Origin of the sequence: Lentilactobacillus senioris DSM 24302 = JCM 17472, from assembly GCF_001436555.1 — a bacterium.
Classification (GTDB): Bacteria; Bacillota; Bacilli; order Lactobacillales; family Lactobacillaceae; genus Lentilactobacillus; species Lentilactobacillus senioris.
Genome location: NZ_AYZR01000009.1, coordinates 230,687 through 288,357, shown reverse-complemented (window position 1 = coordinate 288,357; position 57,671 = coordinate 230,687). Strand labels below are relative to the sequence as shown.

The 57,671-nt window shown below is 39.8% G+C and carries 49 protein-coding genes (2 of these 49 running past the window's edge); 32 read left to right on the top strand and 17 right to left on the bottom strand.

Translation table 11 applies throughout. The features are described from left to right. Both gndA and zwf read right to left on the bottom strand, forming a co-directional pair. On the bottom strand, positions 1–317 hold the start of the coding sequence (gndA, locus tag FC56_RS07930; RefSeq protein ID WP_054671230.1) for an NADP-dependent phosphogluconate dehydrogenase. Its footprint begins 1,111 nt before the window's first position; the window shows 317 of its 1,428 coding nt (coding positions 1–317); its start codon is at positions 315–317; the stop codon falls past the left edge of the window. Between the two features lie 202 nt (positions 318–519). Beyond that, positions 520–1,989 carry a glucose-6-phosphate dehydrogenase gene (gene zwf, locus FC56_RS07925; RefSeq protein ID WP_147649728.1) on the bottom strand — a complete coding sequence of 490 codons (1,470 nt, stop codon included), beginning with the start codon at positions 1,987–1,989 and terminating at the stop codon, positions 520–522. Positions 1,990–2,230: 241 nt separating this feature from the next. Between zwf and FC56_RS07920 the strand changes: the two genes are divergently transcribed. Both FC56_RS07920 and FC56_RS07915 read left to right on the top strand, forming a co-directional pair. Beyond that, positions 2,231–2,971, top strand: a complete 741-nt coding sequence (locus FC56_RS07920) for an Ig-like domain-containing protein (RefSeq protein WP_054671233.1) — start codon at positions 2,231–2,233, stop codon at positions 2,969–2,971. Between the two features lie 154 nt (positions 2,972–3,125). Beyond that, complete coding sequence (locus tag FC56_RS07915) at positions 3,126–4,295, top strand: MDR family MFS transporter (protein WP_056978857.1); 1,170 nt, start codon at positions 3,126–3,128, stop codon at positions 4,293–4,295. Between the two features lie 51 nt (positions 4,296–4,346). On the opposite strand, the gene nrdI is transcribed toward FC56_RS07915, so the two are convergent. The 3 genes from nrdI to FC56_RS07900 form a co-directional block, all read right to left on the bottom strand. Then, positions 4,347–4,814, bottom strand: a complete 468-nt coding sequence (gene nrdI / locus FC56_RS07910; RefSeq protein WP_056978855.1) for a class Ib ribonucleoside-diphosphate reductase assembly flavoprotein NrdI — start codon at positions 4,812–4,814, stop codon at positions 4,347–4,349. Between the two features lie 66 nt (positions 4,815–4,880). Beyond that, entirely contained in the window at positions 4,881–7,946 is a 3,066-nt protein-coding gene (locus FC56_RS07905; protein WP_056978891.1) for a YfhO family protein, read from the bottom strand. Between the two features lie 104 nt (positions 7,947–8,050). Continuing rightward, on the bottom strand, positions 8,051–9,427 hold the full coding sequence (locus FC56_RS07900; RefSeq protein WP_082620612.1) for a hemolysin family protein: 1,377 nt from the start codon (positions 9,425–9,427) through the stop codon (positions 8,051–8,053). A 231-nt stretch (positions 9,428–9,658) separates the two neighbouring features. On the opposite strand from FC56_RS07900, the gene FC56_RS07895 reads away from it, so the two are divergent. Next, complete coding sequence (locus tag FC56_RS07895) at positions 9,659–10,081, top strand: Hsp20/alpha crystallin family protein (RefSeq protein WP_056978851.1); 423 nt, start codon at positions 9,659–9,661, stop codon at positions 10,079–10,081. Positions 10,082–10,166: 85 nt separating this feature from the next. Here the strand turns inward: FC56_RS07895 and FC56_RS07890 are convergent, their stop codons facing one another. Next, positions 10,167–11,009 carry an aldo/keto reductase gene (locus tag FC56_RS07890; RefSeq protein WP_056978850.1) on the bottom strand — a complete coding sequence of 281 codons (843 nt, stop codon included), beginning with the start codon at positions 11,007–11,009 and terminating at the stop codon, positions 10,167–10,169. 146 nt (positions 11,010–11,155) lie between these two features. On the opposite strand from FC56_RS07890, the gene FC56_RS07885 reads away from it, so the two are divergent. The 11 genes from FC56_RS07885 to sufB all read left to right on the top strand — a co-directional run bounded on the left by FC56_RS07885 (position 11,156) and on the right by sufB (position 25,550). Then, positions 11,156–13,504: an HAD-IC family P-type ATPase gene (locus FC56_RS07885; RefSeq protein WP_056978848.1), complete on the top strand. Its 2,349-nt coding sequence runs from the start codon at positions 11,156–11,158 to the stop codon at positions 13,502–13,504. Between the two features lie 67 nt (positions 13,505–13,571). Further along, positions 13,572–14,099, top strand: coding sequence for a DUF1836 domain-containing protein (locus tag FC56_RS07880; protein ID WP_056978846.1), 528 nt, complete (start codon positions 13,572–13,574; stop codon positions 14,097–14,099). Positions 14,100–14,313: 214 nt separating this feature from the next. Next, on the top strand, positions 14,314–16,944 hold the full coding sequence (gene adhE, locus FC56_RS07875; protein WP_056978844.1) for a bifunctional acetaldehyde-CoA/alcohol dehydrogenase: 2,631 nt from the start codon (positions 14,314–14,316) through the stop codon (positions 16,942–16,944). Positions 16,945–17,101: 157 nt separating this feature from the next. Then, positions 17,102–17,746 carry an HD domain-containing protein gene (locus tag FC56_RS07870; RefSeq protein WP_056978842.1) on the top strand — a complete coding sequence of 215 codons (645 nt, stop codon included), beginning with the start codon at positions 17,102–17,104 and terminating at the stop codon, positions 17,744–17,746. A gap of 243 nt (positions 17,747–17,989) precedes the next feature. Beyond that, the gene (gene nrdD, locus FC56_RS07865) at positions 17,990–20,161 is read left to right on the top strand and encodes an anaerobic ribonucleoside-triphosphate reductase (RefSeq protein ID WP_056978840.1); all 2,172 of its coding nucleotides are present in this window, start codon (positions 17,990–17,992) and stop codon (positions 20,159–20,161) included. Beyond that, entirely contained in the window at positions 20,151–20,738 is a 588-nt protein-coding gene (gene nrdG, locus FC56_RS07860) for an anaerobic ribonucleoside-triphosphate reductase activating protein (RefSeq protein ID WP_056978839.1), read from the top strand. The genes nrdD and nrdG overlap by 11 nt, the downstream gene beginning before the upstream one ends. Positions 20,739–20,749: 11 nt before the next feature. Further along, positions 20,750–21,502, top strand: coding sequence for a Fe-S cluster assembly ATPase SufC (sufC, locus tag FC56_RS07855; RefSeq protein ID WP_056978836.1), 753 nt, complete (start codon positions 20,750–20,752; stop codon positions 21,500–21,502). Next, positions 21,499–22,539 carry a SufB/SufD family protein gene (locus tag FC56_RS07850; protein WP_056978834.1) on the top strand — a complete coding sequence of 347 codons (1,041 nt, stop codon included), beginning with the start codon at positions 21,499–21,501 and terminating at the stop codon, positions 22,537–22,539. Before sufC ends, FC56_RS07850 begins: the two co-directional genes overlap by 4 nt. Then, positions 22,536–23,711 (top strand): aminotransferase class V-fold PLP-dependent enzyme, encoded by a 1,176-nt coding sequence (locus tag FC56_RS07845; protein WP_056978832.1) that lies wholly within the window; start codon positions 22,536–22,538, stop codon positions 23,709–23,711. Before FC56_RS07850 ends, FC56_RS07845 begins: the two co-directional genes overlap by 4 nt. After that, complete coding sequence (gene sufU / locus FC56_RS07840) at positions 23,708–24,151, top strand: Fe-S cluster assembly sulfur transfer protein SufU (protein ID WP_056978830.1); 444 nt, start codon at positions 23,708–23,710, stop codon at positions 24,149–24,151. Before FC56_RS07845 ends, sufU begins: the two co-directional genes overlap by 4 nt. Then, a complete protein-coding gene (gene sufB / locus FC56_RS07835; protein ID WP_056978828.1) occupies positions 24,144–25,550 on the top strand; it encodes a Fe-S cluster assembly protein SufB in 1,407 nt (468 codons plus the stop codon). The genes sufU and sufB overlap by 8 nt, the downstream gene beginning before the upstream one ends. 18 nt (positions 25,551–25,568) lie before the next feature. On the opposite strand, the gene FC56_RS07830 is transcribed toward sufB, so the two are convergent. From FC56_RS07830 to FC56_RS07820, 3 genes are all read right to left on the bottom strand, one after another. Continuing rightward, entirely contained in the window at positions 25,569–26,090 is a 522-nt protein-coding gene (locus FC56_RS07830) for a DUF1097 domain-containing protein (protein ID WP_056978826.1), read from the bottom strand. A gap of 76 nt (positions 26,091–26,166) precedes the next feature. After that, entirely contained in the window at positions 26,167–26,886 is a 720-nt protein-coding gene (locus tag FC56_RS07825) for a hypothetical protein (protein WP_147649722.1), read from the bottom strand. A gap of 44 nt (positions 26,887–26,930) precedes the next feature. After that, positions 26,931–27,434: an aminoacyl-tRNA deacylase gene (locus tag FC56_RS07820; RefSeq protein WP_054671257.1), complete on the bottom strand. Its 504-nt coding sequence runs from the start codon at positions 27,432–27,434 to the stop codon at positions 26,931–26,933. A 154-nt stretch (positions 27,435–27,588) separates the two neighbouring features. Between FC56_RS07820 and FC56_RS07815 the strand changes: the two genes are divergently transcribed. Together FC56_RS07815 and FC56_RS07810 are read left to right on the top strand one after the other, a co-directional pair. Continuing rightward, the gene (locus FC56_RS07815; protein WP_054671261.1) at positions 27,589–28,320 is read left to right on the top strand and encodes a GntR family transcriptional regulator; all 732 of its coding nucleotides are present in this window, start codon (positions 27,589–27,591) and stop codon (positions 28,318–28,320) included. 298 nt (positions 28,321–28,618) lie between these two features. Then, on the top strand, positions 28,619–31,021 hold the full coding sequence (locus FC56_RS07810; protein ID WP_147649720.1) for a phosphoketolase family protein: 2,403 nt from the start codon (positions 28,619–28,621) through the stop codon (positions 31,019–31,021). A 57-nt stretch (positions 31,022–31,078) separates the two neighbouring features. On the opposite strand, the gene FC56_RS07805 is transcribed toward FC56_RS07810, so the two are convergent. Together FC56_RS07805 and FC56_RS07800 are read right to left on the bottom strand one after the other, a co-directional pair. Further along, positions 31,079–31,969 carry an RluA family pseudouridine synthase gene (locus FC56_RS07805; RefSeq protein ID WP_056978820.1) on the bottom strand — a complete coding sequence of 297 codons (891 nt, stop codon included), beginning with the start codon at positions 31,967–31,969 and terminating at the stop codon, positions 31,079–31,081. A 65-nt stretch (positions 31,970–32,034) separates the two neighbouring features. Continuing rightward, positions 32,035–32,496 carry a universal stress protein gene (locus tag FC56_RS07800; RefSeq protein ID WP_054671266.1) on the bottom strand — a complete coding sequence of 154 codons (462 nt, stop codon included), beginning with the start codon at positions 32,494–32,496 and terminating at the stop codon, positions 32,035–32,037. Between the two features lie 158 nt (positions 32,497–32,654). On the opposite strand from FC56_RS07800, the gene FC56_RS07795 reads away from it, so the two are divergent. From FC56_RS07795 to FC56_RS07785, 3 genes are all read left to right on the top strand, one after another. Then, positions 32,655–33,665 (top strand): lipoate--protein ligase, encoded by a 1,011-nt coding sequence (locus tag FC56_RS07795; RefSeq protein WP_056978818.1) that lies wholly within the window; start codon positions 32,655–32,657, stop codon positions 33,663–33,665. Between the two features lie 81 nt (positions 33,666–33,746). Continuing rightward, on the top strand, positions 33,747–34,184 hold the full coding sequence (locus FC56_RS07790) for a hypothetical protein (RefSeq protein WP_054671273.1): 438 nt from the start codon (positions 33,747–33,749) through the stop codon (positions 34,182–34,184). Further along, positions 34,181–34,633: a hypothetical protein gene (locus FC56_RS07785; protein WP_056978816.1), complete on the top strand. Its 453-nt coding sequence runs from the start codon at positions 34,181–34,183 to the stop codon at positions 34,631–34,633. The genes FC56_RS07790 and FC56_RS07785 overlap by 4 nt, the downstream gene beginning before the upstream one ends. Before the next feature lie 429 nt (positions 34,634–35,062). On the opposite strand, the gene FC56_RS07780 is transcribed toward FC56_RS07785, so the two are convergent. From FC56_RS07780 to FC56_RS07770, 3 genes are all read right to left on the bottom strand, one after another. Continuing rightward, positions 35,063–35,473 carry a C40 family peptidase gene (locus tag FC56_RS07780; protein WP_225425427.1) on the bottom strand — a complete coding sequence of 137 codons (411 nt, stop codon included), beginning with the start codon at positions 35,471–35,473 and terminating at the stop codon, positions 35,063–35,065. A gap of 109 nt (positions 35,474–35,582) precedes the next feature. Further along, positions 35,583–36,482: a GH25 family lysozyme gene (locus FC56_RS07775; protein WP_054671282.1), complete on the bottom strand. Its 900-nt coding sequence runs from the start codon at positions 36,480–36,482 to the stop codon at positions 35,583–35,585. Positions 36,483–36,654: 172 nt separating this feature from the next. Beyond that, positions 36,655–37,284, bottom strand: coding sequence for a DedA family protein (locus FC56_RS07770; protein WP_056978814.1), 630 nt, complete (start codon positions 37,282–37,284; stop codon positions 36,655–36,657). Positions 37,285–37,442: 158 nt separating this feature from the next. Between FC56_RS07770 and FC56_RS07765 the strand changes: the two genes are divergently transcribed. The 3 genes from FC56_RS07765 (at position 37,443) to FC56_RS07755 (ending at position 41,957) form a co-directional block, all read left to right on the top strand. Then, on the top strand, positions 37,443–40,028 hold the full coding sequence (locus FC56_RS07765) for a YfhO family protein (protein ID WP_056978813.1): 2,586 nt from the start codon (positions 37,443–37,445) through the stop codon (positions 40,026–40,028). A gap of 214 nt (positions 40,029–40,242) precedes the next feature. Continuing rightward, positions 40,243–41,145, top strand: a complete 903-nt coding sequence (gnd, locus tag FC56_RS07760) for a phosphogluconate dehydrogenase (NAD(+)-dependent, decarboxylating) (RefSeq protein ID WP_056978811.1) — start codon at positions 40,243–40,245, stop codon at positions 41,143–41,145. Positions 41,146–41,318: 173 nt separating this feature from the next. Further along, positions 41,319–41,957 (top strand): NAD(P)H-binding protein, encoded by a 639-nt coding sequence (locus FC56_RS07755; protein WP_056978809.1) that lies wholly within the window; start codon positions 41,319–41,321, stop codon positions 41,955–41,957. 336 nt (positions 41,958–42,293) lie between these two features. Here FC56_RS07755 and FC56_RS07750 read toward each other — a convergent pair whose 3' ends face one another. After that, complete coding sequence (locus tag FC56_RS07750; protein ID WP_056978808.1) at positions 42,294–42,944, bottom strand: MIP/aquaporin family protein; 651 nt, start codon at positions 42,942–42,944, stop codon at positions 42,294–42,296. A 148-nt stretch (positions 42,945–43,092) separates the two neighbouring features. Here FC56_RS07750 and FC56_RS07745 point away from each other — a divergent pair, with 148 nt between their 5' ends. Then, positions 43,093–43,752 (top strand): histidine phosphatase family protein, encoded by a 660-nt coding sequence (locus FC56_RS07745; protein ID WP_056978806.1) that lies wholly within the window; start codon positions 43,093–43,095, stop codon positions 43,750–43,752. A 194-nt stretch (positions 43,753–43,946) separates the two neighbouring features. Beyond that, positions 43,947–45,575: an ABC-F family ATP-binding cassette domain-containing protein gene (locus FC56_RS07740; RefSeq protein ID WP_056978804.1), complete on the top strand. Its 1,629-nt coding sequence runs from the start codon at positions 43,947–43,949 to the stop codon at positions 45,573–45,575. A gap of 79 nt (positions 45,576–45,654) precedes the next feature. On the opposite strand, the gene FC56_RS07735 is transcribed toward FC56_RS07740, so the two are convergent. Then, on the bottom strand, positions 45,655–46,527 hold the full coding sequence (locus FC56_RS07735; RefSeq protein WP_056978889.1) for a DegV family protein: 873 nt from the start codon (positions 46,525–46,527) through the stop codon (positions 45,655–45,657). Positions 46,528–46,742: 215 nt separating this feature from the next. Here FC56_RS07735 and FC56_RS07730 point away from each other — a divergent pair, with 215 nt between their 5' ends. Further along, on the top strand, positions 46,743–46,994 hold the full coding sequence (locus FC56_RS07730) for a hypothetical protein (RefSeq protein WP_054671308.1): 252 nt from the start codon (positions 46,743–46,745) through the stop codon (positions 46,992–46,994). Between the two features lie 58 nt (positions 46,995–47,052). Here FC56_RS07730 and FC56_RS07725 read toward each other — a convergent pair whose 3' ends face one another. Next, entirely contained in the window at positions 47,053–48,795 is a 1,743-nt protein-coding gene (locus FC56_RS07725; protein WP_056978802.1) for a phospho-sugar mutase, read from the bottom strand. A 213-nt stretch (positions 48,796–49,008) separates the two neighbouring features. Between FC56_RS07725 and FC56_RS07720 the strand changes: the two genes are divergently transcribed. From FC56_RS07720 to arcC, 7 genes are all read left to right on the top strand, one after another. Next, positions 49,009–49,920 (top strand): DMT family transporter, encoded by a 912-nt coding sequence (locus FC56_RS07720; protein WP_056978801.1) that lies wholly within the window; start codon positions 49,009–49,011, stop codon positions 49,918–49,920. A 67-nt stretch (positions 49,921–49,987) separates the two neighbouring features. Continuing rightward, positions 49,988–50,593, top strand: a complete 606-nt coding sequence (locus FC56_RS07715; protein ID WP_056978799.1) for a TetR/AcrR family transcriptional regulator — start codon at positions 49,988–49,990, stop codon at positions 50,591–50,593. Positions 50,594–50,606: 13 nt separating this feature from the next. Further along, the gene (locus FC56_RS07710) at positions 50,607–53,357 is read left to right on the top strand and encodes an MMPL family transporter (RefSeq protein WP_082620611.1); all 2,751 of its coding nucleotides are present in this window, start codon (positions 50,607–50,609) and stop codon (positions 53,355–53,357) included. 150 nt (positions 53,358–53,507) lie between these two features. Continuing rightward, positions 53,508–54,239, top strand: coding sequence for an MIP/aquaporin family protein (locus FC56_RS07705; RefSeq protein ID WP_056978797.1), 732 nt, complete (start codon positions 53,508–53,510; stop codon positions 54,237–54,239). A 380-nt stretch (positions 54,240–54,619) separates the two neighbouring features. Beyond that, on the top strand, positions 54,620–55,858 hold the full coding sequence (arcA, locus tag FC56_RS07700) for an arginine deiminase (RefSeq protein ID WP_056978795.1): 1,239 nt from the start codon (positions 54,620–54,622) through the stop codon (positions 55,856–55,858). 42 nt (positions 55,859–55,900) lie between these two features. Then, complete coding sequence (gene argF, locus FC56_RS07695) at positions 55,901–56,938, top strand: ornithine carbamoyltransferase (protein WP_056978793.1); 1,038 nt, start codon at positions 55,901–55,903, stop codon at positions 56,936–56,938. A 94-nt stretch (positions 56,939–57,032) separates the two neighbouring features. Then, positions 57,033–57,671 carry the 5' portion of a carbamate kinase gene (gene arcC / locus FC56_RS07690; protein ID WP_056978791.1) on the top strand. Its footprint extends 303 nt past the window's final position, so only the first 639 of its 942 coding nucleotides appear in the window; its start codon is at positions 57,033–57,035; its stop codon lies off the right edge, out of view.

Here is a 57,671-nt window from a genome sequence, read left to right as displayed (position 1 = left end):
TTAGTGTTCCCACCATCAATTAAAACGTCACCTTTATCAAGAAGGGGAAGTAATTCATCGATGACAGCGTCAGTTGGTTTACCAGCTTTAACCATCATGATGATCCGACGAGGAGTTTCAAGTGAGTTCACAAAGTCTTCAACTGAGTAACTAGGTACTAGTTTCTTTTCACTGTGATCCTTCATTACGTCTTCAGTTTTTGATGCACTACGGTTGTAAATACCAACAGTGTAGCCGCGACTTTCAATGTTGAGGGCAAGGTTCTTACCCATGACGGCCATTCCAACAACGCCGATATTTGCTTTTTGATCAGCCATTAGATCCCATCCTTTTTAATTATAAAATTTGTTACATCAGTAGTGTAACACTTCACAATTTAATTGTGAAACAAAAACTTATTTTCAGAAAAAATTTCTGTAAGTGATTTGGTATTAATTTTACAACTAACTTTAAGAAAGTAAAGAAGACAAATAAAAAAAGCCCCTTAGTGACTATAACTAAAGGACTTTTTTGATTTAATTAACGGTTAATTTTGTAAACCCATTGACGATGGTCACGAGCCAATAATTCATCTGCAGCAACAGGGCCCATGGAACCAGGGATGTAGTTAGGGAAGTTAGGTTGTTGAATATCCCATACTCGGCGAATTTGATCAACAAACTTCCAAGCAGAAGCCACTTCTGGCCAACTAGAGAAGTTAGTTCCATCACCCTTTAAGACGTCGTGAATTAAACGTTCATAAGGTTGAGGAGTGTTCTTTTGGTCTTCCATGTATTCCAGGTCCACTGGTTCGGTATGGAAACCTTGTTCGTTATTTTTAGCGTTAACCCGTAATGAGAATCCTTGGTTAGGTTCAACAAAGATAGTCAAAACGTTATCGTTAAGTGGGGTGCTACCACTTTGTGGAAAGGCAAAAATATCAACTAATGGTTTCTTAAAGACTACGTCCACTCGGGTGAACTTACCAGCTAATTTCTTACCAGTCCGAATGTAAAATGGAGTTCCTGACCAACGATAATTATCAAATAGTAACTTACCAGCTACAAAAGTTTCGGTGTTAGAATCAGCAGGAACGCCATCTTCTTCACGATAACTCTTGTTGCTATTGTCAGAACCGTATTGACCCCGAACGAAGTTAGCAGAAGCTTCTACTACATCGTAAACTCGAAGGCTTCGAAGAGCTTTTACCTTTTCAGAACGAATATCGACATCTTTGAAGGCAACTGGTTGTTCCATTGCTAGCAAACTAACAATTTGCATAATATGGTTTTGAACCATGTCACGAAGAGCACCAGAGTTATCGTAGTAACCAGCTCGTTCTTCAACCCCTAAGTCTTCAGCCAAAGTGATTTGGATGTTATCAATATAACGGTTATTCCAAAGAGCTTCGAAAATGGTATTACCGAAGCGAATAGCTTCGATATTTTGAATCATTTCTTTTCCAAGATAGTGATCAATTCGGAAAATTTGGTTTTCATCGAATGAAGCACTTAATTCATCGTTTAATTGCTTAGCCGATTCGTAATCACGACCAAATGGTTTTTCGATTACTAAACGGTTAAATTCACCGTTTTCAGTTAGCAAGTTTTGAGTTTTAAGGTTCTTAGCCACGGTACCAAAGAAGTTAGGGGCCATAGAAATGTAAAATACTCGGTTACCCTGTAAGTCATACTTCTTGTCTAATTCATCAGCTTTTTCGCGAAGAACGGAGTAGTGTTTAACATCCGTAACGTCGTGAGCCTCGTAGTAAAAATGACTAGCAAAATTAGCAATTAGCTTTTTGTCATCACTTTCCTTAGCAACTGATTTGGCTACAAGTTCTTGGAATTCAGCGTCGTTAATTTTGTTACGAGCAGTACCGATGACGGCAAAATGGTCTCGTAGGTTTCCCTTCTTGTAAAGGTTAAAGAGGGCAGGATATAACTTACGGGTAGCAAGGTCCCCAGTCCCTCCAAATAACATGATTAATGCGCGTCTTTCTTTTGGCAAATCGTTCACTCCTATCTCATCATTATTAACTAAGTAGAGCGGCATATATGTGTCTATACCATTCATGAAATATTATATAACAGAAAGCGGTTCAACAAAAGGGTGAACTTGAATTCTTAATGGTCGAACGGATTGTTAAGAAATCTATAAAGAAGAGCTGACTGACCGAAATATAATGAAATATACGGACTAGGTGGCTATAATTGAGTTTGAAAAAAATTTGACGAAGGAGTCATTTAAAATGAAGAAATTCAAACTTGCATCATTTATTGCCGCTTTGGCTGTTGCACTTTTTGTGGGATCCACTTCTGCTAGCGCAAAAACTGCATCACCTTCACTCAGTGTTAATCCAGTGGTGAATAACTCAAAAACTATTACTGGAAAGGCAACTAAGGGTGTCGGAATTGTCGTCCGGACTGGTAGAGGCTCAGCTGGCAAGACTCTTGCTAAGTCGACTGCTTCTAAGACTACCGGAAAATACACAGTTAAATTAAAATCAGCTGTTAAGACTAACCAAAAACTTTACGTTTACGCTCGTCGTTCCTCAACTTCTTACTTCTTCCGTATTATTACGGTTCAAGCTAAATCTGCGAACTCATCAAGTACTTCTAAGACTAACTCATCAAGCAGCAAGTCTTCTAACGTAAACATTTCTACACCTACCGGAACTTGGAAATCAAATAGCCATAACGGCTACAACTTGGTATATTCATTTAGCCAAAGCAAAGGTTTTAACTCTTACCTTTATAAGAATGGTAAGAAAGTTAAGACTGTTGTTAGTTATGCATCTTACAATGTGAAGGCTAATTCACCTAAGTTCTGGCAAATCAACTACCAACCAAAAGGTAGCAAGACCACTAAGAAGTTCTACATTCACTTCAGCAGCAACAAGCGTTTTTACTTAGTTAACAGCAAAGAAAAAGTTGCTAAGCAAAGCATTGCTGGTCGTCCAGCTGCAACTTACTACTTTAACTTGAAATAATTTAAGTTGAACTAATAAAGCGAGAATCGACTCTTTTTGAAGAGTCAATTATCGCTTTTTTATTTGAGATTAAGATAGTCTTCTCCCTGATTTGTTCTTTAAAGTATGCGACAATAAGAACAGGAGAATAATCAGAAAGAAGGTTTGATAAAAAGTGATAAAGCAACGGACTGAAATTCGCTTTAGCTCGGTGTTGATTTATTCGCTACTTTTGAATGCCGGTTCGGCCTTTTTATGGCCGCTGGTAACGGTGTACATGCATAATTATCTACATAAATCGTTAACATTAGCTGGAGTTACACTATTTTTAATGTCAATGTTTATGGTACTAGGAAATTACGTAGGGGGCCTGTTATTCGATCGGTGGTCGCCATATAAAACTGCTATCATTAGTGTGTTAACGTCTACGATCGGGATTGTGACCTTAATTTTTGCCCATGATTGGCCAATTTTTGGAATTATGTTAATGTTCGTGGGATTTGGTGACGGAGCTTGCTTGACGTTACTAAATTCGTATTCAGCCACTATCAAGAGTCGCTCAACTAGAACAGTGTTTAACATTTTATACATGGGGACCAACCTGGGGGTAGTGATTGGAACTTTGCTAGTCGGTTTCTTACTAGCCAAGGGGGTAACCGTAGTTTTTACGGTTGCTGCAATTTTTTATCTTATTTTATTTTTTATCACCATTGTGGATTTCAACGTTAAATTTGATCGAACCGCTGGTGAGAAAAAAAGTGCTGGTCGTGTAAAGGGCAAGTTGAATAGCTTAGTACTTTTGATTTGTTTTGTAGTTTTGACGTTATACATGGCTTACGCTTTATGGGAAAGTGTCCTTTCAGTTCATATGACTAGCTTAGGCATTTCGTTTGAAAAGTATAGTCTCTTATGGACCTTAAATGGAATTATGATTGTGTTACTACAACCAATTGCTAACCGGGTTGGTAGTCATTTTAAATTGAGTTCGCAAACCTATGTTGGAGTGGCATTATTTGGACTATCATTTTTGGCACTGAGTTTTGCCAAAGAGTATTCAGCGTTCGTAATTGTGATGATCACAACCACCTTAGGAGAAATTATTGGGTTTCCAGGTATTCCAGCTTGGATTGACACTTTGTCTACGCCTGAACAGCGGGGAACGTATCAAGGGATGTTTAACGTCTTTGTCTCAGCAGGACGGGCAATTGGTCCGGTTTACGGTGGCCTTTTGCTACAGCATTCTACCTATCAAGTACTCTTTACGAGTAGCGCGGCATTAATCATGATTTTCCTAGTGCTACTAATGATTAAAAATAAGCGCAGTACTAAGCAACTCAAAAGTTAATTTACAACAAAAAAACAAGCTAATATCAAATGATATTAGCTTGTTTTTGATTTAATTCTCATGTTTTTGAGTTTCGGCAATTAAGATTTGATAAATTCGTTCAACATCACGACCGGTACCGCGTAATTCGAAATCTGCGATAAACGGAGCATCAAAAGCTTCAGCATAACGACGAGCCGTTAGACAGTACTGTTCGTTAAAGTTACGATTACCACTTCCAATGACTCCCCAACAGTATTTGGCGTTATCGTTATAAGCGAGATATTCGCCGAAACTATTAGTCATTAACTCGGTCACACCAGAATCGATTCCGTTTCCGCCAGTTAAGTATGTCGGAACTGAGATGAAATAGGGCTGAGTCTCATTTTCAAAATCTGATTGATCTGAAATTTCCTTAAGCTCTACTTGGGGGTATTTGCTATTTTGATCATGCATTCCGTTGGCGTAATTTTGTAATTTATCCGCAAATGAGCGAGTATTTCCTTCTATGGAAATGTAGAGTAATCTAATTGGTTCCAAAGTGGCTCCTCCTTTTAACGGCAGACGTTTTAATCTATGCTAGCATATTTTTTGTAACTAGGGTTGTTAAAAGCTGCCTGATTTTTTGGACTTGTTAGTTCTCAAGATTATTCGTAAAATTGCTAATCCAGCAAAGATAATCCAAGCAGCGATTGTAGCAATTTTACCGATCTGTAATCCAGGGGTGGTGTAGATTAATTTAATTTGATGGTTGCCGGCTGGCATGCGAGCGCCGACAAAGCCCTTATTAACTACAAAAGTGCTAGCTTTTTTACCATCAATCGTTAACTGCCAACCAGTAGAATAAGGAATTGAGCTAACCATAATACTACTATTTTGATTGTTAGCAGTTCCAGTAACAGTATTTTGGTCTACTTTTAAGTTAGTTAAGCCAGTCTTCTTGAGGTTTTGCATTTGAGTATCATATTGCTTGTTAAACGGCATAGCAACTAACTTAGCACTCTTAAATTTCAGTCCTTTAACGGCGGTAAAATTAAGATCGACTTTGTTACGGGCCTGGGTAGAATAACCTAAGTTGAGGGTAACTGATTTGATAGGCTGGTAATTTGAAAGGCTAGTGTATGGATATTGAGAAAAACCAGTATCGTTGTTAAAAGTTTTGGCCGTTAAATTATAAGCAGCATAATTAGGATATAAGAAATTATTTCGGTGGTCCGTAATTTGTTCCATTTGAGAATAATTAGTGTTGTTAAGGATGTGGTCATTAGCATCAATATTATTTTTATCCTGAACAGTATTATCGTCAATGGAAATGCCGTCTAATACTAAGTAAAGTTCTGCGTTTTTAGTTTGATTAGGATTATTGACATTCAACGTGTACTTTAATTGGTGACCGTTGGCGTCGGATACCATTTCTTTTAAGCTATTAGCATTTTGACGCTTGTTTTGTTGAAGTAAAATTTTGTTTTGACTAATTAGTTTATCAGTTGCACTAGCATTACTATCTAGATTTAATTGAGCGTGGTTACCATTTAAGGCCTTGTTAATTGTCTGATCATCTTTGCCTAAGAGGCCTAAACGAGAGGCGGTTAATTGTTGCTTAGAATCAATAACCCGGTCCGTGTGTACTTCAACGCTGTATTTAATATTCTTTCTTGGTGACTGGTAATTTAATTCGGTGGTTTGATTCTTGGCTTCTGAAACCTGAGCCCCTTGAGTCATAGCTCGTTCTCTATCCAAACCGTCCATTTTATTAAAGACATTGTCAGAAATAGTTTGCTTTTGAGTATAGATAAGAGGCAATGCATTATTTGATTTCACCAAAACGGTATTGTATGGATTATCAACGTAATGGGAGTAATTTTGAGTGGATTTGGCTTGGAACTTTTTAACTTTTCTGTCTGCATCCTTAACTGGCTGATAACCATAAGGCACAGCGTCATCTAATTTGTTAGCTTTAACGTAGAAATATCTAACTCCTAGTAAGTTGTTTGCCGCAGTTCGGTAATCATTTTCAGCTAAAGGAGTGTTAAATGAAAACTGACTGTTAGCAATGGCGGTTGAAAAATCACCTATATAACCGTTTTGCAGGGTAAGATAAGACGACTCATCGTTAACACCGCTATTCATTCCTATGTTGGTATTTGTATTTGTAAAATTAGATACAGAACCAGGTAGATAGTGGTTCATAAGGGCGGTTCTAAAAAATCCAGTTTGCTTGGCCACGTATTTATTGGCACCATTATAGTAATTATCGCTGTACTGTTGAGCTAATCCTTTATTTAATTGGGAACCGACTGCTGCACCACTATTTAAGCTGTACGTGCCTAAAATATTAGTAAAGAGATTAAATGTAACGAGTACGCCTAACACAATCCCACTAGTGGTTTTACTCCACCCAAACATGATAGACATCATAATCACGATAAGAGTTAAAAATAGAAGGCCATAAGCAATATATTCTTGGTGTTGGAGATTTAAGATACCACCGTGACCTAGCCAAACTAAAAAGATTAGTAAAATGGAGGTTGCTAAAAAGGTGGCAATATCACTTCCTGAGAGAATGTGGATATTATCGACTAAAATCATTGCGGCAAAACTAAATCCTAGAACTCCTAATAATGCCCAACGATTAGATGGGGCTGATAGACCGTTGAAGACGGCACCGACAGCTGGGATTAAAATCCCGATTAAGACAATTAGATTTCCAATATTTAGCCATAAATGTTCCCGGAAATGCTTAAAGGAATACACAACCCCTAGAAAAGAAATCGAACTAACTCCGATAATTAACCAGAAGTTTAATGAGCCGACATTTAAGATGCTATTAGGAATTCCTAAGTAGTATTGAGGTGTATAAAACAGTAACCCACTAGCGAATTTCCCGGAAATACGAGTAGATTTAAGGGCGAACAAAACGGTAGGCAAGAAGACAATCAAGCCCATTAAAGCTCCCAAAATACCTCCAGCAAGCAGACGGCCAACTGATCGCCAAAATTTAAACTGGGATTGGTTGAAGCGACTCCCAATTCGAATTAAGGCATAAATAACAGTAGCGATGGCTAACATCCAGGCAAAGTAGAAGTTACCTAATACCACTAAAAATACTGCTAATGAAAATGGCAAGAAGGAGTGGTTATAAACGATCCGGTCAATTCCGTAGGCTAATAGTGGAAAGAAAATCATGGGGAGCAAGAAGAAGGGATGGTGCAAGCTAGAATACAAAACAAAGCCGGCAAAGGTATAAGATAATGTACCAATTAATTTGCTAGGTTTACTAAATTTGTAACTAGTGGTGTATAACAAAAACGCCAATCCAATACAGTAAAGACGTAATAAAATCAAAGCACCGTAAGCAAACTCAATGTTGTTTTTAGGGAAGAAGATAATTAAGTAGTTAAAAAGATCTCCAATTACATAGTACGAAAAATTAGTTAATTGGTCGGCCCCTAAGCCTAGTGACCAATCCCAATGAGTAAAGCCACTGCTGGGATTACTAATGAAGTGTTCTAACATTGAACGAAGTTGCGTTAGGATTGGAAAATGTTGTGCCATCCCGTCTTTAAACCAAACGAAAGATTTATCTGCCATCGCTAGACAAACAAACATAGTTCCAGCTAGTAAAGCAAAAGCAATGGTATATGGGACTATCAGCGGGGTTTTTTTGAACATGTTTTTCAAAATGGGTTCCTCCAGGTAAAAACCTAATGAATTCTGTATTAATAAAAAATGCTGGAGCAAGCCCCAGCATAAGATTTACTCTTGATTATTCGTATTTAAAATTCAGAATCGAATTCTTCATCAACTGATGATGGATCAGATTTAGTAGGTTCGTTAATGGTAACTTCAAACCAATTGATAAAGGAATTTTCGTAATCTACAATTTTAAATTCAAAGTGATCTAAAGAAATGATGTCTCCCCGTTTTAGGTCAGGGTAGTTATCTAAGAAGTAGCCGGCCATAGTAACTGAGTCAGAATCTTCAAATTCCGGAACGTCTCGATTAAAGTAACGCTCAAAATCATGAGTAGTGATACGGCCATTTACTTGGTAAGTACCATTTGGTTGCTTGAAGACGTATTCCGTAAAGGCTGGATCAATTTCATCTCGTACCGTTCCGAAAAGTTCTTCGTAGATATCCTTGTCAGTGATAATTCCCGAAGTTCCACCGTATTCATCAACTACCACTACGATAGGGGTACGCTTTTGAATCATTTGGTGTAATACATCGGCAATTGGAGTCATTTCAGGAGTAGTGGAGATATTTCTAAGTAACCGATCCACTCGGATAGATGAATCAACCTGAGATTGACGAATAAGATCGTAGCTGTAAACGTAACCTAAAATTTTATCTTTGTCGTTATCAGCAACGACCGGAAGTCGACTAAATTTTTCTTGTAAGTAAATTTGGACGGCTTCCTTAACCGTAGTGGTAATGTCAATAACCACCAATTGAGTCCGGTCGATCATAATGTCTTTGGCGACCTTATCGTTTAGTTCAAAAGCCCGACGCATGTATAAATAATCGTTTTGTTCTAGTTCGCCAGATTTAACGGCGTTGCGAGATAGATTCAAGATTTCAGCTTGAGAAAAAGCCTCGTCGTTTTCATCTGCTACCTTAATCCCCATCATTTTGACGATCCCGCTGGCTGAGGTATTCAACAACCAAACAAATGGGTAAAACAAAATGTGGAAGTAGTGTAATGGTGTGGAAACAATATCTAAGACTTTAAGTGGCATGTCGATACTAATATTTTTAGGAACAATTTCTGTCAGCACCACTTCTAGGTAAGTCAAAATAATAATTCCGACTACCGCACCGATGGCATGAGCCGTAGTGGGGTTGATTGGTGAATTATGGATTTCCATAATATCCACCAAAATAGTAACGACAAACGATTCACCTAACCAACCTAAGATGATTCCGGCAAGTGATACCCCTACTTGAGTGGTTGAAAGGTATTCGTTTAGGTTCGTGACCATTTTGATTTCACGGTCAATTTTTTTGCTATTTCCCTTCTTCTCTTTTCGACGTTCTTCCAGAGCGCTTAATCGAGACTGCACCAAAGCAAATTCGCTGGCAACAAAGAAAGCCGCCGCGATGAAGGTGATAATGATAATAGTCAAATTGATAAATATCTGACTGTCAGCCAATTTTATTCCTCATTTCTGGTATAAAAAATTCCCTTAGAATTAAATTATTTGGTATAAATACCAAACTACTTCCTATTATACGCTGACCAACCAAGTTTTTAAAAGCGATATTATCGTTCAAGTCGTTTTTCTTAATCTTTTATTAATGTGGTGGTATTCTAGAAGGGTAAAAAGCTGGTGGAAAGTTGTTATAAACGGCTCTGCATCACGATTTTGAAGGGAGATTAGACTATGGCAAATAACAATCGTAATTTTGGGATTTTTGATCCTCAAGACGACTTTTTTAGTAACTTTGGTAAAGCATTTTTAGGTTCAGTTAATAATGGTAGTTTTGATGTTGATATCGTCGAAAACGATGATAACTTTGTGGTTAGTGCTGAACTTCCTGGCTTCAAGAAGAAGGGAATTAATATTAGTTATCAAGACGACAACTTAACCATTAAGGCTCAACATGAATCAGACTCTGAAGTCCACAATGATGATGGTCGGGTAATCCGGCATGAACGTTCTAACCAAAACGTCGCCCGGTCATTTTACCTACCTAGTGTGAATGCTGAAATGATCAAAGCTAGCTATGATGGTGGGGTCTTAACTATTACGTTACCTAAGAAGGATCCAGAAGCTACTGGCGCTCACCACATTGAAATTGATTAAATAAATTTTGAGTTAAATATTAAAAATTAAAAAGACCGAATTAGTAATTATCTGTGCAGAATCTAGCTAGTTCGATCTTTTTTAGTTATCTATATTGATGTCCCAATTCGTAAACTTCTTCTGGATCGTTACCGGTTCGTTCGTTGCGGTTAAGAATATCTAACATCGACATTTCATCGGCACTTAGTTCAAAGTCAAAGATTTGAAGATTCTCTTTAATTCTAGCTGGATTAACAGACTTAGGAATCATAGATAGTCCACGTTGAACTTGCCACCGCAAAATGATTTGGGCAACGCTTCGGTCGTGGTGGTCAGCCATTTTTTGAATCATTGGATTGTCCAACACGGCACCACGACCAAGAGGACTCCAAGCTTGAGTAACAATTTCTTCTGCATGATCGTAATCTACTAACCCTTGAGAAGTCAGGTAAGGGTGGTTTTCAATTTGGTTAACGACTGGCATTTCAGTAGCTTGAGTTTTGAGTAATTCTAACATGGCGCGGTTATAGTTACTTACCCCAATAGACTTGACTTTACCAGCTTTTTTGACGTCTTCTAATGCCCGCCAAGTATCAAAAAACTTGGTGTTGATGGGCCAATGGACTAACATTAAGTCGATATAATCGGTACCTAGTTGTTCCAAAGAAAAGTCCACGCTGGCCACGGTTAATTCATAACCTTGATTTTCATTAGCCACCTTATCGGTAATGAAAACATCCTGACGAGCAATGCCATTATGGTTTAAGGCCGCTGCTAAAACCTGTTCATTTCGGTACATTTGAGCTGTATCAAATAAGCGATAGCCAGCTTCAAAGGCAGTTTTGACAGCAGCATCCATTTCGTCTTGTTTATTGATCAAATAGGTTCCAAACCCTACTTGGGGCATTTTATTTTCGTCTGCTAAGGTTAATAAATTATCCGCTTCCATGGTGAACCTCCGTTAGTTGTAATGGCTTTATTTTAACATAATTAACATCCGTGAATTAAAGTGCTAAAGCTTTTCTTGCGATCGGGGTCAATAAATAGGTTTTTGGCACCAAATTTTGTACAATTAGGTAAAGTGAGGTGCTGACAATGGCAGAACAAGTAGAAAAAATAACCGGGCTGACTAGCGAACAAGTAGCCCAACAAATCGCCAAGGGAAATCAAAATACTTCTCCGGCACCGTTGACGCACAGCATCAAAGAAATTTTTAAGACTAACATTGTCACGTTGTTTAACTTAATTAACGTTATGTTAGGGCTATTTGTGCTTTATACCGGTAGCTATAAAAACTTACTGTTCTTAGGAATTGTTTTCTTTAATACTGCAATTGGAATTATTCAAGAAATTAGGTCTAAACGCCAAATTGATAAGATGGCTATCCTGGCGGAGGGTAAAGTCCAAGTTATTCGAGATGGTAAAATTCAATCAGTAATGCCAGAAGAATTAGTTTTAGATGATGTGATTTTGCTAGAACGAGGGGACCAAGTGCCAGTTGACGGGGTCATTTTGACCAGTCAGCATTTGGAAGTTAATGAATCTCAAATCACGGGAGAAGCCCAGACCATTACCAAAATAGTGGGTGATCCAATTATATCCGCTACTTATGTTGAAAGTGGTTCTGCTCAGATGAGGGCTACTAAAGTGGGTAAGGATACCTTTGTTAACCATTTGTCTGAAGAGGCTCGAAGTGGTAGCGATACTAATAGCATTTTGCTAGCAACCATTAACAAAATTATTAAAACGTTGACCTACGTCATCATTCCGTTAGGGATTGCGTTATTTATTTCTAAAATGATTAGTAGTAACGACGTCAATCGGGCTATTTTAGGAACGGTGGCAGCGATGACCGGGATGATTCCGGAAGGGTTAGTGCTGTTAACTTCGGTGACTCTGGCAGTTTCAGCTGCTAATTTGGCTCGTAAACGGGTGTTGGTCCGGGATTTACCAGCGATTGAAACTTTAGCGCGGGTGGACACAATCTGTTTGGACAAGACGGGAACGATTACTAGTGGGGATCTGCGACTAGATAAGATTGTACCGTTGAATTCTAAATCAGATGCGGAAGTTACTAAGTTAGTAGCCCAGGTAGCTTATGGCACTGGTGACGAAAATGAAACTGCTCGAGCTATCAAAGCGGGGATTGCTGATCCATCTGTGCAACCGACAGCGGTTCATCCGTTTTCTTCAGCCCGCAAATGGAGTGCAGTAACGCTACCTGAAGGGACAACGGTGGTATTAGGAGCACCTCAATTTATTTTTAAGAATGTAGATATGAATGCTGATGTTCAAACCACTATTGATGATTATGCCAAACAAGGCTTTCGGGTTTTGGCTGTGGCGACGGCTAGTGGCATCGATGGTGATCAGGTGGTAGCTCCAGAGTTATGGGGTCTAGTCTTAATTACCGATGTGATTCGACCTAATGCCGTTAGTACCTTTGCCTTTTTTAGGAAGCAGGGAGTTAAAATTAAGGTAATTTCTGGGGATGATCCGACCACTGTTTCTACGATTGCCCGTAATGCGGGGATTGAAGACGCCCAAAATTTCGTTGATATGAGCAAAGTTTCTGATGATCAGCTTGCTGAGGTGGCTTTGAGTGAGACGGTTTTTGGCCGAGTAACTCCGGACCAAAAGCAACGCTTGATTAAAGCCATGCAAGATGACAAGCATACCGTAGCGATGACCGGTGATGGGGTGAATGATTTATTGGCCCTTAGGCAAGCTGATTGCGGAATTGCAATGGCTTCTGGAAGTGAAAGTACTAAGAGTATTGCGGACTTTGTCCTAATTGATTCGGATTTTAATTCAATGGTCGGCGTATTGAATGAGGGTCGGCGAGTTATTAATAACATCGAGCAAGTGGCTTCGATGTATTTGATTAAAACGATGTATTCCGTGGCCTTATCGTTTATCTTTATTTTTATGACAACTGGTTATCCATTTGAACCAATTCAACTAACGCCGATTACCTCCTTAATGGTTGGCTTTCCATCATTTGTGTTGGCCTTACAACCTAACTTTGGTAAAATTACCAATCAATTTTTGAAGCAGGTGCTCAAAATTTCGTTACCGGCAGCACTCTTGGTAGTTAGCTACATTATGATAATTGAAGTACTAGGATTTACTTTCCATTTAGATTATCGCTTTACTTCGACTCTGTGCGTTTTGTTGACCGGAACGATTTGTTGGTTGTCCTTGGTGATGGTGTCGCGTCCGCTCAACCGATTAAAAATTATATTAGACTTGGGAGTTTTAATTGCCTTTGTCACCATTATTATTTTCTTTAATTCGCTATTCTCATTAGTTTCCTTCTTCAATCCTGCTATCTGGTTGTTCGCTGTTCCGCTTATTTTGACCGTTTATCCGGTTTATATTGCGGTGCAAGGAGTGATCGTGAGCTATTTGAATCGAAGTAAGAGATTTAAGGATGCAGTTTAAAATGTCGTTTTTGAATGCCTGTCATCTGGTATGATATACTAGATGATAGAAAAAGGAGGCACTCAAAATGTCAGAAAAAGAACGTTACCAAGCGTGGGAAGCTAAAATTAAAGCAGTTGAACTGCCACTTTGGAATGAGTTACCCAAGTTCGAACTCTACATGGATCAAGTGACTGCTTTAGTGAATGGTTTGTTAGGACCATTAGAAATCGATCCCATCACCCCGGCAATGATTAATAACTACGTCAAGAAAAAGGCGATTATGGCACCGGTGAAAAAGAAATATCAAACGATGCAAATTGCCGATATTATTTTGATTAGCTTGTTAAAGCCTACGTTTTCGTTGGAAACTATCCGGCGGGGGATGGATCAAGTGACTGCCAAGATTTATCCACAACAGGCTTACGATAATTTCATGAAGCGACTAACGTTTTCGTTAAAAAATATTAACCAGCGCAATACCCAGGCGTTGGCTGAAACTAATTTAAACGACAAATTATTACAAGTAGCTGTAAATACTATTATTGATCGGTTAGAGTCGCAAAAGTTGTTAGAAATCATTACTAAGCCGTTGCCTAAAGTTCACGATAAGTGAAATCGTTCACGTTAAGGCAATGGAATCGTTTTCATAAAATGCAATCTAATTATAGAGTTAATAAAAAGAGTTAAACGTTGGTATAACAGCGTTTAACTCTTTTTTTAAATTTATTTGTAAAATATTGAGCAATTACTGTTTACATTTTTTGAAAACGTGATATGATATTTTTGTGAAATAAATAACAATCATTTTTCCTCTTGGAGGCTTACACATGGCAAAGGAAAACCAAAACAAACCAAAACAAGATGTTGAAGTAAAAACTACTAGTGTTGACGATGTAATTAACGGATTAGTTGCTAATGCCGTTGACGCATTACACGAAATGGATTCGTTTGACCAAGCCAAAGTCGACTATATTACTCACCAAATGGTAATGGCCGGCTTAGATGCCCACATGGATTTAGCCATTATGGCAGCTGATGAAACTGGTCGTGGGGTGGCTGAAGATAAAGCCGTTAAAAATATTTTTGCGACTGAAGAAATTTGGCACCATATTCGAGATCATAAAACCGTTGGGATCATTGAAGATGATAAGGAACGCCAATTAATTAAAGTGGCGGAACCACTTGGAGTTTTAGCCGGAATCACTCCAGTTACTAACCCAACTTCTACCACATTATTTAAGTCTATTATTTCTATGAAGACTAGAAACCCAATTATCTTTAGTTTCCATCCTCAAGCAATGAAATCTTCCGTTGCCGCTGCCAAAGTAGTTCGAGACGCTGCGGTTGCTGCTGGGGCACCAGAAGGAATTATCCAATGGATTGAAGAACCTAGCTTAGAAGCCACTACTAAGTTAATTAATCATCCAGACGTTGCTAGTACTTTGGCAACTGGTGGTCCTGGAATGGTTAAGGCTGCTTACTCAACTGGAAAGCCAGCTTTAGGTGTCGGTCCAGGTAACGGTCCGGTTTACATTGAAAAAACGGCTAATATCGCCCGTGCCGTTAATGATATCGTTCTTTCCAAGACATTTGATAACGGGATGATCTGTGCTACTGAAAACAGTGCGGTAGTTGATGACGCCATCTACGACGACATCAAGGAACAATTTGAACGTAACGGCGTTTTCTTCATTAACGCTGAAGACAAAGCGGCCTTGGCTGACGCAATGTTTGATGCTAAGCGGGGCGGCGTTAAAGGACCCATCGCTGGTAAATCAGCCATCCAAATTGCTGAATTAGCCGGAATTAAGGTTCCTGAAAACACTAAGGTCCTTGCTGCTGAATTAGCTAATGGTGAAATTGGTCCTAAGTTCCCACTTTCTGGTGAAAAATTAAGTCCGGTATTGTCATTCTACCGAGTTAACGGTCATGACGAAGCCTTTGCTGTTTGTGAAGCATTGTTGAACTATGGTGGTCTTGGTCATACTGCTGGGATTCAAACCACTGATGAAGATTTGGCCGTTGAATTTGGTAAGCAAATGAAGTCTGCCCGGGTCTTAGTTAATACTCCTGGTGGGTTCGGTGGGATTGGTGACTTGTACAACCAAATGACTCCTTCCATGACTTTAGGAACTGGTTCCTGGGGTGCTAACTCAATTTCTCACAACGTTACTGATTATGACCTCTTGAACATCAAAACTATCGCAAAGAGGCGAAATAATATGCAATGGATTAAATTACCACGGGTATACTTCGAAAAGACTTCTGTTCGTTACTTGGACAGCATGCCTGGCATCGAAAAAGTCTTCATCGTTACTAGTCCATCAATGGTAGAACACGGCTACGTTGACATCGTCTTAGACGAATTAAAGCGTCGCCCTAACGAAATTCAATACTCATTATTCTCAAGTGTTGAACCAGATCCAACTACTGATACGGTTAACAAAGGGGTCGCTCAAATGCGGGCCTTCCAACCAGACACCATCATTGCTTTAGGTGGTGGTTCACCATTGGATGCCGCTAAGAACATGTGGTTATTCTACGAAGATCCAGAAGCTAGCTTCTTTGGCGCTAAGCAAAAATTCTTAGACATCAGAAAACGGGCATACCGGTTCAATAAGCCTAAGAAAGCTCAATTTGTAGCCATTCCAACCACCTCTGGGACTGGTTCAGAAGTAACTCCATTTGCCGTTATCACCGATTCTAAGACACACGTTAAATACCCATTAGCTGATTATGCGTTGACTCCTGACGTTGCCATTATTGATCCTCAATTTGTGGAAACCGTCCCTAAGGGTACCGTTGCTGCTTCTGGATTGGACGTTCTCTGTCACGGAATTGAATCATTTGTTTCCGTAATGGCCTCAGATTACACTCGGCCATTGTCACTTCAAGCAATTAAGTTAGTCTTTGAAAACTTGACTGATTCTTACAATGGTGACCCAACTGCTAGAGCGGAAATGCATAACGCAGCTACATTAGCTGGGATGGCATTTGGGAATGCCTTCTTGGGAATCAACCACTCTATCGCCCATAAACTCGGGGGAGAATTTGGCTTAACCCACGGAATTGCCATCGCTATCACTATGCCACACGTTATTCGTTACAACTTCAAGTTGCCTAAGAAGATTGCCGTTTGGCCTAAGTACGAATCATTTAGAGCTGACAAGGATTACGCTGAAATTGCTCGCTACGTTGGCCTCAAAGGCGATAGTGACGAAGAATTGAAAGAAGCCTTGGTAAACAAGATTATTGAATTGGCCCATTCAGTTGGCGTTTCTCTTAGCTTGAAAGATTGGGGCGTTGATAAAGCTCAATTTGACGCTACCGTTGATGAATTAGCTAAGTTGGCTTACGAAGACCAATGTACTACTGCTAACCCTAAAGAACCATTAATGGCTGATCTTAAGCAAATTATGATCGATGAATACGATGGTCGGGGAGTAGAAAAGAAGTAAATTAGCACCTGAATAATATATATAATTAGATTGCGGGATAAGAAAAACGCCGAGCGGAAGCTGGGCGTTTTTTTGTGGGGCAACTAATAATATAAACACTAATTAATTCGTTGTTTTCATGTTATTCTAAAGAAAAACAGAAAGTCAGGTTTTCTCCATGTCTGAAAATATATCTCTTATTGCCTTAACAGTTCAACAGCAGATGCAGGCTGATACAACCGGACATAATTTCGATCATATTCAACGGGTAGTCAAAAATGCAGAATTAATTTTACGGGACCTGCCCCAAGCTAATAGGGCGATTGTGTTAGCGGCAGCTTACATGCATGATTTGGCTGATGATAAATTAGTCACTGATCTGGCTGCCAAGCAAAATGAGATGGAAAAGTTATTGGCGACAGCGGAATTTGAAAGTGATCAAGCGAGTGCGGTGATGGATATTATTAGCAATATGTCGTTTAGTGCGAATTTAGTTGAACGTCAGACGCTATCGCTAGAAGGTCAAATTGTCCAAGACGCTGATCGCTTGGATGCGATTGGCGCCATTGGCATTACGCGGGCTATTTACTATAGTGGGCATTTTGGCGAAACGGTTTACGATCCGTTGATTGCACCGCGAGAAAAAATGACTAAAGAAGAATACCGACAACCAGGAACCACGATCAACCATTTTTACGAAAAGTTGCTTAAATTGGCCGATCAATTAAATACCGCCCCCGCCAAAAAAATTGGTCAACATCGTAATCAGGTAATGTTAGATTATTTAGCAGAATTTAAAGCTGAATGGAACGGTGAGCGTTAATTCAAAACTTTCTTGAAATTATTTCAAGAAAGTTTTTTAATCCACAAATAGCTTTGAAACACAAGATGTAGTGTTTTTGATTGAGATAAGCACATACATATTGAGACTTCAAGACTTATATTCCAAAAATTATCCGAGTAAGATTAACAATATTGAAGGTCTGAAGTTAGGCCGAATGACTAGTCAAATTAGCTCGAAATAGTGAGTTAGACAATGGTTAAAAATTTAGGTAGGAGGCTAATTATGGAAAATCAAACGATTCAATCAACCGCTCGAACAATAACTGCTGGCCCAGCAACCGCAGTTAAAATGGATGGTGAGCGGGTTAAATTTTATCCTTATAAAATCGAATTAGTAGTAAATAATTTAACTGTTGATCCTCAATTACGCCAAACGTTATTGCAACAAATTTTAGAGCAAATTAATACCAAAGAAACTGAAATTACCGTTCAAGAAATTCGGTTGATTTTTCGCAGAGTGCTACTAGCTAATGACCAAGCGGATTTAGTAGCCAAGTACGATCTATATCGGCAACAAGATATGAACAAGTGGAAAAAGGCGATTGACCCCCAACACAAGCTAAATCAATTATTTAGTGAAACCGATCAATTAGTCCACGAAAACGCCAATAAGGACAGTAATATCTTCAGCACGCGTCGGGATCTAACTGCTGGAATGGTGGGTAAATCCATGGGACTAACGATGATGCCAGAAACGGTGGCTAAGGCCCATTTGCGTGGTGACATTCACTTTCATGATCTAGATTATTCACCGCTCACTTCGATGACTAACTGTTGTTTAATTGATTTTAAGGGAATGTTAGCTAATGGCTTTGAAATTGGTAACGCCGAAGTAGAATCTCCTAGATCTATCCAAACCGCTACCGCCCAAATGTCTCAAATTATTGCCAACGTAGCTTCTAGCCAATACGGCGGCTGCTCTTCTGATCGGACCGACGAATTACTTGCTCCTTATGCAGAATTAAACTACCAAAAGCATCTTTCAGAAGCGGCTGAGTGGGTAACGGCTGATAAACGAGAAGAATTTGCTCGAACTAAAACTAAAAAAGATATCTATGATGCCATGCAGGCATTGGAATATGAAGTAAACACCTTGTTCTCGTCAAACGGGCAAACCCCATTTACCACCGTGGGCTTTGGCTTAGGGACATCGTGGATTGAAAAGGAAATCCAAAAGGCAATCTTGCAAGTGCGGATTAAAGGACTAGGCAAGCAACACCGGACCGCCATTTTTCCGAAATTGGTGTTTACTCTTAAGCGGGGAGTCAACCTAGATCCAACTGATCCAAATTATGATGTGAAGGAATTAGCGGTCAAGTGTGCTACTAAACGAATGTATCCTGACGTTTTGATGTACGACAAGATTGTAGAATTGACAGGGAGCTTTAAGGCTCCTATGGGTTGTCGGAGTTTTTTACAGGGCTGGAAAAATGAACAGGGAGAAGAAGTAAATAGTGGCCGTATGAATCTAGGGGTCGTGACGATTAATTTACCTCGGATTGCGTTACAGGCTCAGGGGGATGAGTCACTATTTTGGGAAATTCTGGACGATAAATTGGCCCTAACTAAAAAAGCCTTACTATTTAGGATTGAACGCTGTAAAGAGGCCCAACCGGTGAATGCGCCAACGTTGTACAAGAATGGTGCTTTCGGAGTGCGCTTAAAGGACACTGATTCTGTAGATGAACTATTTAAGAACAGCAGGGCCACCATTTCACTAGGGTATATCGGTCTTTACGAAGTGGGAACCGCCTTTTTTGGTCCTAATTGGGAAACTAATCAAGCGGCTCATGATTTTACGGTCGCTATCGTAAAATACCTCCACGATGCTTGCGTTGCCTGGGAAGAAGAATATGGTTATCACTTTAGTGTGTATTCCACTCCGGCTGAATCCTTGACTGATACTTTTTGTGAGGACGATATTGAAAAATTTGGGCGGATCAAAGATATTACGGATAAAGAATACTACACCAACAGTTTTCACTACGATGTTCGTAAAAATCCGACTCCGTTTGAAAAATTAACCTTTGAAGAAGACTATCCTAAGTACGCTTCTGGAGGATTCATCCACTACTGTGAATATCCAAACCTTAAACAAAATCCGGCGGCTTTAGAAGCCGTTTGGACTTGGGCTTACGATCACGTAGGCTATTTGGGAACTAATGCTTCCATTGATCACTGTTATCAATGCGGATTCGACGGAGATTTCAAACCCACCGCGCGTGGCTTTGAGTGTCCCCAATGTGGCAACCGGGATCCTAAAACCTGTGACGTGGTCAAACGGACCTGCGGTTACTTGGGTAACCCAATGATTAGACCGATGGTAAAGGGCAGACATAAAGAAATTGCTTCTCGGGTGAAAAACATGAAATTGGGGGCTTTAAATGATGACTAATAGTCCTAAACGGCTTCCCAACAACCCGCAACCACAACAATGGTTAGCTGCAGAGCGGAGCCGTAATTATATTGCTGACTACAAGCCCTTCAATATGGTGGATGGTGAGGGGATTCGGTGTAGCTTATATGTCTCTGGTTGTTTATTTAATTGTCCAGGCTGTTACAACAAAGCCGCACAAAATTTTCATTATGGCCGGCCATACACACAAGAATTAGAGGATCAAATTATCACAGATCTCAGTCAAAGCTACGTTCAGGGCTTAACTCTCTTAGGGGGAGAGCCCTTTTTGAATACACAGGTGAGCTTACGACTATGCAAACGAATTCGTAAGGAATTTGGCCATGATAAAGATATCTGGTCGTGGACTGGATATAAATGGGATGAGTTAATGCAAGAATCCATCGACAAATTGGAGCTACTAAGTTATCTAGATATTTTAGTTGATGGCCGATTTATGGAAGACTTGAAAGATTTGACCTTACAATTTCGTGGCAGTAGTAACCAAAGAATTATTGACGTCCCTAAGTCCTTGCAACAAGATCAAGTGGTGATCTGGGATAAATTAATTCGGTAAAGGAGTTTAAAATGAGCAGTTTAATCATTGATGATTTGCACGTTGCAGTTGCTGGGGAAGAGATTTTAACGGGAGTGAATCTCCAAATTAACTCTGGAGAAGTCCACGCCCTAATGGGGCCGAATGGTACCGGTAAATCGACGCTGTCAGAGACTATTATGGGCAATCCGCGTTATGAAATTACTGCCGGTAAATTAATTTTTAATGGGGAAGATATTACCCAATTAACGGTGGATGAACGGGCCCAACGTGGTGTTTTTTTAGCGATGCAATATCCTATGGAGGTTGCTGGAATTTCTAATGCTGATTTTATTCATGCGGCGTTGAACGCTCAAAATAACGGCCAAGCAGTACCAGTATTGCCCTTTTTACAGAAGCTTAAACAAACCATACAGTTTTTAGAAATTGATCCGCAAGTTGCTGAACGGGGACTCAATGCTGACTTTTCTGGTGGAGAGAAAAAGCGTAATGAAATTTTGCAGTTAATGATGTTAAAGCCTAGTTTAGCTATTTTAGATGAAATTGATTCCGGGCTAGATATTGATGCTCTCAAAATTGTGGCTAAGGGAATTAATGCAATGCGCGATGATAATTTCAGCGCGTTGATGGTGACCCATTACCAACGATTATTAAATTATGTAGTGCCGGACGTAGTCCACATCATGATGAACGGTCATATCGTAGCAACTGGTGGTCCGGAATTAGCCACCCAATTAGAAGCGACCGGCTACTCTCAATTGGCAGAAGCTGGTGACAATCATTGAAAAATTCAACGCTGAAAAATTACCCCCGAATGATGGGCTTTAAGTATGATCCCGCTGATTTTATTTGGGCAGTGACCGAGCCGTTATGCTGGGACTGGAATGTGACTGAAGCCAATTTGACGAAATTTACGCAGTTGGGCGGAACTATCAAGCAAATCCAGCGTCATAACCTAACGGACTGGCAGAGAGAACAATTAGCGAGGTTGACTACCCAACCAGATCAGTTCGTAGCCGATCAATTAGTTAAAGCTTGGCAGGGGCTAGCAATTACCTTGCCAGCCAACGTTGAACTTAACGAGCCTTTACAGCTTAAAATTAATGTCGACTCAGCCGCTACACCATTGATTGTCTTACTCAACATAGGCGCGAATAGTCGACTAAATCTTACTACTGACTTTCATTTCACTGCTGAGACACCACAAAGTAGCATCGTATTTGCTGGTGAAGTGGCCGGTCAACTAGACTGTCGAACTGAATGGCATGCTGAACAATCAGGAAACCATTTACTGTTAGGTGAGTTAGCGGTGCAACAATCTGCTAGGTGTAGTTGGACGGTTATTCCTAGGTTACGGGGAAAGTTACTAGGCAATTTAAAAATTAAATTAGCGCAGCCCGGGGCCAGTGGTTACTTTTATGCTGGTAGTTTAGCTCGTCAAGATGATCAATTTAATTTACAGACCCAAATTCAACATTTTGCGCCTCACACTTTTAGTCGAATTAAAATGCGCGGGGTGTTATTTGATAACGCTAAGATGAACTTCACTAGTGTAGGCCAAATTGAACACGGTGCTCACGGAGCTAATGCGGACCAAGAAAATCGGCTATTAACTGCTGGTCCAGAGGTGCTAGGAAGTGCCAATCCGATGTTATTAATTGATGAAAATGACGTGCAAGCTGGCCACGCTGCTAGTATTGGGCAGTACGATGAAGAACAATTATACTATTTGCAAAGTCGGGGATTACCGCTATTCTTAGCTGAACAAATTTTAATTAACACTTTTATGCAACCAGTATTAGAAGGGGGAGTTGTTAAATGACCAATTATCAACCAGTAGCTTACTTAGACAATGCGGCTACCACCCCGATGCCTGATGAAGTGTTAACGACCGTGACTAATTATTACCAGTTTCAAAAAGTAAACGTTCACCGTGGGATGTATGGTTTAGCGCACCAGGTGACTAGTCAATACGAAGCGGTTAGGGAACAAGTTAAAAATTTTATTCATGCGACTAATTCAGCAGAGATCGTCTTTACCAGTGGTACCACCGATAGTTTAAACATGGTGGCAGCTGGATACGCCCGGCAAGTATTACAGCCCGGAGATGAAATCATGGTGAGTTTAATGGAGCATCATTCTAACCTGGTCCCCTGGCAGCAAGTAGCTCAGCAAACTGGTGCGCAATTGAAGTATTTAAACGTTACCGTTGACGGCCAAATTGATATTAAGCAATTGAGACAGCAGCTGACAGATCATACTAAAATTGTGGCATTAACCCTAGTTTCCAACGTTTTAGGGACCAAATTAGAGTTAGCCCCAGTGGCTGAATTGGTCCACCAACATGGTGGTATTTTAGTGGCTGACGCTGCTCAGGTGGCGGGACATTTACCCATTGATGTCCAGGCGTTAGGAGCAGACTTTTTAGCTTTTTCTGGTCATAAAATGTTTGGTCCGACTGGTATCGGGGTATTATACGGTCGGCAATCCTTATTAGAACAACTTCGGCCAGTGCGGTTTGGCGGGGAGATGATTCAAGAGGTGACTCAACAGGACGCTACTTGGCAGCCATTACCGTTAAGGTTAGAAGCTGGTACCCCCAATATTGCGGGGGTACTAGGGTTGGGAGCAGCGGTTAACTATTTGCAACGTTTAGGTTTTACTGCTATTCAAGCTCACGAACAAAAGTTAATGCGCCGGTTAATGGCGGGCCTGCAGTCTCATTTTCCGATTCAAATTTATGGCTCGCAAGTGGCTGGTGACCACCACGGGGCTGTAAGTTTTAATTTTAAACAGATTCACGCCCACGATGTAGCCACGATTTTAGACGCTGCCAACGTAGCAGTGCGCGCCGGGCAAATGTGTGCGGCCCCGTTAATGCAAGCTTTGCAAACGGATAGTGTGGTACGTGCCAGTATTTCTGCGGCTACCACTAGCGCCGAAGTGGATCGCTTTTTAGCCGCTTTAGATCAAGTGGAGGGCTTATTATTATGAATGAGATTGAACAACTCTACCAAAAAATTATTTTAACCCACGCTAATTATCCGGTCGGCTTCAGTGAATTAGTTGATTATGATTTTAAATGCCATTTAAAAAATCCTGACTGTGGGGATGATTTAACCGTTTACGGCAAATGGGATGGAGATGGTCAGCGGCTAGCTGAAATTAGTTTTACTGGAGATGGCTGTATCATCAGTAAGGCATCTGCCAGTATGATGGTGAGCCTATTGCAAGGTAAAACAGTAATGGAGATTGCCGATGTATGGACCGCTTTTCAAAAACTGGTGCTGGCTCAACCAACCGCAACCGAGAGCTTAGGAGACCTAGTGGCGTTTGCAACGTTGCATAATTTTCCTACGCGGGTGCGATGTGGTACTTTAGCTTGGCATGCGCTTCAAACTGGCATCCAAGAAGGGAGGTCCGAAAATGACTGATCAATCACAACTAAACGATCAAAATTTAACCGATGAACGGGGACCTATGGCTGATACTACCCCGGTTTTTTCTACGGGGGCTGGGATTAATGAAGCAACTATTAGAACTATTTCGGCAGTTAAGCAAGAACCGCAATGGATGTTAGACTTACGACTACAGGCGTACCAACTCTATTTACAAATGCCGATGCCTAAATACGGCCCGGATTTATCTAATTTAAACCTGGATCAGATTCAATATTTTCAGCGGGCTACTGATCACGTTGCCCGTGATTGGGAAGATGTACCGGATGAGATCAAGGAAACCTTTGAACTGATCGGGGTGCCAGAAGCCGAACGTAAATATTTGGCGGGCTCGGGAGCGCAATATGAATCAGAAGCGGTTTATAGTAATTTAAAACGGGAATTGGCGGAACAGGGAATTTTATTTATGGATACCGATACGGCGCTTCAACGACATCCAGAACTAGTGCGGCAGTACTTTGGCCAACTAATTGCGGCAACCGATAATAAGTTTGCGGCATTAAATACAGCTGTGTGGTCGGGCGGTACTTTCTTGTATGTTCCTGCTAACGTTCACGCTGATATTCCCATTCAAAGTTATTTTCGCATCAATGCTGGTCGGACTGGTCAGTTTGAACGAACGTTAATTATTGTGGAAGCGGGGGCGAGTGTAAACTACGTTGAGGGATGCACGGCGCCCAATTATTCCGAAGATAGTTTGCATGCCGCGGTAGTGGAAGTATTTGTGAAGCCGGGAGGCTATTGTCGTTATACCACCATTCAAAATTGGTCCACTAACGTTTATAGTTTAGAAACCAAGCGCGCTCAAGCAGAAGCCGGAGCTACGATGGAATGGATTGACGGTAATTTAGGCTCTAAGGTTACCATGAAATATCCCAGTGTTTATTTGGTGGGAGAACACGCGACCGGGTTGATGTTATCGATTGCAGCTGCCGGAAATTCAATGCACCAAGATACCGGTGCTAAAATGATTCATTTGGCTCCTAATACTAGTAGTAGCATCGTTTCCAAGGCAATTTGCCATGGTGGGGGACGAGCTGACTATCGTGGGTTGATTAAATTTACCAAGGAGGCGCACCATGCTAAATCTCACGTGGAATGTGATACGATTTTGCTAGATGATCAAAGTGCTAGTGACACGTTTCCGGTTAATGATATCGATGTCAACGACGGAACGATTGAACATGAAGCCCACGTATCTAAAATTTCGGCGGAGCAACTTTATTATTTACAGAGTCGGGGATTAGACGAAAAAAGTGCCGCCCAATTAATTGTGATGGGCTTTTTAGAGCCGTTCACCAAACAACTTCCCATGGAATACGCCGTGGAACTAGACCGGCTGATTAAATATCAAATGGATGGCAGTATTGGATAATAAAAAGGATAACCACCCTTAATTAGGGCGATTATCTTTTTTATTATTAGATTTATTTAGCAGCCACCGTTTAAAATAATCCGATGCAAAACCAATTACTACGATTCCTAAAACCATGGAAGCAAATAATTGCAGGCTAAAGATTAGCCAATTATGAATCATTAGGTTGGAAATAATCAGCATGGTGGTTCCCCAAGCAATTAGCCAAGCCGGAACAATGGTAAATGGCAAAATAGTCCCCTGCAAAAATAAGACAATAAACGTTAAGATGCCAAATATAATTGCAGATGGCCATACCTGAGCTAACCAGGCATTGAGCAGCAACCAATGAGCTAATAGCCCCCACAAAATTCCTAAGGCAAAGCTTAGCAAGATATTACCGGTTTTATCCTTAGGAAAGCCGGCTCCAAAAAAATACGAAACTGCGATAAAAGCAGCGGAACCCATCCATAAGTTAAACCCACTCATAATTAAACAGTACACCGTAGTAAATAGTCCCACCCCGATGGCGTCGATCCAAACTACTTTAGGAATTTTCATCACTCATAACCTCATTTTCATAATTCGTTTGGTGCGAGGTTATCAGTATATTATTAAGCGAATCGGTTCGTCAAACCTATTTAGTAAAACGGATTACGATTCTTAAAATTAATTGTAGGAAGAGGGATAAAAGTAGGGCAAAGCCTAACAAAATTGCCCAACTCCAGCCTAAATAATTTAGCCAAACTAGCCAAATTCCTTGAGGGCTAATCAAGGTCAACACTAACGTTCCGATTACTAAAACAGTCCCCCAAAGCCAAGCTCCGGCACCGGTATTTTGCAAATCAGCAGGACTTAAATCAAAGCCGCCCCAGCTAATATTGGTAGCTAAAATCATGAATAATAGGATGTGCCACCATTTATCGATTCTTAGATCAGGGCTGGCCGCCAATTGGCCACTACTTAAGTTTATCCCCCAGATCATCAAGCCGTGCATTAAGTTGGGAACTAACCAAAAGCCCAATCCAGCTAATGCTAATGAGCAGCCTACTACAGGTGCTAAGCCGATGAAAAAATTACCGAGCTGTTGGTATTTACTTTGCTGGTTCCAAGAGTGGCGGACGTAACCTAAAGTTTGCTGGTCGGCGGAAGGAAACTGAAGTAACTTAACGGCATCAATCTGATGACGAAAGATAAGGGCGGTTATTAAATGACTAGCTTCATGAATCATGATACCTAAGCCACCCAACCAGACCTGACTATTAGGACCGTAGTAAGTGACCAGTATTTTTTTGGTCTGACGATTTAACCATGATAATGCCCCCGTAAAGGCTAGTGGGATGATAACCAGATTCAAAGCTACTATTATTGCATTGTGTCCAAGTAAGGTAAGGTTAATAGCTATTTCTCCTCTAAGTCAGTGAAGGTACCGTGAACCAAGGTTTTCATATCAGTAGCATTGAGTTGAACTGACCGGCCAATTTGACCGGAAGAAACGATGATTTCACCCTGTTCTTCGGCCCGGGTATCGATGTAAATGGGATATTTATATTTTTCCCAAATCCCAATTGGAGTGTTGGCACCATGTTCGTAGCCGGTGGTTTTTAAGAGATCTTTTAAAGGCACCATAGACACTTTTTTGTTACCAGATGCTTTGGCTAATTTTTTTTCGTCCAAATGAGTATTGATGGGCACCACACCGACAACAGGGCCGGTCGTTTTACCAGTTAAGACCAAAGTTTTGTAGATATGGCCTTCGTCGTAGCCGGTATGGGAAACATCTAACTGAGCAACATCGTTTTTTTGATAGGTAGGGAAAATAATTTGTTGATAATTAATTTTATTTTTATCTAGAATTTGTTCTACTAAAGTTTTATGGATTTTTTTATCCTTTTTTTTAGACATGCCAAGTCCTCCTAGTCGTTTTGTTATCTACCTATTATAGTTATTGAATTCCGTTTAGGAAAGGGAGGATTGTTTTTTTGGGTGGTATTCCGGGTTACTTCTGGTATACTATTCTAGTGATAGTGTCAACGAATGGAAAAGAATAGGAGCAATCATGGCTGATTTAGTTTATCGAAAAATCTTGGCCGATTTGAAACAACGAATTCAAAATGATGAATTTCCAACCCAAAAACTACCGGATGAACGGAGTTTGATGGTGGAATACGATGTTAGTCGTAGCACGGTTAAGCGAGCCTTAAATATTATGGCTAATCAGGGAATCATTTTTAAAAAACGAGGATCAGGAACGTTTATTAATCCGTTGTACCAAAAAAACCAAACTATATTTCAATATGAAGGCTCTAACCTAGGGGTTACTGACAGTTTTAAGAGTGACGGCAAAATCCCTAGTATCAAGTTACTAGAATTTCGGGTAATTCCGGCAAATGAAGAATTGCAGACCGAACTCTTCTTGAATCCAGGAGATTTTGTTTATGAAATTAAACGATTACGGTCCTTTGACGACCAACCGTTTATGATTGAACTAGGGTATATTCCCATCAAGGTAGCACCGGGCCTGTCAGTGGAAACTGTTGAGGGTTCTATTTTTAACTTTTTGGAAGGTTCAACTGGTAAAACGGTTACTAAATCGTTCATGACGATTGCGGCAGCACCTTCAACACCAGAAGATCAAGAGCTATTGAATTTGAAACCAGTGGAACCAGTCGGTATCATGGAAGGGATTTTCTTCTTAGATGACGGAACTCCGTTTGAAGTTTCCAATATGCGCTTGCATTATAAATACTTAAATTACAATACGTTTGTCAACTTAGACGAAAACGGCTAAAAAATCCATCAAATTTGATGGATTTTTTTGTTGAATTAAATTTATTTTTTTAATTTCAGTTTAATTTTTCTCCTGTAAACTGCAGATCAATTGGTGGACTAATATGGCGAAACAGTCCATAATTGGGGTGTTCAGTGAGTATTTTACAGCTTTGGATAATTGGACCGTATCAATTTATAAAAAGGTTGACTTTTATCAAAAAACGATTAAGATAGGGGTTGTAAAATATTCAAAGGACATTTGAGTTTTACGAACATTCTTGTAACTTTAAATTTGGACATTTATGAAGGAGTGTTAATTGATGGCAGATTACGATTCAAAAGAATATTTAGAACTTGTTGACAAGTACTGGAACGCTGCTAACTACGTATCAGTTGGTCAATTGTTCTTACGTAACAACCCATTGTTGAAGACCGCGCTTAAACCAGAAGACGTTAAGGTTAAGCCTATTGGACACTGGGGAACTATTGCATCTCAAACTTTCATTTACGCACATTTAAACCGTGCTATTAAGAAGTATGATTTGAACATGTTCTATATTGAAGGTTCTGGTCACGGTGGACAAGTTATGGTATCTAACTCATACCTTGACGGTTCATACACTGAAATTTACCCTAACATCACTCAAGATGAAGAAGGTATGGCTAAGTTATTCAAACAATTCTCATTCCCAGGCGGAATTGCTTCTCATGCTGCTCCTGAAACTCCAGGTTCAATGCATGAAGGTGGCGAACTTGGTTACTCAATTTCTCATGGTACTGGTGCTATCTTTGATAACCCAGACGTTATTGCCGCTGTTGAAGTTGGTGATGGGGAAGCTGAATCAGGTCCATTAGCTGCTTCATGGTTCTCAGACAAATTTATTAACCCAGTTAAAGATGGTGCTGTATTGCCTATCCTTAACTTGAATGGTTTCAAGATTTCTAACCCAACTATTCTTTCACGAATGAGTGACGAAGAACTTACTAAGTACTTCGAAGGTATGGGCTGGAAGCCATACTTCGTTGAAACTGGTGATGGTCTTGATAACTGGAACAACCATATGCCAATGCACGAAAAGATGGCTAAGACTATGGATACTGTTATCGAAGAAATCAAAGCTATTCAAAAGAATGCTCGTGAAAACGAAACTGCAGAAACTGCAACTCTTCCTGTATGGCCAATGATCATCGTTCGTTCACCTAAGGGTTGGACTGGTCCTGTTCTTGATGATAATGGTGACCCTATCGAAGGCTCATTCCGTGCTCACCAAGTTCCATTGAACCTTTCAGCTAATGATATGCAAGATGCAGATCAATTTGTTGAATGGATGAAGTCATACAAGCCAGAAGAATTATTCAACGAAGACGGTTCATTGAAGCAAGAAATTGCTGACACCACTCCTAAGGGTGACCAACGGATGGCTATGAACCCAATCACTAACGGTGGTATCCACCCAGAACCATTAAAACTTCCTGATTACAAGGAATTTGCTGTTGACATTAAGGAACACGGTGCTGAAGAAAAATCAGATATGATCGTTTGGTCAGAATGGTTAGGCGCTGTTACTAAGATGAACCCAGATTCATTCCGTTCATTTGGTCCTGATGAAACTAAGTCAAACCGTCTTTATGGCTTGCTTGCTGCTACTCCTCGTCAATGGATGGAAGATATCAACCTTCCTTATGACGAAGATGTTGCTCACTCAGGTCAATTAATCGATTCACAACTTTCAGAACATCAAGCTGAAGGTTGGTTGGAAGGTTATGTCTTGACTGGTCGTCACGGCTTCTTCTCAACTTACGAAGCCTTCGGACGAGTAGTTGACTCAATGTTGACTCAACACATGAAGTGGTTACGTAAAGCTTCAGAACAATCATGGCGTCATGATTACCCATCATTGAACTTTGTTAACACTTCAACTGTATTCCAACAAGATCACAATGGTTACACTCACCAAGATCCAGGTATGCTTACTCACATGGCTGAAAAGAAACCTGAACTTATCCGCGAATACTTACCAGCTGATGCTAACACCTTGTTAGCTGTTGGTAACACTGCATTCCAACTTCGCGAAACTATCAACTTGATCGTTACTTCAAAGCACCCACGTCCACAATGGTACTCAATTGAAGAAGCAACTAACTTGGTAAACAATGGTCTTGGCTACATTGATTGGGCATCTACTGATCAAGGTCAAAAACCTGATGTTGTTATCGCTGCTGCTGGTTCAGAACCTAACTTGGAAGCCCTTGCTGCTATTTCAATCTTGAACAAGAACTTCCCAGAAATGAAGATTCGTTACATCAACGTTGTTGACATTCTTAAATTACGTCGTCCAGATGTTGACCCTCGTGGTTTGACTGACGAAGAATTTGATACTTTGTTTACAACTGATGCCCCAGTCTTCTTCCTTTACCACGGCTTCGAAGATATGATTAAGTCAATCTTCTTCGATCGTCACAACCATAACCTACACGTTCATGGTTACCGTGAACAAGGTGATATTACTACTCCATTCGATATGCGAGTTCTTAACGAAATGGATCGTTTCCACGTTGCTGCTGATGTTGTTAATAACACTCCAGAATACAGCGTTAAGGGAATGAGCTTCATTCACGAAATGAACAACATGGTTGCTAAGCACAATGCCTACATCCGTGAAGAAGGTACCGACTTACCAGAAGTTGTAAACTGGAAGTGGGAACCACTTAACAAGTAATTTGATTACTTATTAAGCTAAAAAGCCAACCGCATTTGCGGTTGGCTTTTTTTGTGGTTAACTTGATGGCTCGAAACCTTTTGGAACGGGGGCCATTACAGTTTGCCATTGATGACTGAATAGCAGTGGGAAGACCACCTGCCAGGAATGTAACAGCATTGGTTGTTCAATATTATCGTTACTGTAAAGGGGATCGCCGATTAAAGAATGGCCACTAGCTGCCAAATGCACTCGGATTTGGTGAGTCCGACCGGTTTTTAGGTTAACTTGCAATAAGGAATTTCCAGCTTGTTCTTTTAGTACTTGATAATGAGTTAGAGCAGATTGAGCGTTGATTCCGTTCACCTTCCGTTTTCGTTTATCTTCCGGATCCCGGCCGATGGGCAAATCAATTGTGCCAGATTTAGGCAATCCAACTCCGTGGACCCAGGTTAAGTAAGTTCGCTCAATAATTTTATTACTAATTTGGCGGTTTAAAATAGGGACGGCTACGGGGTTTTTAGCGATGATCAGAGCTCCACTAGTTTCCATGTCCAGGCGGTGAACCATGTACGGCGCTTCACCTTTACTTGCCAAATAATTGGCAGCAAAGTTAAGGGTGCTGCCTAATTCTCCTGGTTGGTTAGGGTGAGTTTTTTCGCCACGGTGCTTATTTACAATTAAGAGGTCGTGGTCTTCATACACTACTTCAACAGTTCCGGCAGGATCAACGGTAATGGGGTGGGGCAGGTGGGTAAAATCAGATGTAACAAACTCTAACTGGATTTGGTCACCAGCGTGGACAATTGTGTTGACGGGATGATATTGATGATTAACTAACACCCGCTGATTGATCCGTAGTTGCCGGATTAAGTATTTAGGCAATAGCCATTCATCTGATAATAAGGTGCGAAGGCTTTGAGCGGTCACTGCAGAATCTAGTTGGCGGTGAAACAACCATTTGGTCATTATATTTCTCCCTTAAATAAAAAAAGAGACGCGGCTACAAGTAACCGAATCCCTGGTAATTATAATTACTTTTTGGCATCTTTAGGTAATTTAACGATTAAAACGTCACATTTAGCATTTCTGGACACAAAGCTAGTAACAGATCCCATGATAATTCGTTCAACGGCACTAAGTCCAGTAGAGGCAATCACGATGACGTCGGTATTGTGGTCTGCAGGGAATTCGTTGGCAATGATTGGCTTAGGATTACCAAAACGAATATGAATGTCAACATCATCAAGTCCTGCATCACGAGCGGTTTGTTCCATTTCGTGTAACTGTTCTTCGGTGTTTTCCGTTAATTTAAAAACTACGTCACCACTGACAGCTCCGCCGTATGTTTGGTTAAATTGATTGACTTCTAAAACATTCAAGATATCCAAATGGGCGTGGTTTTCTTTGGCAACTTCGATAGCTCGCTTTAGCAAATTAGCAGTTGCTTTGGAGCCGTCGACTGGAACTAAGACATTTTTGTATTGTTGATTCATGATTATCACCTCAACCTATACTTTGTTTTCTCTTTAATTTTACCATTCCTAGCCGCGGATGTAATCCCTGAGCGCTTAAAAATGTCTTTTACGAAAGATTGTTATCGCTTACAAAAAGTGCTATGATAAACTCATCAAAAATAAAGGGAGTCCTGTCAATGTATTACGTTTCAATGAAATCTAATGATATCCGTCGAAACCTAGCTACGGAAACTTACTTAATGAATGAGAAGAACTTTGACGAGCCATTGCTTCTGTTCTACATCGAAGGACCTTGTATTATTGTAGGGCGCAACCAAAATACGCTTGAAGAAGTTAACAAGCAGTATGTGGATGAAAATAACATTGTAGTTACCCGCCGCTTATCAGGTGGGGGAGCTGTCTATCAAGACTTAGGCAACTTGTGCTTTAGTTTTGTGGTGGATAGTGATAGTAAGGAATTTGGTGACTTTAAGTCATTTGTCCAACCAATTGTGGACGCTTTACATGATATGGGCGCAACGTCTGCAGAAGTTAGTGGCCGTAACGATATTTTAATCGATGGCAAGAAGTTCTCTGGTAATGCCATGTACACCAAACACGGCAAGACTTTCTCCCATGGCACTTTGATGTTGGACGTTGATTTGTCTGTAGTAGGCAAAGCTCTAACCGTTCCTGAAGACAAAATTAAGTCCAAAGGAATTAAGTCCGTCCGGTCACGGGTAACTAACCTCAAACCATATCTTAATAGTGAATATCAAAACATCACCACCCCAGAATTCCGAGACATTCTATTGAAGGAATTATTCCACGTGGACGATCTTCAAGAAATTGCTGACAGGGAATATCAATTAACTGATGAAGATAACGCCGCTATTGATAAGATTTTTGATGACCTTTATAATAATTGGGACTGGGTTTACGGTAATTCACCAGAATTTTCAGTGAAAAAACGTCAGCACTTTACCAACGGAACGATTGATGCTCGTTTACAAATTGACGATGGTAAAATTCAAAACGTGGTCTTTTTCGGTGATTACTTTGGCCCTAAAGACGCTACTGAACTAGCCGACAAACTCAAAGGGGTCCGATTTGATCGCCAAAGTGTAGCGGAAGCTTTAGCAGATGTTGACTTGAATCAATACTTTGCTGGTATTTCAGAAGATGACTTTCTCTCTATGCTTTTCTAAACTAAGAAAATACGTTAAGATAATTAATAACCTTAAGATAAATTCTAACCTAGAATTTATCTTTTTATTTTGGAGGATAAGATGCAAGAGCAAAGCAAACGAGTAATTAGTTTGGCCATTGTGACCTTAATTGTGTATTTGGGAGTAATGGCGTTGACATTAATTCCAGCGGTAAAATTGGTGAAGGCAGTTCCTCAAGGTGAATTTTTGCAAACCGTTATTACAGCGATTGGTTTGTATGCAGTAACCATTATTTTAGCTGCTTTGCGGTTGCGTTTAGGCTATTATTTGATGGCGGCCGTGGTGGCGATTTATGGAATTGGCTTAATTGGAGTTTTTATTACGATGATTACCGGAGCCACTGGATTATTAACCGTGAGGGTTTTGATCGGTTCGGTGGCGGCTTTTGGTATCGTACTTAGCGTTAATTGGTTTATGCAGGTCTTCAAACTCCGCCGCCTTTACATTAATCACCGGATTGAACAGGTGACAGCTCACCAACGAGGTAAACAAAAATGAAACAAAATATTGCAGATTTAATTGATCAAATTAATAATGAAAAAATCACCGTCAAAGTTTTTGAAACAACAATGGCAAAACTTAAAAAGGATGTTGCCAAGACTATGCAACCACTCTATGATTTTGTCAGCGACCAAATTGGCAAGAATCAGCTAGGTGGTGCTCAATTGTTAGTGGGGGAAGCTTTAGCAATCAGAGTAGAAACTAACGTTGTAAACTTACCACTAGACGAACCAGCTCGAATTGAGAAGTTTATGAGTGATGAAGAAGAGGCTGGCGTTAACGTTTATTTGGTCGCGGTAGGCGAAAAGGTTAATCAATCGGGACTACGAATTGATGTAGTTGCTAACGCTGATGAGTTTCATGAGCATTTAACTAATTACGAAACTGAAATGAATGATTGGGTTCAGGCTAAAATTGATGCAGTAGAAGGAAATACTGAAGATTAGTAGTTTGAAGATGCTTATAAACGTGTTATAATATTTTTATGCGATGAGTCGAGCTATCACGCAACTTCGGTTGTTCGCGCAAGCGATTTAAGTGATTTTTCGAGCGGGACACATATCTACCGTATTGTAGGTGTCTGATTAGTTGAGGTTGTGGAGCTTCACTAGTCCATTCTTAGTTGAATGCCGCAAAAAGGCGTGCCTTTAGGCACGCCTTTTTTATTTATATTTAATGCCAAAAACTAGCAATGATTATTGTCATTGCTAGTTTTTTAATTTCAGAAGATGCAACACTATAGAAATTTGCTATGCTCAACTTATTTTTTCTTTACTTAACAAAAAAAACAATTAATAGTGACCTTTTATAGATCGGACTATTAATTGTTTTTTGCTGTTTTTAATGCTCAAGAATAATTCGGGTTGAGTATTATATTATTTTAAGTTAGTTACTGGGCGTGAAAAACCAACTACGTGCCACCATGGTGAGTAAACTCGTTCAGTAATCACACCGCGGTTTTGGGCGTCGATCATTCTACCGTTACCGATGTACATCCCAACGTGGCTAATACTATGCTTGCTGTAACCAAAGTAGACTAAATCGCCTTTTTGAACTTTGTTTTTAGAAACCTTTTTAGTTCCATTGTATTGAGCTTGTGCGGTACGAGGTAAGGTCTTCTTGATTGATTTCTTGTAAACGTATTTAGTGAACCCTGAACAATCAAAGTAACTAGGACCTACGGCACCATAAACATATGGCTTGCCAAGTTGCTTTTTAGCGGTTTTATAAACAGCTGAGTATTGTTTGGTTGCTGCACTAGCATTATCAGCCTGGCTGAAATTCATTGCACCGAAGAAGCTAAGGACAAATGCAAAAATCATAAGTGGTTTGAATAAGAATGAAAGACTGTCGGTTTTGATAATAAACTCTCCTTAAAATGTTGTTTTCGTTTTTTTATTGGACTTTAACTAATTCTTTATTGGCACTGACGTACTTACCATTGCTTAATTGGAAACGGTAGGCACCGTGACTTGATCTAGCAATTTTAGTAACCTTTAGGGTCTTGCCAGCTTTAACTGAGGCAACTTTACCAGTTAGATTAGCGGTTTTGTATTCATTGATCCTGTGTAAAGTTTTAATAGTCTTGCTAGCAGGAACGCTCTTGTAGTAGCTAGCTTTGGTAGTTGTGTACCAAGACTTAACTACTGAAGGGTTGATTGCTTTACTTAAATCAACCGTGTTAGCGGTGATTCCACCAATACGACCTTTAGAAGTGTATTGCCATAAGTCGGCTTTTACAGTTGAAGGCTTGTTGGAGTAGTTGGCAATCCAGGAGCCATCAAACTTAGAGAAGTTAATCTTGTATTGGTTAACGAAGCTTTCGTAAGTGTAGTAAATCAATGGTTTTTTGGTTAACTTACGCATGGTTGAATACCAGGCGTTAACGTATGATTGTTCGCTACCCTTACCTTTACGGTGTTCGTTGTCTAATACGAAGAACTTAGCATGACTGTTAGTCCGTTTGTAGAAGTCTTTAGCTTCCTTTTTGGCATCAGCTACACTACTAAATTCAGTGTAATCATATTGGCCAAATGGAACGCCGTATTTGTAAGCTGCTTTAGCATTAATATCTTTTTGAGTATCGATTCTAAAGTCGGCATCTCCGGTATTACCGTGTTGAACCCGGATAATAGCTAGCTGCATTTCTTTAGAAGCTTTCTTCCAATTGATCGTACCTTGATATTGAGAAACATCTGCGATTTTAGTTTTGCTTGCTAGCGCTGTTGTGCTAACAGTGAAGGCGGCTAATAAGCCAAGTGCTGCGCTCATAATTTTTTGAGTCGTTTTTTTCATGAAAGTAAATCCTCCTTGAATGTACAAATGCCATTATAGGGATTCAATGCTACTACAACTTCTCATAAACTTTGCAAGTATATTAAGATATGTGACAGTTAGGTAACAAAAAAGGCTGCTAGCCTTTGAAATAGGCATTTAGCAACCGGGAACTTGTGAAAAATTAAATTGTTTAGTCATTATTTTTGGCGGAGGTGATGATCTTGACGGCAAACCGGTAAAGTAATCCAACTGCCAAACTAATTACCAAAGAAGAAATAACCATATTGTGGGCGACAATTGGAATCGCTGTAGAAGCAAAACCTAATAAGGCAAATAACGACAACCATAGAAGGGCCCCCTTAGCGTTATCCTTGGTGAAATCATGGTAGTTCATCTTGTTATAACCAGCTAGCATTGGAATTAGATTGCCAACCGCCGGAATTAAATTACCGCTGATTACTGCCTCGTTTTGATCCCGATTAAAGTAACTTTCGGTTTTGGAATTTTTTAGTTTTTTAGCGGCTCGTTTATTATGCCGGGCCAAAAAATATTTTAGTTGGTTACCACAAAAAGCTGCTAGGCTACCGACTAGAATGACGAGCCAAATATTTAAGCGTCCTGTACTAGCAATAGTGCCACACAAAAAAATTAACATATCACTAGGCAGCCAGGCTAAAAAGATAAAGGCACACCCTAAAAAAATAATAAGGAAGAAGACGGAATAACTATGCCAACCTCCCACAGCCACGGCAGCTTTAATGGTACTATCTAACGTTGTTGAAATATTTTTAAACGTTAAATAAAAGGATTCCGGATTCATGGACAACGGCCTCCACTTGAATAGGTTAGTTTTTATTTTAGCATAATGTATTAAGAAAGAACCAATATCACGCTAAAAGCTACTATATTAACTGACTTTAGAGGGTTGGTACGATACAATGTTAGCGGTGATAAATTTCAAATAGAGTGGAGTAAAAAATGGTTAACACAAGTACGTCCAAAACTAAAAAACGGACCAAATTTAATTACTATTTATGGGCAACGTTAGTCCCAATTGGTTTATTAGCAATAATATTGAGTATTTTGCAAATCGCCCCATTTGGCGGCAAAAGTTTACTGATCAGTGATTTGGCAACCCAATACTTGCCATTCTTTGCTGATCTAAGAAGTCAGCTACTACATCATTCAATAAGTAGTTATTCATTTTTGGTTTCAATTGGTGATGGTATGTTGCCAATTTACACTTATTACTTGATGAGTCCGTTGAACTTGATTATTGTATTTTTCTCCAAGGCACAATTACCGCTGGCGATTAACATCATAATTAGTTGCAAAATTATTTTGAGCAGTATTTCCATGAGTTGGTTTTTACAACGCAAGTACCAGTCAACTAGTTTGGTTGGAGTAGCTGGTGGAATTGCTTATGGTTTTTGTAGTTTCGTAGCTATGTATTTTTATGATTTGATGTGGCTAGATGCCTTGATCGGGTTACCCATCATAATTTGGGGCTTAGAACGGTTGGTCAAGTACCAAAAAAGTTGGTTATACACCTTCGCTTTAGCCTTTACTATCATTATTAATTATTATATGGGTTACATAATCTGTGTTTTTGCGGTTATTTATTTAGTTTATTTACTAATAAAACAACGTCCGCAAAATATTAATTGGACTAACTACCTTAGATCAGTTCGTCCGGTTATTTTTCGATTTATTTGGTTTTCTTTGTTAGCGGGGCTGCTAAGCGGATTTATGTTATTGCCTACGGTATTAGCAATGCTCTCAACTGGCAAAGGGGTCTTTTCTTGGTGGAGCTTCATTCCATTTCCAGCGTTTGGACCAAGTTCGTTGGTAAATTTAGGGGTGGGAGCTTCTAACTTTGACGGCCGGTTATTGCACGGTCCTAGTATTTTTTCTGGATCATTCTTTTTAATCGGAGCGATTGTTTATTTCCGGTCTTCTCGAATTACCAAACCTAACAAACGTGCTGCTGGCTGGCTATTATTGGCTATATTACTAGGCATGGGTATTGAAACGTTCAATACGATTTGGCATATGTTTCAACAACCAGCCGGTTTTCCGTTTAGAATGGTTTATCTGTTCAGTTTTGCAGTAATCATGTTAACTTATGAGGGTTATTTGCAAGGGATGTTTGCTGAAAAGCAAGTTCTGATCAAAACAGCAGTGTTAATTATGGTACTCATATTAATTGGCTATGCAGTGGCTAACTTTACAGCTAATCAGCAAGATTTAAATCAATTACTAACTTACCAATACTTTGTAAGTAACTGGAATATTATTTTTGCGGCAGCCTTTTTGCTAGCTACCGTAATGGTGATTGGCACTGGTAAAAATCATTATCAACTATCACAGTATTTGATCTTATTATTGGTTAGTGTGGAAATGGGATTTAACTTCTTAGAGGCTAATTGGACCATGCCTTTGGTGCAAACTAAGCAGTATTCACAGGCATTCCAACGGTCGGAAGATCAGTTTAGTAAGCTAAATGACAAGCAATTTTACCGCAGTACCGTTTATAATCTGGATTTACGAAAATCATTTCCGGTGGATTACAATGGGTATAATGATTCCTTAATCTTTGGTTATCGGGGAATTAATTCCTATAGTTCAACCCTCAATTCTAATACTCGGCACGTGCTGAATAGCCTAGGGTTTGATAGTCGTAACGTTAGACGAATTGGCTCAATGGGGGCGACTCCAGTCGCTCAACAATTATTAGGGTTGAAGTATGACGTGGTTATTGATGGTAACCGTAGTAAAGCCGTGGTTAACCAACAAACTAGTGGGCTAGGGTTTATGACTAACAAGCAGATTGAAGATATTCATTTCAATGCTAATCAACCATTTTATAATTTGAATTCTTTGGTGAATGCGGAAGTTGGTAGATCGGAAAATCCGTTTGTGTTGGATCGAATAGTTAAAACAAAGCAGACAAAGCATAATGATCGTTTCCAATATCGGTTAACGGTAAAATCCCAGTTAACTGGGCAGCAGTACCTCTACGTTCCTCAGGTTCGATTAGCTGATACTGAAGTTAAGATTAACGGCAAAGCCATAGATCCAACTTTGCAGGGATTAGGAACTCAAATTATTAAGATTAACCAGGTTACTAAGGGACAGACAACGGATATTGAAATTGATTCTAAACAACCAATTTATGATTTGTCCCAATCAGTAGCTAGCTTTGACCAATCCAGATTTGACAAAGTGTATCAAGATTTAAATCAGCATGCTTTAAAGGTGGAACATGCAGATCAACTAACTAGTCAGGGCAGTCACTTTAAAGGTGAGGTAAATGTTTCAGCAGCCAAACCAATTTTATTGGTGAGTCTACCATATAATGATGGCTGGCAGGTACGATCAGATGGTAAACGGGCTGCTACTGTAAAGGTGGCAGATGGTCTCTTGGGAGTGAAGCTGACTCCTGGTAAACACCAGTTACAATTTGATTATCAAGTTGAAGGATTAAAAGCTGGTATCATAGTGTCTATCATTAGTATTTTAATGATGCTGGGAACAGCAGGCTGGCAACTTTTTAAAAAATGAAAATTATTTACAAAAGGTGGCGAATGAAGCCCCTTTTTTATTTTAATAAAAATAAAGAAAACGCTTTAAAATGGGATTCTTAAATTTGATGAATTCCATAATTTGACTATTTTGAAAAAAATTTTCGTTTTTCTCTTGCGAAAAATTAGTCCAAATCATATAATTAAAACCGTGATAGGAACTTAGAAAAAAGTAGATGAAAGAGGTATACGAAATGCAAATTGGTATGATCGGTCTCGGTAAAATGGGCCTTAACCTTGTTAAGAACATGATTAGAAACGGTAACGAAGTAGTAGCATTTGACCTTAACCCTGAAAGTGTTGAATTAGCTGTTGCTGCTGGTGCAACTGGTGCAACTAGTAACGCTGACTTGGTTAGCAAATTAAATGGTCCTCGCACTGTTTGGATCATGGTTCCTGCTGGGGCCCCAACTGATTCAACCGTTAGCGACATGGTTAGTTTGCTTTCAGAAGGCGATTACCTTATTGATGGTGGTAATTCATTTTATGAAGACTCAATCCGTCATGGTAAGTTAGCCGCTGAAGAAGGAATCAACTTCTTCGATTGTGGTACTTCTGGTGGGATGAACGGTGCTTTGAACGCCGGTAACTTCATGATCGGTGGCCCAAGTGCTGAAAAATTCGAACACTTGAAACCATTGTATGAAGGAATTGCAGAAAAAGACGGTTACCTTTACACTGGTAAAGTTGGTTCAGGTCACTTCTTGAAGATGGTTCACAACGGTATCGAATACGGTATGATGGGTGCCATTGGTGAAGGATTTGACGTTTTGGAAAACAGCCAATTTGATTACAATAACGAAGCAGTTGCTAAAGTTTGGAACCACGGTTCAGTTGTTCGTGGTTGGTTGATGGAATTAGCTGAAGAAGCTTTTTCTAAGGACGACAAACTTTCAGCCATTGCTGGTGTTATGCACTCATCTGGTGAAGGTAAGTGGACTGTTCAAGAAGCCCTTAAAGAAAACGTTGCTACTCCAGTAATCACTGCTTCATTGTACGAACGTTACGCTTCAATGACTGACGATAGCTTTACTGGTAAAGTTGTTTCTGCTTTACGTAACGGCTTCGGTGGTCACGCAATGGACATGAAGAAATAATTTAAATGGTTAATGAAAAGCATTCCGTAATGGAATGCTTTTTTTATGGAGATTGTTTAATAGTGATCAACCAATAACAGCCCATTAACTATAAAAAAATAAGTAATTTGCTATATTAACTTGTAATTAGTAAGTTGTGATGCTACCATAAAATTATTCAAGGAGGGATTAAGATGACAAATGTTTTAGTTTTAGGTGCAACCGGACGAATTGCTCAACAGGCTGAACCAATGTTACTTGACGAAGGGGTTAACTTAACTCTGATGCTCCGCAATCCTAACAAGCTGAATTTAACTTCTGAACAGCAAAAACGAGCTAACATTATCGTTGGTGACGTCTTGGATCAAGCCACCCTTACTGACGCAATGCAAGGTGTCGACATTGTTTACGCTAATTTAGCGGGTGACGTTATTGAGATGGCTAAATTAATTGAGCAAACTATGCGGACCGTTGGGGTTAAACGAATTGTTTGGATTTCCACACTAGGAATCTATGACGAAGTTCCCGGTAACTTTGGTAAGTGGAATAATGAAACCCTAGGTGATTATTTAACTCACTATGCTGAAGCTGCTAAAGTATTTGAAGATTCTGACCTCGACTACACGATTATTCGGCCTGCATGGCTAACTGATAAGGATGAGGTAGATTATGAAGTAACGGGTCGCACCGAAGCCTTTAAGGGGACTGAAGTTTCTCGCAAGTCAATTGCCGCTGTGGTAACGGCTATTGTCCAAAATCCACAAAAATATGAACGAGCTTCTATCGGAGTGAATAAACCTAATACTGATGGAGACAAGCCAGCATTTATGTAAAAATAATTAGGTGATTTGATGAGTATTTTTATTATTAAATTCTGCTATATGTAGATTAAAATTAAGGAGTTTTCCATAAATGCCCAAGATGTTGAAATCATATTCAAAGTGGTTTCAGTTACTTTATTGGCTTTTTTGGCCGATAAGCTTAGCCAGCTTATTTGCTTTTCAGGCTAATATATTTACGCTAATCATTAATTTAGTTGCTGGTAGCTACCTTTTTTAGTATTAGTTACCTTTGTGGTTGAAAGCATAATACATTTAGTCAAATAAAAAGAACCCCTGCTACCGGATTTAATCCAGTTCAGGAGCTCTTTTTTTGTTGATTTTATTTAATTAAGCTTCACTACCGAACCAACGGCCAACAAAAGCTGCTAACGCACCACCAACTAATGGGGCTAATAAGTAAACCCAGTAGTGGCTAAGTGCTGAACCGCCAGCCATTAAGGCAGGGCCAAAACTTCTAGCAGGGTTCAAGGAACCACCGGTTAAGTTCAAAGCAACGATAATCAAGAATGCTAGAGCTAAACCAATTGCTAGTGGAGCCAAGTTAGCATTGCCTAGACGATCACTAGTGACCATTAAAATAACTAGGATGAAGATGAAAGTGATTAAAACTTCCACCCAGAATGCAGTGCCGGCACTGATTTTAGGAAAATCAGTTTGTCCAAGTTGATTAGTAGCTAAACCTAAATCGCCCACTAGGGTTTTAATAATAGCAGAAGCAGCAATTGCCCCTAGAAATTGGGAAATTACGTAACCAACAAATTCCGTTAAGCTTAACCGGTTGTTGATTAACATAGCCAATGAAACTGCGGGATTAAAGTTACCGCCGGAAACATTACCAAATGCGTAAGCCATAATGGTAATTGCTAAACCAAAAGCTAGTCCAATAGTTAACGGATCGCCTTTGGCTAAGACTACCGCACCGGTACCAGCAAAAACTAACATAAACGTACCGATAAATTCAGCAACGTATTTTTGCATCTTAAAATTACCTCCATCAAATTATAATCATTAGTATAAAGATTGCCTATCTATTTTACCATACTAAGGATTGGAGTTCTAATGGTGGGCGGAAGGCGGTGGATACGTTATACTAAACTTAAGAACGTCAAGAAAGTGGGATGATGACATGAAGACAGTTACAGCATATTTAGTTCGCCATGGTCAAACCTATTTGAATCTTTATAATAAGGTTCAAGGATGGATTGATTCACCACTAACCGATAAAGGCCAACAAGATGCTAAAAATGCAGGACAAAGGCTAGCTCAAATTAATTTTAATGCGGCGTTTTCTAGTGACTCCGGGAGGGCCATTGATACGGCGCGATTAATTTTAAAGGCTAATCCCCATAATAATGACCTGGTGCGTTATCAATATCCCGAATTGCGGGAACAATTCCATGGTTATTTTGAAGGTAGTGACTTGAGCCAAATGTGGCAGTTCGTTGGGGCGCAAGTAGAAACAACTACTGAAGCCGGCGTTTTGAATAATTTTGGTCTCGAACGGGCCAGAGATTTAATTCAACGAGCAGATTTATACAACCAAGCGGAAAATAACGCAATGTTTTGGGAACGACTAGATTATGGTTTTGACAAGATTCGGCGTAATACTAATGATGGCGATACAATTTTGATTGTGTCTCACGGAATGACGATTCGTTCGATTGTGGACCGCTATGCTCCTAAGCTAGATATTGGTCAAGCCACTGCCAATGGGAGTGTGACTAAGTTAATTATCACTGATGATGATATTCAAGTAGAGTACTTCAACAACTTGGGGGAAGTTTAACCCTGGTTGAGAGAAAGCGATAATTATGGTATCTTGATAAGAATGCAAATGACGAGTTTGAATAGTTAATTTCGACTCGAGAAAAAGTGCAATTCCGATGAATTAAAGTCGAAATTGCACTTTGTTATTAATACTGAAATAGTAGTTAATGGTTGCAAATATGTTTAACCAGCCGAAAGGAAGAAAAACGAAACATGATTACAGTAACTGACATGAGCTTGCAGTTTTCGGGCAAGAAACTTTATGAAGACGTTAATTTAAAATTCACTCCGGGCAATTGTTACGGAATTATTGGAGCAAATGGGGCCGGTAAATCCACGTTCTTAAAATTACTACAGGGTCAACTTCAACCCACTACCGGAACCATTTCAGTAGATAAGAATGAACGGATGTCTAGTTTGAGTCAAGATCATTATGGTTTCGAAGATCAAACTGTGATGCAAACCGTGATCCAAGGAAACCAAAAACTGTTTGATATCATGACCGAAAAGGACGCCTTGTATGCTAAGGAAGACTTTAGTGAAGCTGATGGTTTGAAAGCTGCAGATTTAGAAGCTGAATTTGCGGAAATGGACGGTTGGAATGCCGAAGCAGATGCTTCTTCATTATTACAATCGGTCGGGATTGCCGAAGATTTGCACAACGAAATGATGAGCGAATTAAACGAAGGCCAAAAGGTGAAGGTCTTGCTAGCGCGGGCTTTGTTTGGTGAACCTGATATCTTACTTTTGGACGAACCAACCAACGGGTTAGACGTCTACACCATTCAATGGTTAGAAGACTTCTTGGCTGACTATCCTAAGATCACCATCATTGTTTCTCATGACCGCCACTTCTTAAATGCGGTTTGTACCATGATGTGTGACGTGGACTTTGGGAAGATTCAAATGTACGTTGGTAATTACGATTTCTGGCTTCAATCAAGCCAGTTGGCAGCTAAACTAAAGGCCGATGCCAACGCAAAAAAAGCTGACCAAATTAAGGAATTACAAGAATTTATCGCTAGGTTTAGTGCCAATGCTTCTAAATCTAAGCAGGCTACTTCGCGAAAGAAACAATTAGACAAAATTTCGTTGGATGACATTAAGCCTTCATCTAGAAAATACCCATTCATTAAGTTTGAACAAAACCGGCCGGTCGGAAACGACTTGCTACGGGTGGATAACATTAGTAAAACTATCGACGGAGTAAAGATTTTAGATAACGTTACCTTTACTTTGCGCCCTGGCGACAAGACCGCCTTGGTTAGCCGTTCTGATTTGGCTACTACCGTCTTGATGCAAATTATTGCCGGCACTATGGAACCTGATACGGGAACCGTTACTTGGGGCCAAACCACTTCTCAAGGTTATTTACCTCGGGACTTTACATCAGAATTCGATGGCAACGATGTCCGCATTTTAGATTGGCTACGTCAATTTGCTGAAAAAGGTAACGATGATGATGCCTTCTTACGTGGTTTCTTAGGCCGGATGCTCTTCTCCGGGGACGATGTTAACAAGCACGTGGACGTCTTATCTGGTGGGGAAAAAGTCCGGGTGATGTTATCTAAGTTAATGTTGCAAAAAAACAACGTATTACTCCTAGATGATCCCACTAACCATTTGGATTTGGAATCCATTACTGCGTTAAACGAAGCGTTAGTTGGTTTCCCAGGTTCTTTGATCTTTACGTCTCATGATCACGAATTTATTCAAACAATTGCTGATCACATCATCGAAGTTTCCGCGAACGGAATTATTGACCGACGTGAAACTACTTACGATGAGTTTATTGCCCATCCAGAAGTGAAGAAGCAGTTAGAAGGATTGTACGGCGAATAATAAATTATAAATTCAATCCGGATTAAAAAAGCAGCTAATAATTTGACCATTGCGGTCATTATTAGCTGTTTTTTATTTGCTATAGTTCACTTAAATACTGCCAATCAGTTGCCCACAGGACTCCCATAGCTTTTTCACCTGTATGTACACTGATGGAAGGGCCGATTTGGTTGGTTTCCACAATGGCATTAGGAAAATGTTCCTGGATGGTAGCGGTCCAACTAGCTTTAGTTTTTGGATTATTAGCATCCACGATTGAAATTCTGACGGGAGTAGTAAACTCAAGAATCGAGTCGTCCATAGTAGCTAGCACTTTATTGAATGCTTGGCGCATTGTGTGTTCCTTGGCTAGGGGAACGATCTTGCCGTCGTGATCAAAAGTGAGAATCGGTTTAATTCGCAGCATGTTACCAATAAACGCTGAGGTATTAGAGATTCGGCCAGTTCGTAGCAGGTGTCCAATATTATCGACTACTAAATCTACTTTGATGGAGTCTCGTAATTGTTCTAAACGGGGGATAATTTCATTGGCATTTTTACCTTCTGTAGCCATTTTTCCGGCTAGTAAAGCTAAATCTGCTTCGCCTGCGCTGGCAATTTTAGAATCAAACGGATAAACCTTGATGTTGGTAACATCACGAGAATACGCCACTAAATTTTCGTAAAAGGTGGTAATTCCAGACGATAGATTAACACAGATGACTTCTTCGTAACCAGCAGCGCTTAGTTCATCAAAGGCTTCCTGCATTTGACCCATGGTTACTTGGGCAGTAGTGGGGAGTTTTTCAGTGGTGGCTAGTTTAGTTAAAAACTCGGTAGCCGAAATATCTACCCCTTCTGCGTACTGGTCCATCCCAAAAATAACGGTGATGGGCAAGACAGTAATGTTATATTTCTGTGCTTGTTCTTTGGTTAGATAACTCGCGCTATCAGTAATTACAGCAGTTTTCATTGGGGCTCGCTTTCTCCGGTTAGATTCTAAGTGTTTTACTGAAATTAGGCCGGTAATAAAACTAGTATAGTATAATAACCTTGTATTATACATAAATACATCTAAGGGGGAAACAATTATGAATCATTTTAAGCTAATTTTAGTCGTACTGGTGATAATGGGGATAAATGGTTAGGTTATTAAGTAAAGACTGTTTTAGACTAGGAGATCACTAAATGCAATCCATTATTTTGACTGATGTATTTCTTTTGATTTGCTTTATATTGGGCAGCTGGCAGGGTCACAACTTGTCTTTAAAACGGGTAATAATTATGGCTGTTACTTTTCCAGCAGCTAATATTGCCCAACATTATCTTGGTATTTGGTTTGGTAACTTCGATCTGGGTTCTGGGGTGTTAATTGCGCTAATTTTATTAATGTATTTGATTGATCGAAACTGGTGGCATCCCAGCAGATATAAATCATGAAAAAAGGGTAACTAATGATTTTGTCATTAGTTACCCTTTTTAGTTTAAAAACAAGCTATTATTTAGTTAATTTGGCAATCAATTCTTCTACCGCATCACTATATGATTGTAACCGGGCGTCTACTGCTGCTTGACTACTGTCTTTAGTTCCAATGTAGAATTTGATTTTGGGTTCGGTCCCAGAAGGGCGAACTGCTAACCAAGTTCCATCATCTAGCCAATACTTCAAAACGTTAGAAGTGGGCAAGGCGATCTTGGTTTCTTTACCGGCTGCGTCTACGTGCACCCCAGTTTGGTAATCGGTGGTGCTGATTACTTGGTGGCCATTCAACTCAGTTAGTGGATTAGCCCGTAGTTCTTTTAGCATATTAGCAATTTGTTCTTTACCGGCTAGGCCATCCATTTCTTTAGAAATGGTCTTTTCTTCAAAGTAACCAAATTTTTCATACATTTCGTTAACGCCATCATAAAGGGTTTGACCTTTAGCTTTATAGTAAGCGGCCACTTCAGCCAACAACAAGAGGGTTTGTACCGCATCTTTATCGCGGACAAATGGTTGAATTAGGTAACCAAAACTTTCTTCAAAACCAAAGAGGAAAGTATGATCATGGTTAGTTTCATACTCATGAATGGCTTCTGCAATGTACTTAAAGCCGGTGAGGACGTTTTGAGTAGCTACGCCGTAGGAAGCGGCAATATCAGCTGCTAATTCGGTGGAGACAATTGATTTAACAATTGTACCGTTGGCAGGCAAGGTTCCGGCAGCCTGCTTGGCAGTTAGAATATAGTTTAATAACACACTGGCGATTTGGTTACCAGTGAGAAGTTTATAGGTGCCATCTGGTTGACGAACCGCTGCTCCTAAACGATCAGCATCTGGATCGGTAGCGATTAAAATGTCGGCGTCGATTTTAGTTCCCAGTTCAATAGCTAGGTCAAAGGCCTGAGCAAATTCTGGATTGGGAAACGGAGTAGTAGGAAATTCTGGGTCTGCGATGGTTTGAGTAGCCACCACTTCGTAATCATTGAAGCCAGCTTCTTCTAAGGCCCGGCGTGCAATGACTTGCCCGGTTCCGTGAAGGGGGGTGTATACAAACTTCATGTTAGCACCGGTTTTAGCGATTAAATCATGATTGATGTTAACCGTTTTGAGTTCCTTGAGGTAAGCTTGGTCGACGTCTTCACCAATCAGATTCATAATCTTATCATTACGTAATTGTGGTTCGTTAGCTACTTCGATGGTAAATAAATCGCTGGCTTGGCGAATGTATTCGGTGATTTGATCAGATTCCCTTGGTGGCATTTGGCCACCGTCTTCTCCGTAAATTTTAAAGCCGTTGTATTGTTTAGGGTTATGACTAGCGGTAATCATAATGCCAGCGTATGTATGTAAATGGCGAACGGCAAATGATAATTCCGGAGTGGGCCGCATTTGGTCAAATACATAGGTTTTGATCTGGTGATGACCTAAGACCTTAGCTGATTCATGGGCAAATTCTTTAGAGAAATACCGAGAATCAAAGCTAATGGCAACTCCCCGGCCCTTAGTATCAGCGTCCAAAGTATCCATAAACCGGGCCAAACCTTCAGCGGCCTGACGAACGGTGTAAATGTTCATGCGGTTAATCCCGGCACCGATTACTCCACGCATACCGGCCGTTCCAAAAGATAGTGGGGCGGAAAAAGCATCAGCGATAACTTCTGGCTGATTCTTCATTGCTTCTAGATCAGCAACTAAGTTACTTGGTAAATTGGTTTGTTCCAACCAAGTAGTGTAAATTTGTTCTGCAGTTTGAGTCAAACTAAATCCCTCCAAGGGTAAATACTAGTTTCGTATTTTGATATTCCCATTATAGAAATTATCGAGTTAAGCGTCAATTTAAACGCTAAGCAGATTAACTTATTTTTGAAAACATGATAAAATTTTATGTAACTGTGTAATTTACATAATATAAAGTAAAAACTCATTGTGCCTGTTTGGGCTCGATGGGTTTTATTAATTAGGAGGCTAGTAGTGTTAACTAATAAGCAAAAAGGCATTGTCTTGGCTAGTAGTGGCGGGATCTTTTGGGGAATTCAAGGCCCCGTATCACAATACTTATTTGCCCAAGTCAATTTATCAACAGAATGGTTAATGGGAATTAAAATGCTGATTGCGGGAATCGTAATCTTACTTTATGCAAAGTTCTTCCAGCATCGGTCGTTAACTAAAATTTTTGAAACACGTTCAGTAAGGTTAACGTTATTAGCATATACGGTGTTTGGCCTGGCCGCTGTTCAATATTGTTATCTATTAATGGTGCAGGCTAGTAATGCAGCAACTGCTACCATTATGCAGAGTTTAGGGACGATAATGATCGTGATTATTACCATCATTTTGTACCGTCAGTTACCTAGTCATCAGGAAGTGATCGCAGTGGTGGTCGCTCTTTTAGGGACCTGGTTATTAGTGACTAAGGGTGACTTGGGGCATTTAGCGATGTCTCCTTCAGCATTGGGATTAGGTCTATTATTAGCGTTTGCTGGGGCAATGCAAACTATGATTCCAGTTAGCCTAATTGGCAGATATGGGACGTTGGTTGTTACTGGTTGGGGGATGCTATTTGGGGGAATTATCTTTTCAATTATCAACCCGGTTTGGGTAAACACCCCACCGATGACTTTGGGAGTAGTATTGGGCGTTGGTTTCATTATTATTTTTGGGACCATCTTGGCTTACGTATGTTTTACTCAGAGTCTGCAATATGTTTCTCCAACGGTAGCTGGCTTATTAGATGTGTTTGAACCATTGGCAGCTACACTTGGAGCCGTCTTATTTCTTAATACGACCTTCAATTGGGCGGAAACATTAGGTGCCATTTTAACCGTTAGTACGGTTTTTATTCTTGCTATTCACAAAAAAAGTGTCCCTTCAGAAAAATTATGAACAACGTGTTGACTTATAATTTTAAACCATTATAATTTTCAATGTGAAATTATTAAGAGGTGTTGAGATGGCAAATGATAAACGGGCTGCTCAAACAGAACATAAGATCGAAGAAGCGTTAACGGTGTTGATTAACCAAAAGGGATTTAACAACATTAGCGTGACGGATATTACTCGTGAAGCTAAAATCAGTCGCGGAACTTTTTACATTCATTATCTGGACAAAGTGGATTTACTCAACCACGTTGAAGATAATCTATTGCAAAAACTCCAAAAGATTTTAGAAGAAGTAATTCCTAGAGCAATTGAACAACAACGAGATGGTGCTTGGGAGGTACCTTATAAAGCGGTAATTTCAACGTTAAACCAATTCTTGGTAGACCGAGAGTTAATTATCGCTTTACTAAGTACCCGTGGCGATCCGGCGTTTTTAACCCGAGTTAAAGACTTGTTTAGCCAAGAAATTCATCGGGATATTAATTCCTATCAGGGAACAATTTCGTATGATAATAATATCCCACCGGATTATATTGAAGAAATTGTGTTAAACGCATTAATGGGGATTGTTCTTCATTGGTTGTCTAAAGACCAACCTGAGTCACCAGACGAAGTTGCCCAGATTATTATGTATTACTGTGAGACGGCACCAAAAGAGTGGATCACAATAGATTAGAGAGGTCGAGAAGATGAATAAATTTATTCGTAGATATACGGTTAGCTTCTTCATCTGGCTTGCAGTGTTGATAGCCAGTATGGTAATGCTACCCAATGTTTCCCAACTGATTGCAGATAAAGGGGAAACTAAAATTCCATCGTCTGCCCAAAGTCAGGTGGCTGATACCATTCAGTCCCACTGGGGGCATAAAATTGGAAACACTAGACAAGTCGTAGTGGTTTTCAATAATGGCGATAAAAAGATTACTAGCAGTCAACAAGCTGCTATTGATAGAACCATTGATGATTTCAATAGCGACAAAAAGGACTTTGATATTAAAAAGGTAACTAGTCCAAACCAAAATTCTATTACTAAAAAGCAATTAATTTCTAAAGATAAAACCACGGAATTGGTTCAACTAGATGTAGGTAAACGTGATTCCGTTGACAAAATGAATAAAGATATTACGAAAGCAGCCAAGACGGACGGAGTTAAAACCTACGTTACTGGTAGTGATATCTTAAATGATGACTTCCGAATTGTGACGGAACAAGGATTGAAGAAGACGGAGTTAATTACGGTAGTCTTCATCTTAATTGTTTTAATTATTGTCTTCCGTTCATTGATTGTACCGTTCATTTCTTTACTATCAGTTGGGGTTTCCTACTTGGTATCTCAAAGTATCGTGATGAATTTGGTTGACCAATTCAATTTCCCAATTTCTAATTTCACCCAAATCTTTATGGTGGTGGTTCTCTTCGGGATTGGGACCGACTACAACATCTTGTTATTCAACGAATTTAAAAACCAGTTGTCACAAGGTAAAGACAAGGTTGAAGCAACCATTGCAGCTCGTAAAACCGCTGGTCGGACCATTTTATATAGTGGAACTTCATTGTTAATTGGTTTTTCAGCGTTAGGCTTGGCTAAGTTCTCTATTTACCGGTCAGCCGTCGGGGTGGCCGTTGGGGTTGCTGTCTTGCTACTAGTGCTATTAACTCTTAACCCATTCTTTATGTCCACGTTAGGTCAACGAATTTTCTGGCCTTCTAAGAGCTTGAAGGGTGAAAGTAAGAGTCGGACTTGGACATTCTTGGCTAAGCATTCAGTAGCTCACCCAATCATTGCCTTGTTGATTGCTTTGGTAGCTACGGTGCCATTTGTGCTTAACTATAATAATCAATTAGATTATGATAACGTGGTTGAATTAAATAGCGGGATCTCTGCTAAAAAGGGCTTTGAAGTAGTTCAAGATCACTTTAGCAAGGGAACGGCTGAGCCAACTACGATTTATATTAAATCTGATCACAAGTTGGATAATGAAAAAGACCTTAAAGAAATCGATCGTATTACTAAACAAGTGCAACAAGAAAAGGGGATCGATTCCGTTAATACTGTTACCCAACCAGGTGGAGTACCATTGAAACAACTTTACCTCAGCGATCAATTAAACACGTTGACTGGTAACGTTAATACCATGCAAAAAGGATTGAAGAAAGTTTCTAAAGGCATGAAGAGTTCTGACTTCAATACCACTCCACTAAGTGATATTGGGACTTCAACTCAAAGCATTGCTAGTCAGTTGATGGCCATCCAACAGAGTTATCAAGCTGCTGGAACAAGTGCTACTCCAGCCCAAATGGTTGGACAATTGAACCAACAACTTACTGCAGCTGGTCAAGGACTTAATGGCATTCAACAATCTGCCTTAACTTCAGCCGTAACACAAGTAGCGGCTCAGCAACAACAAACTGCTTCTGGTATGCAATCTTCTCTTGAAGGAGTAGCATCTGATACCAAGAATATCGGAACTAACGCTAAGTTATTGCAAACTGAGTTAGAACAAATGCAAACTAAGTTAATGGCTGCTGGTAACGGCATTGATACCGTTAACGATGGTTTAGGTCAAACTAACCAGTACCTTAAAGGATTACAAAAATCCGCAGCTTCTGATACCTTCTATATTCCTAATAACGTTTTGAAGAGTCAAACCTTTAAGACTTCTACAGATACTTATATGTCTTCTGATAAGAAGGCTGTTAAGATGATCGTTGTCTTGAAGACAGACCCAAGTACCGAAACTTCAATGAACCGGGCTGCTAACTTGCAACAAGTAGTTAAGGATAACTTGAAGGGAACGGATATGAAGGATGCTACTGTAGCGGTAGGTGGTCAAACTTCTAACTTGAATGATACTAAGAACATCGCCACTAGCGATTTCTTACGAACTGCTATCATTATGATTGTCGGAATCACACTTGCCTTAATGTTGATTTCACACTCACTTCTTCAACCAGTTTACGTAATGGTAATGTTATTGTTAACTTACTTTACTTCCCTTGGGTTGACTGAATTGATTAGTGGTAAAGTCTTGAATCAAGACACTTTGACTTGGAATACACCATTCTTTACCTTTATTATGTTAATCGCATTAGGGGTGGATTACAGTATCTTCTTGATTATGCAATACCGCAATAATCCAGACCATACACTTTTCCCAAGCCAACGAATCGTTCAAGCTGCTGGAATTATTGGCTCAGTAGTTATCTCTGCGGTAGTTATCTTAGGTGGTACTTTTGCTGCCTTGATGCCATCCGGAGTAATGACTTTGATTCAAGTAGCTGTTGGGGTTATCTTGGGATTGGTGATCCTAGTGATCGCTATTCCAATTGTCTTCCCAGCATTGATCAAATTAACTTACGAACCATTCCATATGCCATGGAGTAAGTCATCAAAGACTAATTCTGGTGATCAAACTAGAACGGCTCGAAGTTCAAAATAGTAATTTTATTTAACAAAGAGGAACTTAAATCAGTCTATGACTGGGATAAGTTCCTTTTTTCTTTGTGAAATTTTAGTGGATTTTAGATGCAGGTTTACTGTATAATTTTTATAGCACTTATTTTAAGGAACCTATTATTGGAGGAGTATGATGGATTATTCATTCCCAGTTAAGTTACTGGCAGAATTTATTGGTACGGCAATTTTGGTTATTCTAGGAAATGGCTCAGTAGCCAACGTAGAATTAAAGGGTACTAAAGGAAACGGCAGTGATTGGCTGTTAATTGCTGTAGGATATGGTTGTGGGGTTATGATTCCCGCCTTGATGTTTGGGACCGTCTCAGGCGCTCAAATTAATCCTGCGTTTACAATTGGGTTGGCAGTTGCTGGCATGTTTTCTTGGAACCAAGTACTACCATTTATTGTGGTGCAATTACTAGGGGCCATGGTGGGGCAGTTAGTAGTGTATGCAACTTACAAACCATACTATGATGAAACTAAGGATGCAGAAGCGATTTTAGGAACGTTTAGTACCACTGACGCGGCTCACAGCCGATTGAACGGATTTATTAATGAATTCGTTGGTTCCTTCTTGCTCTTTTTAGGGGCGTCAATTTTAACGCATGCACCTTATTTTGAAACTAACAATGCTGCAGTTTTCATTGCCTTAGGATTTTTAGTTATGACTTTGGTGGCTTCCCTAGGTGGAGCTACTGGTCCGGCATTAAATCCTGCCCGGGATTTAGGTCCTCGAATTATTCATGCATTATTGCCAATTCCTAATAAAAAGGACTCCCATTGGGGTTATGCCGCTGTTCCGGTGGTGGCTCCTATCTTGGCAAGTATTTGCGCAATCGAACTGGGAAAAATATTTTTCGGTTAGTATTTAAAAACCCGATCATCTGATCGGGTTTTTCTTTTGGCTTTTTTTATGATAATAAATATTGAAAATTTATTTTTATACCGTTTGAACGTGAAAATATTCACATTTGCGATGAATACAAAATATCAGTGTATATTTACCCTAAAAAAAGCTATAGATTATAATATTAATTCATATTTTCAGAAAAAATTGTAACATGTTTGTAACATAAGCTAAATAATACAAAATTAAAACATATTACTAAAATTTATTGAGTTAATTATTAATGAATGTTTATTAAATGCCAAATTTTTCGCATTTTAAACGCTAAAAAAACGCCCTCAAGAAAGCGGTTACAATTATATACTTTACCCGTAATCAAATTTAGGAGGTATTTATCTATGACAGCTCCAATTCACGTTCGTTCTGAAATCGGTAAGTTAAAGACGGTTTTGCTTAAGCGCCCAGGTGAAGAAATTGAAAACTTCACTCCGGAAATGATGGAACGCCTATTATTCGATGATATTCCATTCTTGCCAGAAGCCCAAAAAGAGCATGACGCTTTCGCTGATATTTTAAGAGATAACGGGGCAGAAGTTTTGTATTTGGAAAATCTTTCTGCAGAAGCAATTGATGCTGGTAACGTTAAAGATGCTTTCTTGGAAGAAATTTTGACAGAATCCGGTTACGCTGCTGGCACCACTCATGATGCTTTAAAGGAATATTTGATGAGTATGTCTACTTTAGATATGGTCGATAAGATTATGTCCGGGGTCCGGAAAAACGAAATTGACTTCGTCCCTAGCGATTTAGTAAGTGCGGCCGAAGACCGAGAATATCCATTCTTTATGGATCCAATGCCTAACCTATATTTCACTCGTGACCCAGCTGCTTCAATTGGTGATGGGTTAACTATCAATAGAATGACTTTTGATGCTCGTCATCGGGAATCATTATTCATGGAAACCATCATTAAATATCATCCTCGGTTTGCTGACAAAGGCTTACATGTTTGGCGTGATCGTTACCATACTACTCGCTTAGAAGGTGGGGATGAATTGGTACTTTCAGATCATGTTTTGGCTATCGGGGTTTCTCAACGAACTTCTGCTGACGCTATTCAAGACGTGGCTCGGAGCTTGTTTGACCCAGCAAATGATAGTGAGTATGACACCATTATTGCAATTGAGATTCCACATAACCACGCTATGATGCATTTGGATACCGTATTCACAATGATTAACCATGATCAATTTACGGTTCATCCAGGGATCTTAGGCGAAGGTGGCAAGATTGACACTTGGACTATGCATCCAGCTAACAATGAAGATGGCTTTACTATTGAACATAATCAAGACCTTGAAGGGGTATTGAAGAAGGAACTCGGTTTGAGTGAATTAGACCTAATTCCAACTGGTGATGGCGACCCAATTATTGCCGGCAGAGAACAATGGAATGATGGTTCTAACACCTTAGCGATTGCTCCTGGGGTAGTGGTAACTTATAACCGCAACTATGTATCTAATGAATTACTTCGGAAGCATGGACTTAAAGTTATTGATACTCTCTCAAGTGAATTATCCCGTGGTCGTGGGGGCCCTCGTTGTATGAGTATGCCATTAGTTCGTGAAGATCTATAAACTAAACCAACTAAATTGATAGTACGAAAGGAAGTTAACGACATGATTGACAGCCAAAAATTTAACGTTTCAGAATTACAAGGAAGAAGCTTCTTAGCTTGCAAAGACTTCACCCCAGCACAAATTAACTACTTGGTAGACTTTGCTTTACATTTGAAGAGCATGAAAAAATTAGGAATTCCTCACCACTACCTAGAAGGCAAAAATATTGCTTTGCTCTTTGCTAAGACTTCTACTCGGACCCGTTCCGCTTTTACGGTTGCTTCCGTTGATTTAGGAGCTCAACCTGAATTTATGGGTGCTAATGATATTCAACTAGGGAAAAAAGAATCTATCGAAGACACTGCTAAAGTTTTGGGTAGTATGTTTGATGGGATTGAATACCGAGGATTCGCTCACGAAGACGTTGAAGAACTTGCTAAGTACGCTGGCGTACCAGTTTGGAATGGACTAACCACTGAATGGCACCCAACCCAAATGATCGCTGACTTCATGACCGTTAAGGAAAACTTTGGCCACCTTAAGGGAATTAACTTAACCTATGTTGGAGATGGTCACAACAATATGGCTAATAGTTTATTAGTTGCTGGCTCAATGCTAGGAGTTAACGTAACTATTTTGGCACCGGACTCACTTCAACCAGCTCAAGAAGTAGTTGATATTGCTCAGGGCTTTGCAGACCAAACCGGAGCTCACTTCAATATTACTTCTGACATTGATGAAGGGGTTAAGGGAGCCAATGTAATTTACACCGACGTATGGGTATCCATGGGTGAAAGTAATTGGGAAGAACGGGTTAAGTTGCTAACTCCTTACCAAGTTAACATGGATATGATCAAAAAGACTGGTACACCAGAAGATGAATTTATCTTCATGCACTGCTTGCCAGCATTCCACGACACTAAGACCGAATACGGCAAGGAAATTGCTGAGAAATACGGAATTACTGAAATGGAAGTTACTGATGAAGTTTTCAACTCTAAATTTGCTCGTCAATTTGAAGAAGCTGAAAACCGGATGCACTCAATTAAGTCAATCATGGCGACTACCCTTGGTGACCTTTACATTCCAAAGATGTAGTTAAGATTTAATAACCTTGAAAAGACAGGTGTATAGCTATATAGCTGTACACCTGTTTTTATCTAAACCCAGTTTGAAAGGAAGATATAAAATTATGAGTAAAAAAATTGTGGTCGCATTAGGCGGCAATGCTATTTTGACTGACAACGCTTCTGCTGAGGCTCAACAAGCAGCCCTTCGAAAAACTGCAAAATATTTAGTTCAATTTGTTGAAAATGGTGACAACTTAATTATTTCTCACGGCAATGGTCCTCAAGTAGGTAACTTATTATTGCAAATGGCTGGGGGCTCTACTGCCAAGAATCCGGCTATGCCACTCGATACAGACGTGGCTATGACTCAAGGAAGTATTGGTTATTGGATGCAAAATGCAATGGATGAAGTTCTAAGTGAAAAGGGAATTGATAAAGACGTTGCCACTGTGATTACTCAAGTAGAAGTGGGAGCTGATGATCCAGCATTTACTGATCCCACTAAACCGGTAGGACCATTTTACAGTAAGGAAGAAGCTGATAAGCAAAAGGCTGAACACCCAGATTTTGTCTTTGTAGAAGATGCCGGGAGAGGGTATCGACGGGTGGTTGCTTCACCACGTCCTACTGGTGTAAAAGAATACCGGGTTATTAATCATATGGTCGCCGATGGAATTATTCCAATTTCAGTTGGTGGCGGTGGCGTTCCGGTAGTTAAGGAAGGTAATCGGTTAGCCGGTAGAGAAGCTGTAATCGACAAA

Coding starts and splice junctions, on each gene's coding strand:
- FC56_RS07920 (WP_054671233.1), top strand. CDS start 2,231: ATGAAGAAATTCAAACTTGCATCATTTATTGCCGCTTTGGCTGTTGCA.
- FC56_RS07905 (WP_056978891.1), bottom strand. CDS start 7,946: ATGTTCAAAAAAACCCCGCTGATAGTCCCATATACCATTGCTTTTGCT.
- FC56_RS07895 (WP_056978851.1), top strand. CDS start 9,659: ATGGCAAATAACAATCGTAATTTTGGGATTTTTGATCCTCAAGACGAC.
- FC56_RS07890 (WP_056978850.1), bottom strand. CDS start 11,009: ATGGAAGCGGATAATTTATTAACCTTAGCAGACGAAAATAAAATGCCC.
- FC56_RS07885 (WP_056978848.1), top strand. CDS start 11,156: ATGGCAGAACAAGTAGAAAAAATAACCGGGCTGACTAGCGAACAAGTA.
- FC56_RS07880 (WP_056978846.1), top strand. CDS start 13,572: ATGTCAGAAAAAGAACGTTACCAAGCGTGGGAAGCTAAAATTAAAGCA.
- adhE (WP_056978844.1), top strand. CDS start 14,314: ATGGCAAAGGAAAACCAAAACAAACCAAAACAAGATGTTGAAGTAAAA.
- FC56_RS07870 (WP_056978842.1), top strand. CDS start 17,102: ATGTCTGAAAATATATCTCTTATTGCCTTAACAGTTCAACAGCAGATG.
- nrdD (WP_056978840.1), top strand. CDS start 17,990: ATGGAAAATCAAACGATTCAATCAACCGCTCGAACAATAACTGCTGGC.
- nrdG (WP_056978839.1), top strand. CDS start 20,151: ATGATGACTAATAGTCCTAAACGGCTTCCCAACAACCCGCAACCACAA.
- sufC (WP_056978836.1), top strand. CDS start 20,750: ATGAGCAGTTTAATCATTGATGATTTGCACGTTGCAGTTGCTGGGGAA.
- FC56_RS07845 (WP_056978832.1), top strand. CDS start 22,536: ATGACCAATTATCAACCAGTAGCTTACTTAGACAATGCGGCTACCACC.
- sufU (WP_056978830.1), top strand. CDS start 23,708: ATGAATGAGATTGAACAACTCTACCAAAAAATTATTTTAACCCACGCT.
- sufB (WP_056978828.1), top strand. CDS start 24,144: ATGACTGATCAATCACAACTAAACGATCAAAATTTAACCGATGAACGG.
- FC56_RS07830 (WP_056978826.1), bottom strand. CDS start 26,090: ATGAAAATTCCTAAAGTAGTTTGGATCGACGCCATCGGGGTGGGACTA.
- FC56_RS07820 (WP_054671257.1), bottom strand. CDS start 27,434: ATGTCTAAAAAAAAGGATAAAAAAATCCATAAAACTTTAGTAGAACAA.
- FC56_RS07815 (WP_054671261.1), top strand. CDS start 27,589: ATGGCTGATTTAGTTTATCGAAAAATCTTGGCCGATTTGAAACAACGA.
- FC56_RS07805 (WP_056978820.1), bottom strand. CDS start 31,969: ATGACCAAATGGTTGTTTCACCGCCAACTAGATTCTGCAGTGACCGCT.
- FC56_RS07800 (WP_054671266.1), bottom strand. CDS start 32,496: ATGAATCAACAATACAAAAATGTCTTAGTTCCAGTCGACGGCTCCAAA.
- FC56_RS07795 (WP_056978818.1), top strand. CDS start 32,655: ATGTATTACGTTTCAATGAAATCTAATGATATCCGTCGAAACCTAGCT.
- FC56_RS07790 (WP_054671273.1), top strand. CDS start 33,747: ATGCAAGAGCAAAGCAAACGAGTAATTAGTTTGGCCATTGTGACCTTA.
- FC56_RS07785 (WP_056978816.1), top strand. CDS start 34,181: ATGAAACAAAATATTGCAGATTTAATTGATCAAATTAATAATGAAAAA.
- FC56_RS07780 (WP_225425427.1), bottom strand. CDS start 35,473: ATGAATTTCAGCCAGGCTGATAATGCTAGTGCAGCAACCAAACAATAC.
- FC56_RS07775 (WP_054671282.1), bottom strand. CDS start 36,482: ATGAAAAAAACGACTCAAAAAATTATGAGCGCAGCACTTGGCTTATTA.
- FC56_RS07770 (WP_056978814.1), bottom strand. CDS start 37,284: ATGAATCCGGAATCCTTTTATTTAACGTTTAAAAATATTTCAACAACG.
- FC56_RS07765 (WP_056978813.1), top strand. CDS start 37,443: ATGGTTAACACAAGTACGTCCAAAACTAAAAAACGGACCAAATTTAAT.
- gnd (WP_056978811.1), top strand. CDS start 40,243: ATGCAAATTGGTATGATCGGTCTCGGTAAAATGGGCCTTAACCTTGTT.
- FC56_RS07755 (WP_056978809.1), top strand. CDS start 41,319: ATGACAAATGTTTTAGTTTTAGGTGCAACCGGACGAATTGCTCAACAG.
- FC56_RS07750 (WP_056978808.1), bottom strand. CDS start 42,944: ATGCAAAAATACGTTGCTGAATTTATCGGTACGTTTATGTTAGTTTTT.
- FC56_RS07745 (WP_056978806.1), top strand. CDS start 43,093: ATGAAGACAGTTACAGCATATTTAGTTCGCCATGGTCAAACCTATTTG.
- FC56_RS07740 (WP_056978804.1), top strand. CDS start 43,947: ATGATTACAGTAACTGACATGAGCTTGCAGTTTTCGGGCAAGAAACTT.
- FC56_RS07735 (WP_056978889.1), bottom strand. CDS start 46,527: ATGAAAACTGCTGTAATTACTGATAGCGCGAGTTATCTAACCAAAGAA.
- FC56_RS07730 (WP_054671308.1), top strand. CDS start 46,743: ATGCAATCCATTATTTTGACTGATGTATTTCTTTTGATTTGCTTTATA.
- FC56_RS07715 (WP_056978799.1), top strand. CDS start 49,988: ATGGCAAATGATAAACGGGCTGCTCAAACAGAACATAAGATCGAAGAA.
- FC56_RS07710 (WP_082620611.1), top strand. CDS start 50,607: ATGAATAAATTTATTCGTAGATATACGGTTAGCTTCTTCATCTGGCTT.
- FC56_RS07705 (WP_056978797.1), top strand. CDS start 53,508: ATGGATTATTCATTCCCAGTTAAGTTACTGGCAGAATTTATTGGTACG.
- arcA (WP_056978795.1), top strand. CDS start 54,620: ATGACAGCTCCAATTCACGTTCGTTCTGAAATCGGTAAGTTAAAGACG.
- argF (WP_056978793.1), top strand. CDS start 55,901: ATGATTGACAGCCAAAAATTTAACGTTTCAGAATTACAAGGAAGAAGC.